Source organism: Nocardia brasiliensis, assembly GCF_011801125.1.
GTDB lineage: Bacteria > Actinomycetota > Actinomycetes > Mycobacteriales > Mycobacteriaceae > Nocardia > Nocardia brasiliensis_C.
In genome coordinates, this window is the sequence record NZ_CP046171.1 from 6243220 (window position 1) to 6300238 (window position 57019).

Sequence of the window (57019 nt, forward strand, 5' to 3'; positions counted from 1 at the left end):
GTGTCGTGCACCAGGCCGGTGATGACCAGGATGATGCCGTAGCTGCCGAGCAGGGCGCCGACGATGGTGCGGATGTCGAAAAGCATTGCGACTCCTTATCCGACGACGATGTTGAGGGCGATGACGAGCACCAGCGCGATGCCTGCCAGCAGCACCGGGCGCTGATACCAGGGCAGCGACGCCTCGTCGGGATCGGTGCGCACCTGCTTGGGCGTCTCCGAGTAGACCAGGCCGACCAACTCTTCCACCGGCTTCGGCCTGGTCACCTGAGTGACCAGCACGCTCACCAGGATATCGACCACGAAGGCGACGCCCGCGGCCACGAAACTCGCGCCCTGGCCGGACAATTCGAACACCTTGGTCTCGTGCAGCAGGAAAACGACGATGGCGGAACCGGTTCCGCAGACCAGGCCCATCCAGCCCGCCGCGGGCGTCATCCGTTTCCAGAACATGCCGAGAATGAAGGTGGCGAACAATGGCGCGTTGAAGAAACTGAACAGCGTCTGCAGATAATCCATCATGTTGCTGAAACTCGACGCGATGAACGAGGTGAAGATCGCCGCGACGGTCGCGCCGATGGTCGCCAATCGGCCGATATTCAGGTAATAGCCGTCCGGCCGATCCTTGCGCACATACTGCTGCCACAGGTCGTAGCTGAAGACGGTATTGAACGCGGAGATATTGGCGGCCATGCCCGCCATGAACGCGGCGAGCAGACCGGCGAGACCGACCCCGAGCAATCCGTTCGGCAGTACGTCTTTCATCAGATACAGCAGCGCCTGGTTGTACGTGGTGTCGCTGCTGAAGTCCGGATCCGCCGCCTTGGCCGCCTTGTACTCGCTCATCTGCGGCACCAGCACCGCGCTGATCATGCCGGGGATCACCACGATCAACGGAATGAACATCTTCGGGTAGGCGCCGATGATCGGGGTACGCCGGGCCGCCGAGATCGAGTGCGTGGCCAGCGCGCGCTGCACCTCGACGAAGTTGGTGGTCCAGTAGCCGAACGAGAGCACGAAACCGAGGCCGAACACGATGCCGATCACCGACATGATGTTGCTGCCGAACCCGCTGAGCGCGTTACCTGGCCACGATTCCAGCTGCGCGCCGCCACCCGGCGATGCGGTCACCTTGTCCCGTAATCCATCCCACCCGCCGACCTTGTGCAGGCCGACCAGCGTGAGCGGCAGCAGCGCGGCCACGATGACGAAGAACTGCAGCACCTCGTTGTAGATCGCCGCGGACAGGCCGCCGAGGGTGATGTAGGACAGCACGATCACCGCCGCGATCACCACCGACACCCACAGCGGCCAGCCGAGCAGCACGTTCAGGATGGTGCCGAGCAGATACAGGTTGACGCCCGCGATGAGCACCTGGGCGACGGCGAAGCTGAGCGCGTTCACCAGGTGCGCGCCGGTGCCGAAGCGCCTGCGCATGAACTCCGGGACGCTGCGCACCTTGGAGCCGTAGTAGAACGGCATCATCACCACGCCGAGGAACAGCATGGCCGGGACCGCGCCGATCCAGAAGTAGTGGAAGGTCGGGAACCCGTACTGGGCGCCGTTGGCCGACATGCCCATGATCTCCACCGCACCGAGATTGGCGGAGATGAACGCGAGACCGGTCACCCAGGCGGGCAGCGACCGCCCGGACAGGAAGAAGTCGATGCTGGAGGAAACGCGCTGTCTGGCCAGCAGGCCGATGCCGAGAACGAAGACGAAATACAGCGCCACCAGGGCGTAGTCGACCGGCTCCGCGTCGAGCCGCAGCGTGGTCGATGCCTCGACATGGGTGGAGATCCGCGGCTCGGCGGCGAGCAGCACGGAGGTCAGAACGGATGAATCGGCAAGCGGCACTGCGTCCCTCCTGGCGGTGAACCTGGCGTCGAGCGGGATCTTGCGTAATACGAGCTCGTGCGGCTACGGGTCCTGCGTGGCGCGCGAGTCTCGCGTCGCCGGCCGAATAGTGTCGGCCGACACCCGCTCTGGGTGATTGTGCCTCACTCGAGGGCCACAATCGTGCACAAAGATCTCGGCCGTCGCGCTCAGTCGATCCGGTGCGCACCGGCAGCGGGGCCGACGACAAAGGTGCGCGGCTCGGCAAAGCCGGAGTCGGCGAACCGTTTCCGGGTGGCGGCCACCACGGCGGCGGTGTGCGCACGGTCGACCAAGGCGATCGCACTGCCACCGAATCCGCCGCCGACCATCCGCGCGCCGTGCGCCCCTGCCGCGCACGCGGCCGCGACGGCGGCGTCCAGCGCGGGCGTGCACACCTCGAAATCGTCGCGCAGCGAGGCGTGCGCCGCGGTGAGTATCGGGCCGATCCCGCGCGGATCCGCGCCGCTGCGCAATTCTTCGGCAACCCGCACGACGCGCGCGTTCTCCGTCACCACATGACGCGCCCGGCGGCGCGCCACCGGATCGGTGATCCGCTCGACCTCGGCCACCGAGACGACGTCGCGCAGCGCGGGCACACCGAGTTCGGCGGCGGCGGCCTCGCATTGGGCGCGCCGCTCGGCGTAGCCACCGTCGACCAGCTCGTGCGGTTGTCCGGTGTCGATCACCAACAATGCCAGGCCGAATCGGTCCAGATCGAACGGAATCTGTTCGTGTGCAACAGTATTCGCATCATCCGCGGCGACGAAGGCGCGGATGTCGAGGAACAAAGCGTGCCCCGCCGTGCACATGATCGATGCGGACTGGTCCAGCAAACCGGTGGGCGCGCCGACATAGTCGTTCTCCGCGGCGCGGGCCAGGTCGATCAGGGCGCGATCGGTGACCGCGGGCGCGAACAGGTCCCGCAGCGCGATGGCCACCGCGCACGACAGCGCGGCCGAGGAGGACAGCCCCGCGCCGATCGGCACCGCGCCGTCCAGCACGAGGTCGATCCCGGCGACGGTGTGCCCGCGCCGCACGAACTCCGCGACCACCCCGAGCGGGTAGCGCGACCACGCGGGCACCCGATCCCGCCGCGCGGCCAACTCGTCCACCGCGACCAGCACCGTCTCGTCCGGGCGCTGCCGGGAGGTGACGCGCACCCTGCCGTCCGCCCGCACCGCGGCCGCGCACTCGACCACCAGCGGCAGCGCGATCGGCAACACGAAACCCTCGTTGTAGTCGGTGTGCTCGCCGATGATGTTGACCCGCCCCGGCGCGACCCACGTCTGCACTGACCCCTCGCTGTCTGTCGTCTCCACACCAATCCGTCCGACCCACGTTACGAGACACGCCGTCGTAGCACCGCTTTCGCCGCGCGCACGTGCGCGATCCCCCGTTGTGCCGCAGAGTCGATTTTGTCGCACTACCGGCCTGCAAAATGGGCCGGGCTTTTTGGGAGGGCACTATGATTCACACCACCCCGCGTAGCGGTCCAGTGGGGCGGCGCGGCCGCCTGGTCGGACTGCCATGGATAGACCGACTACGCCCACCCCTGGGCAGACCGATCACCGGAGCGCCGTTGACGATCGAGATCGGCGCCGCGACAGGGGTAGGCCCGACGGCCATGTCGGCCTTCGACGCCGCATTGCGTGATCTGGGAGTAGGTGATGCCAACTTGATCCGGCTGTCTTCGGTCATACCGCCACGGGCGGCGTTGGCACGCACCGGCCGCGTACGTAAACCGATACCGTGGGGCGATCGCCTCTATTGCGTCTACGCGGTGCAGCACGCGCACGAACCCGGCCAGACGGCCGCAGCGGGCATCGGCTGGGTGCTGCGCGACGATGATTCGGGCGCAGGCCTTTTCGTCGAGCACGAGGCCGAGACCACCGAGGAAGTCACCGCGCTGATCCGGTCCAGCCTCGACGACATGACGCGGCATCGGCCGCAATCCTTCGGCCCGATTCAGCTGTGCACGACCGAAACCACCGCGGACGGCGAGCCGACCTGCGCACTGGTCCTCGCGGCGTACCACACCACCCCGTGGGGATTTCAACGATGAACGACGTGCACATCACTATCGATACCAAGGTGCCCGACGACCAGATCGACCAGTTCTACACGCTCTACGAGGACGCGTTCGGTGCGCTGCGCACGCAGGCCGTCGCCAGGCAGGTGTTGCACCGTGCGGAATTCCGCGCCGAAATGATCGACGCCAGGGTGCAGAAACACGTCGCAAGAACCGCCGACGGAGAGCCGATCGGGGTGACCACCCTGACCAAACATCTCGACACCGTGCCGTGGATCAGTCCGGAATACTTCGCCGCCCGGTATCCTGAACATGCGGCGCGGGACGCGATCTTCTACATCGGTTTTACCCTCGTTACGCCAAGAGCGCGGCGAGGGGTCGCATTCCATGCCATGATCGAATCAGTTGCCCAGGTATTGATAGCCGAACGCGCTGTATTCGGTTGGGACATGTGCTCGTACAACAACACTCGGCCCTGGTTCACCGGCCACATCAAGTCGGTGCTCGACGAGTTGGAGCTCGAGGTTGCGGTGGAGGATACGCAGACCTACTACGCGGCCTGGTTCACCGGGGACGGAGCGACCAAGGGGGGCTGATGACAGTCAGCGAAGGGCCGCAGTCAGCGAGGCGGCAGCAGTTCCGAACACGGTGGTACGCACTGCTTCTCGGGGGAAGCGCGGCCGCCATCATGGTGCACGTCGCGGTCGACTCATTGGTGTTGACCTATCTGACGATGTCGGTCATTCTCGCGGGCACGCTCGCCATGATCGGCACCGGCCTGTGGATGCATCGCCCGGCACGTCCGTTGCCCTGGTATCTGCTGTCGGCTTCGTCGATGCTCTCGGCCGTCGGTAGCGCGCTGCGCGAGACCACCGATCACGGATTACATCCGATAGACGACGCGTTCACGTTGCTCGGCTACCTGACCGTCGGCCTCGCGGCCCTGATCTGGCTGCGGCCCCGCCAGGTGCGCGGCAATTACGAGCTGGCGCTCGACTCCGGGTTGATCGGTCTCGGGGCGCTGCTCGCGTCCTGGACCTTCCTGATCTCGCCGATCCTGCGCACCCATGACAGCACGTTCAATTCCCTGGTGGCGGCCGCCTACCCGGTATTGGACGCGTTGCTGTTGACGTTGATCGCGCATTCGGTCGCGACCTCGACCCGCTCGGAAACCTCGCTGCGGCTGGTGCACATCGGGCTGATCGCCGCACTCATCGGCGATCTCGGATACAGCATGGACGCGGCAGGCACCATCTCGGTCAGCCGGGACCTGCTGATGGCGGCGCTGCTGGCCGCGTATGCGACCGGCGGCGTCGCGGCGCTGCACCCGACGATGGTCGGCCTCGGCCATCCCCGCAGGATCCACCCGCACCACTCCCGCCAGCGGGCCAGCTTCATCGCGGTCACGTTGATTGTGGCGTCGTTGGTGCCGGTGGTGGGGTCCTCGCTCGGGATGCTCGATCGGGTGGTGGTGTCCTCGTTGTTCGCGCTGCTGCTGATCGGGGTGCTGGTGCGCAGTGAGCGGGCCATCGTGCGTAGCTCGCGCAGCGAGCGGCGGGCCCAGCATCAGGCCGACCACGACATGCTCACCGGACTGCTGAACCGCTCGGCACTGCTGCGCGCGCTGAATCGCAACAGCGAGCGGTGGGCCGAGCAGCCGCTCTGCCTGCTGTTCATCGATCTCGACGGCTTCAAGATGGTCAACGACAGCTACGGGCACGCGGTCGGCGACGAACTGATCGCCAACGCGGCCTCGCGGATTCGGCGCGTGGTGCTGCGCGACGACGTGGTCGCCCGCTACGGCGGCGACGAGTTCGTGGTGCTCTCGCCGCTCGGCAGACAGGATGCCGCGACCCTGGCCGAGCGGCTGCTCGGCGCCTTCGTGCGACCGTTCGAGCTGAGCGCGGGCGAAATCCCGATCACCGCGAGCATCGGCATCGCCTGCGGTGCGCCGCGCAGCACCGACTCCACCATCTACGACCTCATCCGGGACGCGGACTCGGCCATGTACCACGCGAAGGAGTACTCGCTCGGCTACGCGTTCCACGACGACGCGCGGCACGCGCCCGACACGGGGCGCCACACCCCGGCCGAGAACGGGCGGCGGATCTGGCACACCAGCACCAGATCCACCAGCACCGCGGTCTGACGGTCTACACCGTCGACAGCTCCGGCCGCCGACGCCGGTGCTCTAGTCGGCCAGTTCCTCGAGCAGTCGCCGGGCCGCCTCCAGCTCGGCCTGCAACTGCCGCACCTTGGCCTCCTGGGCTTCCCGTGCGGCGTCGAGGATGCCTGCCACCACGTCGGCCACCTCCGGGTGCAGGATCTTGGCGGCCTGCGCCACCGCGGAGCTGGCCACCGCGAGGCCGCGCACCGCGCGCTTCTTGCCGCTCACCACGTCGACGGACCATTCGCCGTCGGCGGTTCCGGTCAGGGTCACCGTGACCTCGGGCGTCTTCGCCTTCGGCCGGACCGCCGCCTTGGCGGGCTTGCTGCCCGCGCCGCTCGGCTTGGGTGCGGGCGCCTTGCTCGCGCCGCTGTCCTGTTCTCCCGATTCCGGCTGGCTCGCAACGGGTTTCGGGACCACCGGCGGCGGCGTGACGGAACTGGCGGGGCTGATGGGTGTCGCGGTGCTCGTCAAGGTCGACGGCTGGGTCACGGGTGTTTCCTTCCTGGTTGTCGACTTCGGCTGGGCAGTGGAAACAGGCGCCGCCCCTCGCGGCGGCTTGGTCAACGTCACTTCTGTTGGAGAAAAGGACAGTACATCCTTCGATCCAGTGGGCCGGACCTGCAGGAAATCTCCGTCGGCCGGATCGCCGAGCGCGATCACCTTTCCCGACCGTCCTTCCGGCACGCCCACCGCGGCGGCGGTGAACCACACCATGGGCGGCTTGCCGCCGGCGATATCGGTGGCAATCCGCTGAATCTCGCTGTCCGACAATGGCTTGGGCTTGGTTCTGGGCGACGGCATTGATGACTCCGAGCAATATTCGTGGATGGCTGCGTGCACAGATGATGCCGCACCGCACCGACAGATTCGCAGGCCACCGGGAAAACCGGGCAGCGAGCACGACGGCGCGCCGGGCCAGCGAACCCGGAGCTACGCCGCGGATCGCCGCAGCGCTCGGTGTTTTCGACGCGCCTCAGTCGCGCTCGCGCGGGGCCTGGAGCGCGGGGAACCAGATGTCGGCGAGCACCTCGGCGGCGCGCTCCGCCGAGACGTTGATGGTGCCTTGCACGGCCCAGCGGGTGAAGAACCGCTCGAGTTGGGCGACAAGCAGTTCCACCCGCAGCCGCGCCTCGTCCGCGCGCTCGGCGGGCCAGCGGGCGAGATAGGAGGTCATCGCGTTGGGCAGCGCCATGATTCCCGCGCGGGCGATCTCGCGGAACTCCGACTCCAGCGCGGTGGCCTCGTCCCAGGCGGGCAGCAGGTCCTTGTGCTCGTGGAACCAGGCGATCGCCCTGGTCACCCAGGCGACGAACTCGGCACGCGAGTCGGTGTCGAGCACCCGGTCCAGATCCTCGTAGAAATGCAGCGCGCTGGGCGCGGTGCCCTGTGCGGCGATCGCGCGCAGCACCTCCTGCTTGGAGTTGAAGTGCAGATAGAAGGTGGCGCGACTGCATCCGACGGCGGCGACGATGTCGTCCACCCGCACCGCGGCGTAGCCCCGGTCGGTGAACAGCTGCTTGGCGCAGGCCAGCAGGCGCGTCCTGGTCTGCTGCTTCTGCTCATCCCGCAGGTTGGTACCCGCCGAGCTCGGGTTAGTGCGCAACGGCTACCCCATCGTGGTTCGAATGCGGTTCTGACGTGCGAGTTTCGCCGCTCGAGTGTACTGAAGCCGACGCTCCACCGCACTTCGCTAGACAATACGTCATTCACTAGACGCACTGTCTAGCGAGTGTTACCTTGTTGCCTACGTCACTCCGGTCGCCCACGGCGCCGGGCGGTTCCGGCGCCACGGCGCCACCGCAGGTGGGTGACGTCCCGCTCAGCACGAGGACAGTGAATGACGTCAACCGAACTCCCCCGCGTCGGTGTGATCGGCGCGGGCCCGTCCGGGATCACCGCCGCGAAACGACTGCAGGACCACGCCATCCCGTTCGATTGCTTCGAAGCCTCCGACGAGGTCGGCGGCAATTGGTATTTCAAGAACCCGAACGGCATGTCGGCGTGTTATCAATCGCTGCACATAGATACGAGCAAATTCCGGCTCGCCTTCGAGGACTTCCCGGTGCCCGCGGATTGGCCGGACTTCCCGCACCATTCGCAGTTGTTCCAGTACTTCAAGGACTATGTCGACCATTTCGGGTTGCGCGAGAAGATTCTTTTCGGCACAAAGGTGACCGCCGCCGAGCGCGCGCCCGACGGCAGCTGGCTGGTGACCAGCAGTGATGGCAACACCCGCCGCTACGACGCGCTGATCGTGTGCAACGGGCATCACTGGGATCCGAATCTGCCCGAGTACCCCGGCGAATTCGACGGCGTGCTGCTGCACAGCCACACCTACAACGATCCGTTCGACCCGGTGGACATGCGCGGCAAGCGGGTGGTGGTGGTCGGCATGGGCAACTCCGGCCTCGATATCGCCGCGGAACTGTCCCAGCGCTTCCTCGCCGCGAAGCTCACCGTCTCGGCCCGGCGCGGGGTCTGGGTGCTGCCGAAGTACGTGCACGGCAAGGTCGGTGACAAACAATCGGCGCCGAGCTGGCTGCCCCGCGCGGTGGCGTTGCGACTCAAACAGCGGTTCGTCCGAAAGTTCCGGGGCGACATGGAGTTCTACGGCCTGCCGAGACCGGACCATCGCCCGTTCGAGGCGCATCCCTCGGCGAGCGAGGAGTTCCTGCACCGGGCAGGCTGCGGCGACATCGCGTTCAAGCCGGCGATCACGGCGCTGGAAGGCCCGAGGGTGCGCTTCGCCGACGGCAGCACCGATGAGGTGGACGTGATCGTCTGTGCCACCGGATATCGGATCAGCTTCCCGTTCTTCACCGACCCGGACCTGCTGCCCGACAACGAGAATCGGTTCCCGCTGTTCCAGCACATGATGAAACCCGGTGTGCCCGACCTGTTCTTCCTCGGCCTCGCCCAGCCGCTGCCGACACTGGTGAATTTCGCCGAGCAGCAGAGCAAGTTCGTCGCGGCCTACCTCACCGGCAACTATCTGCCGCCGACGGTGCCGCGGATGAACGCGGCGATCCAAGCGGCCGAGGCCGCCCGCACCAGCCGCTACTACAACTCCCCCAGACACACCATCCAGGTGGAGTTCGAACCGTACGTACGGGCGATGCGCCGAGAGCTGGCCGCGGGCGCGAAACGCGCGGCGGCCGCGGGCAACCCGTTGCCGGTGCCCGCCCGAGCGCTGGAACGCGCATGACGGGCGAAGCGCTGACGGCGGGCTACTGCGCGGACCGGTTCGCGGATGTGCGCACCGCGCTCGAAGCCCACCTGGCCTCCGGCGAAGAGCTCGGCGCGGCCCTCTGCGTCATGGTCGACGGCGTCGTCGAGGTCGATCTCTGGGGCGGTCATCACGACACCGACCGCACGCGGCCGTGGACCTCGGACACCCTCGTCAACGTGTTCTCGATCAGCAAGACGATGACCGCGCTCAGCGCGCTGCTGCTGGTCGATCGCGGGGAGCTGGACGTGCACCGGCCGGTGGCGCACTACTGGCCGGAGTTCGCCGCGAACGGCAAGGGCGACATCGAGATTCGCCACCTGCTCGGCCACACCTCCGGCGTCTCGGGCTGGGCGCCGCCGATCGAGCTGCGCGATATCTACGACGCCGAGGCGTCCAGCGCTCGACTGGCCGCACAACCGCCCTGGTGGGAGCCGGGCACCGCCTCCGGCTATCACGCGCTGAACTACGGGCACCTGATCGGCGAGGTGATCCGGCGCATCACCGGGCAGACACTGGGCCGATTCTTCGCGACCGAACTCGCCGAGCCGCTCGGCGCGGACTTCCACATCGGTACCCCCGCAAGACATCACGCCAGGATCGCACCGCTGATCGCGCCGCCGGTGCTCGAATTCGACCTCGCCACACTGGATCAGGACAGCATCCTGGTCAAGACGCTCACCAGCCCGCTGCTCGACCTCGCGGAGACCTCGAGCACGCCATGGCGCGAGGCCGAGATCGGCGCGGTGAACGGCCACGGCAACGCCCGTTCGGTGGCGCGCGTGCAATCGCTGGTGTCCTGCGGTGGCGTGCTCGACGGCAGGCGACTGCTGTCGGAGCGGACCATCGAGCTGATCTTCGAACAGCAGTCCGACGGAATCGATCTGGCGCTGTTGGTCCCGCTGCGCTTCGGCCTCGGCTACGGTCTGCCGCAGCGGCAGAGCGCGCCCGAGGTGCCGCATGGCCGGGTCTGCTGGTGGGCGGGCTACGGCGGCGCGATGGTGGTCAACGACCTGGACCGGCGCACGACCTTCGCATACACCATGAACAAGATGGCGCCGGGCCTGATCGGCTCCCCGCGCGCCGACGCCTATCTCCGCGCGGTGTTCAACGTGATACGGGCCGAGGGGATTTCGGCATGATGCGCGCACTGCAACTCACCGATCCCGGCGTGCTGGAACTGCGGACGGTGCCGGTCCCCGAGATCGGGCCGGGCGAGCTGCTGCTGCGGGTCGGCGCGGCCGGCATCTGTCATTCCGACCTGCATGTGCTGCACCTTCCGTTCCGGCTGCGCGAGCAGCCGCTGACGCTCGGGCACGAGATCGCGGGCACCATCGAGGCGGTCGGTGCGGCGGTCGAGGGCCGTGCCGTCGGCGAACGCGGCGTCGTCTACCTGTGCTGGTCGTGCGGCCGGTGCCGGGAGTGCGTGTCCGGCAACGAGAACGTCTGTCTGGCCGCGGGCCGCACCGCGATGCCGCCCTGCCCCGGCCTCGGTCCCGACGGCGGTATGGCCGAATACCTGTGCATGCCCGCCGCGGCGTTCGTGCCGATCGGCGACCTCGACTTCGCGCAGGCCGCTCCCCTCGCCGATGCGGCGCTGACCAGCTATCACGCGATTCGAGGTGCGCGCGAACACCTTCGGCCCGGTGCGGTGGCGGTGGTGATCGGCGTCGGCGGGCTGGGGCACGTCGCGGTGCAGATCCTCGCCGCGACCACCGCGAGCGAGGTGCTCGCGGTCGACGTGGCCGCGGACAAGCTGGAACTGGCGACCCGCGGCGGCGCGGCCGCGGGCCTGCTTGCCGATTCCGACACCGCGCGGCAGATCCTCGAGCGCACCGAAGGCCGCGGCGCCGACGCGGTATTCGACTTCGTCGGCAACGACCAGACCTGCGCGTTGGCGGTGGCCGCGGTCGCGCCGAACGGCGCCTACCGCATGATCGGCCTCGGCGGTGGCGCACCGGAGATCACCGCGGCACCGGCGGGCGGCCCGGGCTGGCCGTGGGGCGCCTCGATCCGAAAGTCGTACGGCGGCACCAAATCCGACCTGATCGAGTCCGTCGCGCTGGCTCGTTCGGGCAAGCTCGAGATCGCGATCGAGCGGTACGGGCTGGCGGACGGGCGCGCGGCGTTCGACCGGCTGGAGCGCGGGCTGGTCACCGGTCGCGCGGTAGTGGTTCCATGAGTGAGGGAGTGCGGTAGATGACGAAGCCGTTCGATGCACAGGCGTTCGCCGCGGCGGCCGTCGCCCGATTGACCGGGCCCGGTGGCCGTTTCGAGATGGCGGTCGAGCCGGTGCTCGGCGCGCCGACGCCGGTGCTGCGCGACCGCGCCCGCTCGCTCGCCGAGGTCTTGGCCGCCGCGACGGACTGGGGCGCACGCGAATACCTGGTGACCGAGGACCGCCGGATCTCCTTCGCCGAGCACGCGGCCGAGGTCGGTGCGCTGGCCGCCGCGCTGCGCGACCGCTATGGCGTGGGCAAGGGCGATCGGATCGGCATTCTGGGGGCCAACACACCGGAATGGGTCTGCGCGTTCTGGGCGGCCCAACAGCTCGCCGCGATCGCGGTGGGCTACAACGCGTGGTGGACACCGCGCGAGATCGCCTACGGCGTCGAGCACACCGCCCCCGCCGTGCTCATCGTCGACGCCAAGCGCGCCGCCCTGGTCGCGGAACTCGATATCCGGGTGCCCGTGCTCACCATGGAACACGACCTGCCCGCCCTGCTCGCCGAATTCGCGGGCGCGACACCGGCACCCACGGCGATCGACGAGGACGATCCGGCCGTGGTGCTCTACACCAGCGGCACCAGCGGACGGCCGAAAGGCGCGGTGCACTCGCATCGCAACCTGGTGGCGGTGATCGACTATCACCGGTTCAACGACGCGCTCGCGGCCGAGTTCGCCGGCGCGGGCGAGCGGGCGAGCGGGCGCCGGTTCCTGCTCACCTCGCCGCTGTTCCACATCGCCAGCCTGCACAACCTGGTGGTGCCCCGGCTGGTAACGGGTGACACCGCGGTGCTGTATCAGGGCTCCTTCGACGCCGACCGGGTGCTGCGGCTCATCGAGCGCGAACGGGTCACCAATTGGGGCGCCATGCCCACCATGGCGACCCGGCTGCTCGATCGCGATCTTTCCGCCTACGATCTGTCCTCGCTGGTGTCGTTCTCGCTGAATTCCGCGCCGTCCTCGGCGGCGCTGCAACATCAACTGCGCGAACAGCTTCCAGTGGCGCGCACCGCGCTGGTCACCAGCTACGGCCTGACCGAGTCCAGCACGGCGGCCACCATCGCCACCCCGGCCGAGCTCGCCGCCTTCCCGGATACGGTGGGCCGCCCCGTGCTCGGCGCCGAGGTGCGGATCCGCGACGGCGCGGGCAGGCCCGTGCCCGACGGCACCGAGGGCGAGATCTGGGTGCGCAGCCCGTATGTGATGCTCGGGTACTGGAACGACGAGGCGGCCACCGCCGCGGCGATCACCCCCGATCGCTGGCTGCGCACCGGCGATATCGGTGTGCTCGCCGAGGGCAGGCTGCGATTGTCCGGGCGGCGTTCGGATCTCATTCTGCGCGGCGGCGAGAACGTCTATCCGGTCGAGATCGAGCAGTGTCTGGAAGAGCATCCCGCCGTGCGCGAGTGCGCGGTCATCGGCGTCCCCGACCCCGATCTCGGCCAGCAGGTGGCGGCCGTGGTCGTGCTCGAAAATCCAGGGGCCGCAACCGAAGCGGAGTTGCGCGCGTTCACCGCCGAGCGGCTCGCCTACTACAAGGTGCCCGCGCGCTGGCGGCTCACCACCACGGAACTGCCACGCAATGCGACCGGGAAGGTCGTGCGCACCGGCATCGAGGTCTGACCGAACCGGTTGACAGCACCGTAAAATTGGCAGTGATCGGGTGACTCGTGCGCCCGGCCGCTCGCAAGGAGTCGACGTGGACGTTTTCGAGCATCAGGGCAGGGTCGTGGCCTACGACCGGGCCGGCCGCGGTACGCCGGTCGTGTTCCTGCACAACGCGGGCGCCCAGCGCCACATCTGGGACGATCAGGTGGCGGCACTGCGCGAGGACCACGAGGTGTTCGCGATCGATCTGCCCGGCTACGGGCAATCCGACCAGCCCGCCGCAGGCTATCGCCTGGCCGATTACGTGCGGATGCTCGAAGCGTTTCTCGCGGCGCATCGGCTCGCCGAGGTGAGTCTGGTCGGCAATTGCCTGGGCTCGGCCACCGCGCTGAGCTACGCGATGGGCAACCCCGCCCGGGTGCGTGCGCTCGTGCTGATCAACCCGCTCAGCTGGGACACTGTGCGCTCCGGCCAGTCCGCGGGTCTGGCCTGGGCGGACGCGCGACTCCCGCTCGGCCCGGTGGCCCGGTGGCTGGCGCTGCCCGGTCCCGCGATATCGCTGATCGTCGGCAATCAGCTCGGTTCCCGGGGCCGTGCCCAGCGGTTGCAGGAATCACCGCGGCTGCGCGCGTACTGGTCCGATCGCGGTCGGCTGCGGGCCCTGCACGGCTTGGTCCAGGACTTCCCCGCCTTCAAGGCCTTCGACGAGTTCGTCCCGCCCGCCGCCTTCCCGCCGATCTGCACGATCTGGGGTAAGCAGAACCGGATCCTGTCCGCTCGGGCCGGGGCCCGGCTCAGCCGCACGTTGCGCGCGCACACCGCGGTCGAGTTGCCCGATTGCGGTCATCTACCGATGGTGGAGCACCCGGCCGAGGTCAACGCCGTCATCATCGAGTTCCTGGCGGCCACGTACCGGGCCCCGATCGCCGAGGCCGCGGGCGGTCGCTGAACTCCGGCTCAGAGCGGCGCGGCGATCGGGTACAGCTCGGCGAAGCTGTCCGAGCGCACACCGCAACCCGCGCACTCGAATTCGATGCCGAGGGTGAGCATCCAGTCGATCCGGGTGTGACAGGTGTCGCACATGAAGTCCACGCCGGCGGGATGGCAGCACGACCGTTTGCGGATGAACCATTCGGCCCGGTGCCGGCAGGGCACGGTGTCGAAGCGGAGGGTGCAGGCCGGTGCGTCGGGCAGCTGAGCCACGATCGCCTCGAAAGTCGTTGGGACCGTTTCGGGGTTCATCGGTTGTACCTTCCGGCGGAACAGAGCGGGGTGACCTCGGTGGGTGGGTGCGTACCCACATCAGGCAGATCGTTTGCCCAATAGTTGCCGTTACGCGGTGTAGATTCACGTCCGATACGTCCGCTGCTGCCCGTCCACCGGGTTTGATGAGACACCTTCCGGGAACCCGGTCGAATAGAGCCGTCGAGGAAAGGGATCCGTCATGTTGTTGCGCCGACTTGCCCGCCCACTACTTGCCACTGTCTTCGTCGTGGAGGGTGTCGATACGCTGCGGCACCCGGAGTCACGTGTGAAGGCAGCCACCGAGCTGGTGCAGCGCGGTCAGCGTCAGCTGCCCGAGCAGTACGCCGCGAAGCTGCCGAACGATCCAGGGACGGCCGTTCAAGTCAATGCCGCCGCGCAGGTAGCTGGTGGTGTGCTCCTCGCCCTCGGCAAGGCGCCACGCCTGGCGGCGCTCGTGCTCGCCGCGACCGTGGTCCCGGCCACCGTCACCGAACAGGACTTCTGGAACGAACCAGATCCCGCGCAGAAGGCGACCAAGCGCAACGCGTTCCTCAAGGATCTCGGGCTGCTCGGCGGCCTGATGATCGCGGCGGCCGATACCGAGGGCAAGCCGTCGCTGGGTTGGCGCGGCAGGCGCGCCGCACGCGGCGCGGCCGCGACCGTCAGTGCCGCGCTGCCGTTCACCGGCTCCTCCGACGGCGCCGCGGCCGAGGGGCTGCGCCGCCGCGCCCACGAAGTCGCCTCGGCGGCAGGCGCTCTCGGCAGCACCGCGGCAGCGAAGGGCTCCGAAATCGCCGGCACCGTGCAGCAGCACGGGCCCGAATGGGCCACCGCCGCAAAGGAACACGCGACGCCGCTGGTGGAGACCGCGAAGGAACGCGGTGTCGAACTCGCCGAACTGGCCAGGGAACGCGGTGCCGAACTCGCCGAGCTCGCCAAGGCCCGCGGCCCCAAGTGGGCCGAGCTGGCCAAGGAACGCGGCGCCGAACTCGCCGAACTGGCCAGGGAACGCGGCGCGGAACTGGCCGAGGTCGCCAAGCACCGGGGCGCCGAGTGGGCCGAGGTCGCCAGGGAACGCGGTGCCGAACTCGCCGACACCGCCCGTGACCGCGGTCCCGAACTCGCCGACACCGCGCGCAAACGCGGCGGTCGGTTCGCGGAGACGGCCCGGCACCGGGTGCGCCGCGACTGATCGAAAATCAGGCCGTCTCTTCGTATCCCACGCCACGATCGGCCAGCACGGCGTCCAGCGACGGCACCCGGTGGAAGCTGGGCGCCAGGCCGGTCACCTCGATCGGACGGTCGACGCAGCGTGCCCTGGTGATCAAAACCATGCGCCGACAGGTCTTTTCGAGATGCATCTGCGCGTCGAACAGCACGCGCAGGCCCGCGGCGGACAGGAAGGTAACCGGCGAGAGATCGATGACGATCAGGGTGGATCGCGCGCTGATCAGCCGGGCCAGCTGCTCACGGAAGCTGGGCGCGGTCCAGAGGTCTATCTGGCCGTACACCATCATCATGGCGATATCGGGCCGCGGGCGAAACACCGAAAAACGAAGCAGATCAGCGACTTCGGCCGACCTGTCCGGTGGGGCCGCGGCAGCACGCGCATCGTCGGAACTGGACATCGGGACGACTCCTCGGCCCGTCGCTGTGGCGGGACGGACCTGTCTACCAAGTGAAGCACGGCACATCGGGTCTGTACAACCACACCGAGCCCGCCCCGCCCGCCGTCGTCAACTCGCGGCTTGCCTGCCCAGCGCGTCCGCGAAGAGCAGCCCGCCGATGACCGCGGCAGGGACGCCGAGCGCGATCGTGCCGATGATCGCGCCGATCGGCGCGGCCGCGGCCCCGGTCACCAGGCAGCCGCCGAGAAACCCCGGCACCGCGAGAACGCCGATGGTCGGCACCGCCGTCGCGGCGCCGACCAGTGCGCCGCCCGCCACGCAGCCGATGGCGGCGCCGATGGTCGTGCCGATCAAGGTCCCTAGCGCGACCCCTAGACCCGCGACCGTGGCGAAGTTCATCACCGCGGTATTGAAGTCGGTGGATTGCGGATCGATGGCGATATCGCGCACCTCGGCAGGCGCGGGCCGGGCGCTGGCCGGATCGGTACTCGGGGTCAACCTGGCCGTGCGGCCGTCGATCTCGGCTGTGATCGGCCATACTCTACCGGCGTTCTGATAGCTGAGCGGCATCGAGACCACCAGTCGTCCGGCCGGATCGCGCACCTCGAAGTGCCCGTCGGCGGCGCGCAGCGCGCCGATATCGGTGGTGAGTACCACCGACTTCTCGACCGCGCTTGCCGTGTAACGCATTTGCCTCGCCTCGGTTTCGGCATGCCCGGTCGCGGCCGACCCGGCCAGTGCGGCAACCACGCAGACAGCCACCGTCGCGAATGATGTTCTACCCATGGAATTCCCCTCTTCGCCCCGCCTCGGCGGCGCGCCGACGACGGATACGGCGCGCCTACCGCGCGCCATGCGGAAACGAAAGATGTTGCAGAAAAGCACAATTGGCGAATCAACCACGGACTACCGGCACGCATCGCGATCGGTGCCCGTCCGCCGCGCAAGGACGCTAGCCGCACCTCGCCGCGGCAGGCAACCGTTGACCCAGGAGTGTCGTCCAGGTCACAGCAACCGCCCGGGACGGGACAATTCGGTCGAAATCGCCGGGAACTACCGGCTGTAGTGGGCCGACTAACTGGTCATGCAGCGAACAGCCATGCGGATCAGCCCGCAGGGAGATTTCGGTGTGGTGGTCGAGGACTTCGATCCCACATCGCAGGACGATATCCGCGCGGTCAAGCGGGCCGTGTACCGCGAGCGGATCGCCGTGGTCAAGGGCGTCGACCTCGACCCACACCAGTTCCTCGCGCTGGCAAGCGGTTTCGGTGAGCCGGTGCGGTACTACGAGCCGATCTATCACCACCCGGACGTGCCCGAGGTGTTCGTCTCGTCCAATGTCGGCACCGGCACCCAGCGCGTCGGCGTGCCCAAGACCGGCAAGTTCTGGCATTCGGACTACGGGTTCATGCCCCGGCCGTTCGACCTGACCTTCATCCTGCCCCAGGTGGTCCCCCAGCACAGCCGCGGCACCTATTTCATCGACCTGGTCGCCGCGTACCGCCTGCTGAGTCCGCGACTGCGGCGCGAGCTGACGGACACGGTGGCCACCCACAGCGTGGCCAGGTACTTCAAGATCCGGCCGAGCGACGTCTATCGGCCCATCTCGGAGGTGCTCGCCGAGATCGCCGCCAAGACACCGCCGGTCCGCCTGCCGACGGTGCATCCGCATCCGCACACCGGCGAGCCGGTGCTCTATCTCAGCGAGGGCTTCACCACGTCGATCACCGCCGCGGACGGAACCGACCGGCCCGACCTGCTGCACGAATTGCTCGACGTCACCGGACAACTCGATGAGACGTGCACGCATCCGGCCATCCGGTTGCAGACCTTCGAGCGCGGCGACCTGCTGATCTGGGACAACCGCGCCATGGTGCACCGTGCGCTGCACAACGCCACCGCCGAGCCCGCGGTGTCGCACCGAGTTACCGTGTACGACGACGAACCCGGCGGCGCGGCATGACCGAGCGGGTGTTCGCCGACGATCCGTGGCTGCTGGCGCGGGTATTGCGCTGCTACAAACCGCACTGTCGCTACCTGCGCACGCTGGAGGTGCGCACTGTCGCCGAAACCGTCACCGCCACCGGCACTTTCGAGATACCGGAGTCCTGCTACATCGATGCGACCGGTCACCTCAACTCGGTCGAGGTGAACATCTGCTACAACCAGATGCTGTATCAGACCATCGCGGTCATGGTTCGCGAGCGGCTCGGCGTGTTCGCCGACTGGACCATGGACGACTTCTGGCGCCGCCAGCTGCCGGACATCCTGATCACCCGCTTCCAGAGCGAGTTCCGCAGGCCGATCGACCCGCGCCGGTTCTCCGGTGTGTTCACCCTCGACGGCAGCCAGGAGCGCACGAGCTCGCGCGACGGCACGCCGTTCACCGCGCTGGACACCTCGTTCCGCTGCTGGGACCACCACGGCGGGCACTGCGCGGGCGTCGTCGGGCTGGCGGTCGTCGATGCGGCGCGTGCGGTGGAGGTCGCCCGATGACCGCGCACACGGTGACCTCGATCCTCGACGAGCACGCCGCGCAGCGCCCCGAGACGATCGCGATCACCTGCGCCGGAAGAGAACTCGACTACGCGCGGCTGCGCGCCGACAGCATTCGACTCGCCCGCGCGCTCGACGCCGCCGGGATCGCCGCGGCTGACCGCGTGGCCTATCTCGGCAAGGAGTCCGTCGACTACTACACGCTGTTGTTCGCGTGTGCGCGGCTGCGTGCGGTGCTGGTCCCGATCAATTTCCGGTTGACCACGCCGGAGGTCGAGCACATCATCGCCGATTCGGGCAGCACCGTCGTGCTGGTCGACGCCGACTGCGCGGAGATCGCGCGGGCGGCCGCGCCGCACGCCCGCGTCGTCGCCCTGGACGGTGCCGAGTTCGCGAGCTGGCTGGCCGGTCCCGCCGACGTCGCACCCGGTGTCCGGGTCGGCGGGCGCGATGACGCCGTGATCCAGCTCTACACCAGCGGCACCACCGGCCTGCCCAAAGGCGTTGTGCTGGCCCAACGCAGCTTCTTCGCCATCGCCGACGCGCTCGCCCGCGCGGGGCTGGACTGGATCGACTTCCGCGCGGGCGACCGCAGCCTCATCGGCATACCCGGCTTTCATGTCGGCGGCATCTGGTGGGCCATGCAGGGTTTCGCGGCGGGCATCACCAATGTCGCGATGCCGCGGTTCGACAGCGGCACCGCGGTGGCACTGATCGCGGACACCGGGATCACCACCATGTGCGTCGTTCCATCGATGTTGCGGCTGATCGTCACCGAGTCGGCGGTCACCGAGGCGGCCGTCCGTTCGGTGCGCAAGGTCGTCTATGGCGGCTCGCCGATCTCGGAGACCCTGCTGCGCGAGGCACTCGAGCTCTTCGACGCCGAGTTCGCGCAGATCTACGGCCTGACCGAAACCGGGAACACCGCGATCTGCCTGCCACCGCAGGATCATGTGGTGGGCAATCCCCGGCTGGCCGCCGCGGGGCGGCCGTATCCCGGTGTGGCCGTTCGGGTCATCGACGAATCCGGCGCCGAACTACCGCCGGGTGCGGTGGGCGAGATCTGCCTGCGCTCCCCCGCCGCCATGCTCGGCTACTGGAACCTGCCCGCCGCCACCGGCGAAACGCTGGTCGACGGGTGGATCCACACCGGCGATGCCGGATACGTCGACGCGGACGGCTATCTGTACCTCCGCGATCGGTTGAAGGACATGATCATCGTGGGCGGCGAGAACATCTATCCGGCCGAGATCGAGAAGGTGCTCACCCGGCACCCGGCCGTGGCGGACGCGGCGGTGATCGGCGTCCCGGACGAGGTGTTCGGTGAATCGGTGCACGCCTTCGTCGTGTGCAGGCCCGAAGCACAGGTGCGGGTGCGCGAATTGATGACGTTCTGCCGGGAACACCTGGCGTTGTTCAAGGTTCCGGCACGCTTCGAGCTGGTCGCCACGGTGCCGCGCAATCCGAGCGGCAAGATCCTGCGCAGGCAGCTGCGCGAGAGGTTCTGGGCCGAGCGGGAAAGACAGGTGAACTGATGCAACCGCTGACCTATGCCGCGGTGCGGGCGGACATCGCAGAGGCGCTGTACCTGGAGCCGGCCGAGCTGACCGATACCGAGGATCTGTTCGCCGCGGGCTTGGACTCGGTGCGGTTGATGGGGCTCATCGAACGCTGGAAGAAGCGCGGCGCCACACCGGTGTTCGTCGAACTGGCGGAGCAGCCCACCCTCGCCGCGTGGTGGCCGCTGCTCGCGCCCCCATCGGCGCGGTGAGTGCCGCGGACGGAAGGCCTCTGACCGCCGCGCAGCTCGGCGTCTGGCTCGGCCAGCAGCTCGACCCGGCGTCGGCGGCCTTCAACATCGCCGAGTACGTGGACATTTCCGGCCCGCTCGACGTGGACGCGCTGGTCGCCGCCATTCACGCGACGGTCGAGGAAGCCGAGGTGCTGCACACGCGGTTCGCGGCCGAGGGGCCGAGCCAGTTCAGGCGCACCCCGGACTGGGCGATCCAGGTGGTCGATGTCTCCGCCGCGCCCGACCCTTCGGCCGCCGCGCGCGCCATGATGGACCGGGACGTGGCCCGGCCGCTCGACCTCACCGGCGAGGGATTGTTCGCGCACATCGTCTTTCGGCTCGGCGCGCACCGCACGCTCTGGTATCACCGCGTGCACCACATTCTGCTGGACGGCTACGGCATGGCTTTGATCGCACGCCGGGTCGCGGAGCTGTACACCGCGCGTGTCACCGGATCCGACTCACCCCCTTATGCTTTCGGGTCGTGGGCGGAGGTGGTCGCGGCCGACGCGGCGTACGCCGCCGCCCCGGAACGCGAACGCGACCGCGACTACTGGCTCGGGTATCTCGGCGATCGCCCGGCCCCCGTGACGCTGTCCGGCGCCGCACCCCACGCGCCGAGCGATGCGGGCCGCACGCTGCGGGAGTTCACCGCATTGGACGCCGAGACGGTCGCGCTGCTGCGCCGGGTCGCCGAGACCGCCCGCGCGAACTGGACCGACGTGCTCACCGGGGCGATCGCCGCCTACCTGCACCGGATGACCGGCGCGGCCGAGGTATGTCTCGCGCTGCCGGTCATGCTGCGAACCGGCACGCCCGCCCTGCGGGTGCCGTGCATGACACTCAACGGCATTGCGCTGTGGGCCGACTTCGCGGACGACCCGACTTTGACCACCCTCACCGGCCGGGTCGCGCGCGACCTGGTGCGCGGCCGCCGCCATCAGCGGTACCGGAGCGAGCAGGTGCGTCGCGACCTCGGCTTGGTCGGCACCGACCGCAGCATGTACGGGCCCTCGGTCAACATCATGCTGTTCGACTACGACCTGCGCTTCGGGGAGTGCACCAGCGTGGTGCACAACGTCACCGCCGGGATGATCGACGATCTCGTGTTCAATCTCTACGATCGCATCGACGGCAACGCACCCACGCTCTATCTCGACGGCCATCCGAGCGCCTACACCGCCGCCGAGCTCGCCACCCACCTGCGCCGCTTCACCACCTTCCTGCGGCGAGTACTGACAGCGCCGGACCGGCCGCTCGGCGCGATCGATTTGCTCCTGCCCGACGAGCGAGAGGCCCTGCAAGACAACAGCATCGGGCCGTTGCGCGAGTGGCCGGAACAGACTGTGCAGGATGTGCTGGCATCGCGGATCACGCGGTCGCGGGACGAGACCGCGGTCGTCGCGACGGACGCCGCGCTGACCTACGGTGAACTCGCCTCGCGGACAAGGGAAATACAGGCCGCTCTGGTGACAGCGGGCACGCGCCGAGGGGACGCCGTCGCGGTGCTGCTGCCGCGCACCGCCGACACGATCGCGTCGGTCTTCGCGATACCGGCCTGCGGTGCGGTCTACGTCCCGCTGGACCCGGGACAGCCCGCCGCACGCATCGCGCTGCTGCTCGACAGGCTCTGCGACAGAACCGAACTCGGCGCGATCGTCACGACCACCGCGCTGACCGCGCTGCTCCCCGCCGCGCTGCTCGACCGAGCCGTCCTGGTCGAGGACCTCCTCCCGACAGACCATCGCGCGCCGCATCCCGTTCGCTCGCGTCCCGATGATCCGGCGTGGGTGATCCATACGTCCGGCACCACCGGCGACCCCAAGGCCACGGCGATCTCGCATCGGTCGGTGCTGAACCTCTACCACCACCATCGCGAACATCTGATCGAGCCCGCGGTGGCGGCGTCCGGCGGCAGGCGGATGCGAGCGGCACTCACGGCATCGATGGCCTTCGACACCGCGTGGGAGGGCTTGCTGTGGTTGCTGGCCGGGCACGAGTTGCACGTCATCGACGACGAGCTGCGCCGCGATCCCGAGGCGCTGGTGCGGTATGTCCGCGCACAACGGATCGACTTCCTCGACATCACACCGACTTTCGCGCGCGAGCTGCTCGCGGCGGGTCTGCTCGACGGACCGCACCGGCCCGCGGTGCTCGCGCTCGGCGGTGAGGCGACCGACCCGGACCTGTGGTCGGTGCTGCGGGCCGCGGGAATCTCGGTCTACAACCTCTACGGGCCGACGGAGTGCACCGTCGATGCCACCTGGACCACGGTGGCCGCGCACACCACGCCATCCATCGGCGGGCCGATCAGCAATGGGCGGTGCCATGTGCTCGACCGCGCATTGCGGCCGGTGCCACCCGGGGTTACGGGCGAACTGTATATCGGCGGCCTACCCGTGGGGCAGGGATATCTCGGCGAATTCGCCACGACCGCCGCGAGATTCGTGGCCGACCCGTTCGACCCGGGCGGTGGACGGCTGTATCGCACCGGCGATCTGGTGCGGTGGCAGCCCGACGGGTCGCTGACCTATCTCGGCCGCGGCGATACACAGATGTCGTTGCGCGGCTATCGCATCGAGGTCGGCGAGGTCGAAGCCGCACTGGTCGCCCACCCGCACGTCGGCGGGGCCGCGGTGCGGGTGCACGGGGAGGTGCTCGTCGCGTATGTGGTGCCCACCGCGGGTGCCGCATCACCGGACCCGCGTGCGCTGCGCAGGCACCTGGCGACGCGACTGCCCGACTACATGGTGCCGTCGGTGTACCTCACCATGGAGCGCCTGCCGCACACCGGGAACGGGAAGCTCGACCGGGCGGCGTTGCCCGCGCCACCGGTCGCCGCCGCCACCGATCGGCCCGCGCGCACGCCCACCGAGCGGACGCTGGCACGGCTGTTCGCCGAGGCACTCGAGCTCGACGCGGTCGGCGTCGATGACGACTTCTTCGCGCGCGGCGGGCATTCGCTGCGCGCCGCACGGGTGCTCAACGGGATCCGCGCCGCCTTCGGGGTGCGCTGGGATCTGCGCGCGATGTTCGACACACCGACCGTCGCCGAGCTCGCCGAACGCCTCGACGCGGGCCGGATATCCGACGAATTGCCGTGGAGCACCGCCGATCTGGAGCGTGACCTGCGCCTGGTCGATGACCTCGCATCGGCGGGTGACGCAACGGAGCGACCCGGGGTCGCGTTGCTCACCGGCGCGACCGGATTTCTCGGCGCATTCCTGCTCGCGGCGCTGGTCGAGCAGACCGACCTGGCCGTGTACTGCCTCGTGCGCGCCGAGGACGACGCAGCAGCGACGTCCCGGCTTCGCGCCGCCCTCGCTCGTTACGGCCTTGGTGACCACGCGAATTCGCTGAGCACCGTGAGCGATAGACCGCCGCGCCGTTGTATACTCGGTTCAGCATCCCGAATCACCGCGCTCGCGGGCGATCTCGCCGAGCCACTGCTCGGCCTGGCCCCGGAGCGCTACCGGGAGCTGGCCGACACCGTGGACACCATCGTGCACAACGGCGCCAGGGTGCACCATTTCGAGCCGTACGCGCGGCTGCGTCCGGCGAATGTCGAAGGGACCGCACGCATACTGCGGTTCGCCTGCACCGGCCGCGCCGCCGCGGTGCACTTCGTCTCTTCCGTCGACACCGCCTTCGCCGTCGACGCAAACCCCGCCGTGCTCGGCGAGGATCGCCGGGTTGCCGCGAAGTCGTTGCCGCCCAACGGTTATGTCGCGAGTAAGTGGGTGGCGGAGGGACTGATGTATGCCGCCGCCGCACGCGGGGTGCCGGTGACGGTGACACGGCCGGGCCGGATCGGCGGGCACTCCGAGACCGGCGTGTCCGGTCCTGACGACGCGTTCTGGAGTCTGCTCCGGGCGATGGTCGTGCTAGCGGCCGTGCCGGAGCAGATGTATCGAACGGGCACGGTCGACGTGGTCCCGGTGAACTGGGTGGCCGCCGCCATCACACGCCTGGTCACCGTGCGGCCGCCCGCTCGGACGTTCCATCTCACGAGCGCGCGGCCACTCGGTTTCGCCGCGATCGTGGATCTGCTGCGCGAATACGGCTATTCGATCGCCACCATCCCCGCACCGGCCTGGCACAACCGCTTGACCGCACTGGCGGACCAGGCCTCGGCGCGCGGCGACCATTCCCTGACAATCGCGCGCGCCCATGCCGTCCACCTGGCCGGGCCAGGCAGTCCGATCACCTACGGCCGAGCCAACACTCGCGCCGCCCTCGCCGACGCCGACTTGCCGCAACCGGATGCGTTGTCCGCGCTGCGGGCCGGCCTCGAGTACCTGATCCGAACCCGTTTTCTCCCGCCGCCCGCGGTCCCGGCCGGCGCGCGACCATCGAAGAGGCACCCATGCTGAACAGACACGCCCTGTTTCCGGTACTCGCGGCGAGCGTGCTCGTCGCCACCGGCTGCACCACGTCGGTGACCGAGGCAGGCGACACCCGGCCCGCGGCCGCGGCGACCGAGGGCGTCACGAAATATCCGCTGTCGCTGGAGAACTGCGGCAAGAGCTACACGTTTACCGAGGCCCCGCAGCGGGTCGTCGTCATGAACGGCGGTTCGGTCGGCGAGGTCTCGTCGCTGCTCGCGCTCGGCGTCGGCGACCGGGTGGTGGCCAACGCCCAGTCCTACGGCAATTCCGACGTGCCGGGCCGCGCGGCGGCGATCGATGCGCTGCCCACCGGCGGCATCACACCGAACAGCATGCAGGACATTCCCCGCGAGGCCATGCTGAGCCAGCACCCCGACCTCGTGATCTCTACCGGCGGTGGTGGTTTCGCCGCCGATCAGGGCTTCGCGACCAGGGACGAGCTGGCGGCCGCCGGCGCGAATACCTATGTGCCGAGGACGAACTGCGGCGTCACCGGCGCGGTCACCGGAACGCCCACGATCGAGGACAGCTACGCCATGCTGCGCGACCTCGGCGCCGTCTTCGACGTGCCGGGCCGGGCCGACCGGCTCATCGCCGACTCGCAACGCGCCATCGCGGACACCGCGGCCAGGGTGAGCGGAGAACCGAAGAAGAACGTGCTGCTCGTGTTCGCCGGCATGGGCATGGGCGGTGACGACTCGGACTTCTCCGCGATCGCGGCCGGTGGCATCTGGAACGACGTGCTCGGCAAGGCGGGCGGGGTGAACCCGTTCGAGCGCACGGACGGCACCACCTTCGTCACGGTCAGCAAAGAGCAACTCGCGGCGACGCCCATCGACGGGCTGGTCGTGGTGAACTACCGCAGCCCCGATATCGACGCGGTCGCACGCCGGATCCTCGCCCAGTTCCCGCAGTGGCCCGCCGCGGCCACCGGCAGCTACGCGGTACTCGCGGATTCGATCTATCTCGGCCCGAGCAACGCGGTTGCGGTCGAGCGGATCGCGAAACTGGTGCACCCCGAGCGGTTCCGGTGAGCCGGGCCACGACCCGGCCACCGCTGGCCGGGCTGTCGCTGCCGATCGCGCTGTGCGCGGCGGCCGCGGTGCTGCTCGGCGTCATGGTGTTGTCGGTCGCGGTGGGCTCGGTCACGGTGTCCGCGGCCGACACCGGCCGCGTCATCATCGCCCATCTGTCCGGCCGCGGCGCCGATGTCGGCTTCACGGTCGATCAGATCGTCTGGCAGTATCGGCTGCCCAGGGTGCTGCTCGCCGCGCTGTGCGGCTGCGGACTGGCGGTGGCGGGCGTGCTGCTGCAAGCCCTGGTGCACAACCCGCTCGCGGACCCGTATGTGCTCGGCCTCTCCTCCGGCGCCTCGCTCGGCGCGGTGACCGTGATCGTCACCGCGGGTGGCGCGCTCGGCGGCATCGGGGTGTCCACCGCGGCGTTCTGCGGGGCGATCGCCACCATCGCGGTGGTGTTCCTGCTCGGCCAGCAGCGCGGCAGGCTGGCGCCCACCCGCCTGGTGCTCGCCGGTGTGGCGGTGGGCTATCTGCTGCTGGCGGCCACCAACTATCTGCAACTGCGCGCGACGCCGAACGAGCTGCGGACAGTGCTGTTCTGGACGATGGGCAGCGTGGCGGGGGCGCGCTGGGATCGGCTCGGCCCGGTCACCGTGGTCGTGCTGGTGACCGTGGCGGTGGTGCTGGCGTTCGGGCGACGGCTCAATGTGCTCGGCACCGGCGACGAGCAGGCGGCCGCGCTCGGCGTCGACGTGCGCGCCCTGCGGATCATGCTGCTCGTGCTGTCGGCGTTGCTGACCGGTGTGCTGATCGCCGCCGCGGGCGGAATCGGCTTCGTCGGCTTGATGATTCCGCATGTGGTGCGGCTCGCGTTCGGCCAGGACCATCGGCGGGTGCTGCCGCTGTCGGCGCTGATCGGTGCCGCGTATCTGGTTGCGGTGGACCTGCTTTCGCGCACGGTCGATGCCCCCAACGAGTTGCCGCTCGGGATCTTCACCGCGGCGTTCGGCGCGCCGTGGTTCCTGTGGCTGCTGCGGCGCAACGGCAGTCGGCAATGAATACCGCGCGCGTGGCGGCCGAATTGTCGGTGACCGGACTGTGCGTCGCCTTCGGTGCGACAACGGTGCTGGACGGGGTGACGTTGCGGGCGGCGCCCGGCTCGGTGGTCGGCGTCGTCGGGCCGAACGGCAGCGGCAAGACCACCCTGCTGCGCACGATCTATCGTTCCCTGGCGCCCAGCGGCGGGGCGATCGCGATCGACGGCGCCGACATCGGCGCGATCTCGCTCAGGGCCGCCGCCCGCACCACCGCCGCGGTGCTGCAAAACGGCTCGGGGGCAACCGAACTCACCGTGCGCGAGGTGGTCCATCTCGGCCGCAACCCGCACCACTCCCTGTTCAGCAGGGACACCGCGGTCGATGAGCAGGCCATCACGGACGCGATGGCACGCACCGGAGTCACCGCCTTCGCCGAGCGCACCATCGGCTCGCTCTCCGGCGGCGAACGCCAGCGCGTGCTGCTCGCCCGCGCGCTGGCCCAGCAGCCGCGACTGCTGGTGCTCGACGAGCTGACCAATCACCTGGATGTCCGTGCCCGCTTCGAGCTGCTGGACCTGGTCCGCTCGACCGGCATCACCACGCTCGCGGTCCTGCACGAACTGGATCTCGCTGTCCGGCACTGCGATCAGCTGGTGGTGCTCGACCACGGCGCCGTCGTCGCGGCGGGCGAGGTGCTCGACGTGATGACCCCGGAGTTGCTCCGCAAGGTCTTCGGCGTGCTCGCCAGCACCGCGCGCCACGACGACGGCGTCGTCAGAGTGCACTACGCGGCAAGGCCTTTGGCCGACCCATGACGCTCAGGCGCGCATACCGCCGTCCACGCGCAGCACCGTGCCCGTGACGTAGGAGGCGCGGTCGCTGAGCAACCAGGCCGCGGCCTGGGCGATCTCGTCGGGAGCCGCGGCACGGCGCAGCGGTGTCACGGCGTTGAGCTGCTCGATGACGCCGGGCGAGTTCGCATCCCAGTCGTGCAGCATCTCCGTCAGCGTCGTACCGGGAGCGATGGCGTTGACGCGGATGCCCTCCGGGCCGTAGGTGACGGCCGCGGAGGCGGTGAGGCTGTTGACGCCCGCCTTCGTCGCGCCGTAGGCGGGGAGTTCGGGATTGCCCATCAGACTGCCGACGCTGGAGGTATTGACCACCGCGCCGGTTCCCGCGGTCGCCCTGATGGCTTCGATCTCGGCGATCATGGCGACCCACGTGCCCTTCAGGTTCACCTCGTAGACGTAGTCCAGGTCGCCTTCCCGCGCCTGGTCCATCGGGCCGGGCGGCACACCGGCCGCACCGTTGTTGAACGCGACGTCGAGCCGCCCGTACCGGTCGACGGCCCGCGCGACCGCGCCGCGCACGGCGGCGGGCTCGGCCAGGTCGCACACCACGTAGTCCGCGCTGCCACCCGCCGCCACGATCTCCTCGGTCACCGCTTTCAGCTGCGTTTCGGTCCGCGCCGCGAGCAGCACCCTGGCGCCCTCGGCGGCGAACAGCCGCGCCGCGGCGGCGCCGATCCCGCGCCCGGCACCGGTGACGAAGGCGACCTTGCCTGCCAGCAGACCCGTTCCGGCGTTCTGTGTGTTGTCCATGGCCTCAACCCTCGGTCCAGGCCACCCGGTCGATCCAGGTACCAGGTGTACCTGGCTCGGCGAAGCAGCGCTCGACCACACTGGGGGTGTGGACAGACGAGACCTCGCGGACTTCCTGCGCAGCAGACGGGAGCGGATCACCCCCGCCGACGTCGGCCTGCCCGCGGGCGCCCGGCGGCGAACCCCCGGCCTGCGGCGCGAGGAGGTGGCACAGCTGGCCTTCATCTCCACCGAGTACTACACGCGACTGGAGCAGGCCCGCGGGCCGCGGCCGTCGCGCGAGGTGCTGACCGGGCTGGCGCGGGCGTTGCGGCTCTCGGACACCGAACGCGCCCACCTGCACCGCCTGGCGGGCGCGCCGCCCGCGCCCGCGCGCGGTCCGTCGCGCGAGGTACGGCAGAGCATTCTCGATCTGCTGCACCGGCTGCCGCAGGCGGCCGCGGTCGTGCTGTCGGCCACCTATGAGGTGATCGCGTGGAACGAGCTGGCGGCCGCGCTGATGGAGGACTTCTCCGCGCTCACCCGCCGCGACCGCAACCTGTTGCGGCGCGCCTTCCTCGGCCCGCAGCCGGCGGGGCGGCGGTTGTACGGGGTGTCCGATTCCGACTCGTTCGCGCGCAGTGCCGCCCGGGTGTTGCGCGGTACCGCCGCCCGCTACCCCGATGATCCCGAGGTGCGCGAGCTGGTGCACGAACTCCGCACGGGCAGCGCGGAATTCGAGGAGATCTGGCTGGCCCATGACGTCTGCCTGGAGCCGACGCCGTGCAGGACCTTCGACCATCCGCTGGTCGGCCAGGTCGCGGTCAATTGCGACGTGCTCGACATCACGGACCGCGACCAGCGTGTCGTGATCTACACCGCGACACCGGGTTCCTCCGCCGAAGCGGCGCTGCGACTGCTGTCGGTGATCGGTACCCAGCGGATGGATGTCCCCCACTGACCGGACACGGGGTTGCCGCTACCGGCGAAAGTTCAACCGGGCCAGCATTTTCCAGCCGGGACGGGCTCAGCCGTTGGCGCTGCGCCTGCCGCCGAATCGGGTCGCGGCGACGAGATCTTCACGGCCGCGCGCGACCCGCGAACGCACCGTGCCGACGGGACAGCCGCACACGGCGGCGGCCTCGGCGTAGGACAGGCCGAGCACCTGGGTGAGCACCAGCGCCTCGCGGCGTTCCGGGGCGAGATCGTCGAGCAGCAGGTTGAGTTCGACGATCTCGGCAAGGCCGTCGCGCCGGGACACCTGTCGATCGGCCGCGGCCGCCCAGTCCACGCCATGCACGATCTTCGGCCGGGCCACCGCCATCCGCACCTGATCGACCACCACCCGGCGCGCGATGGACAGCAACCAGGTGCGGGCACTGGCGCGACCTTCGAACCGCTTGATGCTGCCGAGCGCGCGCAGGTAGGTCTCCTGAGTGAGGTCGTCGGCGCGACCGACCTCGGTCAGGTGAGCGAGCAGCCGCCACACGTCCTTCTGCGTGGCGCGGATGAAACCCTCCAGCGCCCGCCGGTCGCCGCGAGCCGCCGCCAATGCCAGGCGGGTGGTCTCGTCGTCCTCGGCGGGGGTGGGCATGAGTTGAACAATAACCGCCGCCACGGCGGGCCCGACAACCGGCGAGCAACCCCGGGGAACTTCGGCGACCCGGTAGACGACAATCTGGGCGTGGAGTGCAAAGTGTGCCGGACAGCCCTGTCCGCCCGGATCGACGGGGAACGCGAAACCGTTCCAGCGGCGCGGGTGGACGAGCATCTGGAGCAGTGCGGCGAGTGCTGTTCCTGGTACGTCGCCGCCGTCGAGACCTCGAAACGGCTGCGTGACACCGCGTCGTACGCGCCGGACCTGACCGCCGCGATCTTCGCCGCCGCCGAGCTGGAGCCACCGGCAGGCGCGCGGCTGTCGCGGTGGCGCGCCGCGGTGGCCGGGACCCGCGGTGTCACGTTCACCACACCGGCCGCGGCGGCCCGCCTCGCGCTCGGGGTGCTCGGTGTCCTGCAGTGCGCGCTCGGCCTGGTCCAGCTCGCCGGGATCGACTTCGGCATGAGCCATCACCACGGCGCCGAGATGAGCAGGCATCTGCTCAACGAGAGCACCGCGTGGAGCCTGGCCATCGGCATCGGGTTCATCTACTGCGCGCTGCGGCCGCACGCGGCGTCCGGGGTCCTGCCGGTGCTCGGCGTGCTGGTCGCCGCGCTCAGCGCGTTCGTCGTCGCCGACCTGTACTCCGGTGTGGTGCCGATCTCGCGCGTGCTCTCGCACGGGGTGCTGGTGGTCGCACTGGCCCTGGTCGTCGTGGTGCACCGCACCCGCCGCCCGACCACCTCGCCACCCACCAGCGATCGGGCGCCCGCCGATCTGGTGCTGCCGCCGGGCGCCCAGTTCGGCCGTCGCCTCGGCCACCTGCACGCCACCCAAGATCCCGCCGCGTGATGAACGGACTTTCATGACCATCGAGCTCGACCAGCTTCGACCCGATCAGCCTGCCGCCGCACCCGCTCGCATCTCGCTCGCCGTCACCGGCATGAGCTGCGCGGCGTGCGCGAACCGGATCGAACGCAAACTCAACAAGGTCGACGGTGTGACCGCCTCGGTGAACTACGCCACCGGCATCGCCACCATCGACGCCGCCGAAGGTGTTGTCGCCGAACAGCTCTGCGCCGAGATCGACGCGATCGGCTTCGGCGCGTCGCCGGTGACCGACCGGGCCGAGGCGATCAGCGCGGCGCCCGAGGACGCGGAGGTCAGCAGCCTGCTGCGCAGGCTGGTGGTCGCGCTGATGGTGTTCTTCCCGCTAGCCGATCTGTCGGTGATGTTCGCCACCATCCCCTCGACCCGGTTCACCGGCTGGCAGGTGGTGCTCACGGTGCTGGCGCTGCCCGTGGTGGTCTGGTCGGCGGCGCCGTTCCATCGCAAGGCACTGGCCAACGCCAAAGCCGGTGCGGCGAGCATGGACACGCTGGTCTCGGTCGGCGTGCTCACCGCGACGCTGTGGTCGCTGGACACGATGTTCCTGCACCCGAATCGCTCCGGCCCCGCACCCGACGGCGTCTGGGCGGCGATCTGGTCGAGTGACGCGATCTACCTCGAGGTCGCGGCGGGCGTCACCGCATTCGTCTTGGCGGGCCGGTATTTCGAGGCCAAGGCCAAGCGTTCGGCGGGCAGCGCACTGCGGGCGCTGGCCGCGCTCGGCGCCCGTGAGGTGACGGTGCTGACCCGCGACGGCCGCGAAATGCGCGTCCCGATCGGCGAACTCGTCGAGGGCCAGCGCTTCGTGGTGCGCCCCGGCGAGACCATCGCCACCGACGGCCTTGTGGTGTCGGGTGAGTCGAGTGTCGACGCCAGCGCGATGACGGGTGAGTCCATCCCGGTCGACGTGCACCCTGGGCTCGCGGTGATCGGCGGCACCACCGCGCTCACCGGCAGGCTCATCGTGGAAGCCGCGGCGGTGGGCGCGGATACGAAGCTGTCGGGCATGATCCGGCTCGTCGAGCAGGCCCAGACCGGCAAGGCGCGCATGCAGCGCATCGCCGATCGGGTCTCGTCGGTGTTCGTGCCGTTCGTATTCCTGATCACCGCGCTGACCTTCGCGATCTGGCTGATCGCCGGTGCGGGCGCCGACCGTGCCGGCGCCGCCGCGCTGGCGGTGCTGGTGGTGGCCTGCCCGTGCGCGCTCGGCCTTGCCATCCCGACCGCGCTGATGGTGGCCTCGGGACGCGGTGCGCAGCTGGGCATTTTCATCAAGGGGCACCAGGCGCTGGAGGCCACCCGCGACGTGGACACCGTGGTGCTGGACAAGACCGGCACCGTGACCAACGGCGCGATGAGCGTCGTCGCGGTCCTCGCGCACGGGCCAGGCACCGAAGCCGAGGTGCTGCGCTCGGCCGGTGCGGTGGAGGCGGCCTCGGAGCACGCGGTCGCCGCCGCGATCACCCGCTACGCGCGCGATCAGCTCGGCGACGAGCTGCCCGCGGTCGAATCCTTCGAAGCGCTACCGGGTCTGGGCGCGCGCGGCGTGGTCGATGGCCGCTCGGTGCTGGTCGGCCGGGCTCGGCTGTTCAGCGATCAGGGCATCGAGATCCCGCAGGAGTCGCAGCGGGCGGTGCGCGGGCAGGAGAAGTCCGGGCGCACCGTGGTTCTGGTGGCGATCGATGGCACCGTGGTGGCCGTCGTCGCGGTGGCCGACACCGTCAAGCAGAGCGCGGCGGCCGCGATCGCCCGGCTGCATCGGCTCGGGCTGCGGGTACTGATGTTCACCGGCGACAACGCCTTCGCCGCGCAGGCGGTGGCCGACGAGATCGGCATCGACGAGGTTGTCGCCGAACTGCTTCCGGAGGGCAAGGTCGACCTGATCGCCCGCATGCAGGAGCGGGGGCACCGGGTGGTGATGGTCGGCGACGGCATCAACGACGGCGCGGCGCTGGCCACCGCCGACCTCGGCATGGCGATCGGCGCCGGCACCGATGTCGCGATCGCGGCCGCCGACGTCATCCTGGTCCGGGAGGATCTCGGCGCGGTCGCCGACGCGATCGAGCTGGCGCACGCCACGCTGCGCACGATCAAGGGCAACCTGGTGTGGGCGTTCGGCTACAACGTGCTCGCCATTCCCGTTGCCGCGCTCGGCCTGCTGAACCCACTGATCGCGGGCGCGGCCATGGCGTTCTCGTCGTTCTTCGTGGTGTCGAACAGCCTGCGGCTGCGCAAGGTGCGCTTCGCGCGCTGAGCCCGAACGGATTTCGCCGATCCGGCCGGGCTCAACGCCGGGACTGGGCCAACTTCTCCAGCATCGCGTTGTAGGCCTCGAGGTCCGAGTCCTGGTATTCGTCGTCCTTGCGGTCGGTGCGTACCGCGGTGCGGCGGTCCTGTGCCGCCCACTGGGTCAGCAGCGCGCCGACCACGAGCAGCACCGGGACCTCGCCGGAGACCCAGGCGATGCCGCCGCCCATCCGCTGATCGGCGAGCAGGTCGATGTGCCACGGCAGCTGCAGATTGGTGTAGAAGCGCGAGCCGATGACCGTGTTCATCGACATCACGGCGACGCCGAAGAACGCGTGGAAAGGCATGACCGCGAACAACACACCGAGCCTGCCCAGATGCGGCAGCCGGCGCGGGCCGGGATCGATGCCGATGATGCCCCAGTAGTAGAGGTAGCCGACGAGCAGGAAGTGCACGTTCATCAGCACGTGCCCCCAGTGGTAGCGGATGAGGCTCTCGAACAGCGGGGTGAAATACAGGCCGTAGAGCGAGATCACGAACAGGGTGAGCGCCGTCGCGGGGTGCGCGATGATCGCGGTCGGCCGCGAATGCAGCAGGGCCAGCACCCATTCGCGGACGCCGTGCACCGCCCCGCGCTTGGCCGCGGGGACCGCGCGCAGCAGCAGGGTCACCGGCGCGCCGAGCACCAGCAGCACGGGCACGAACATGTTCAAGGCCATGTGCGTGATCATGTGCATGCTGAACATGGCGAAGCCGTAGGTGCCGATGCCGGAGGAGGTCGCGATGAGCAGCGCGACACAACCGCTCACCCAGGACAGCGTGCGCCACCGCGACCACGCGTCCCCCCGCCGCCGCAGGCGCACCACGCCGAGCACGTACAGCACGATCCCGGCCACCGCCGCTGACCCGAGCACCAGGTCGAACCGCCACTGGGTCAGCAGCCGCAGGGCGTTCGGGGGATCGAACAGATCGAAGCCGAGGAACACCTCCTGCGCGGTGAACGATCGATCGGCGAAGGCGGGCGCGGGCTGTACCGCCATGGCCACCGTCGCGCCGAGCGCCACCGCGGAAAGCGCCGCGCCGCAGGCGATCATCAGCCAGGTCCGGGCGGTGGGCGCCGCCGCCCGGCCCGCGCGCGTGCCGATCGCGAGTCCGACGCCGATCGCGCCGACCAGCAGCGCCAGCCTGCCGTAACCGGTGCTGAACACGGCAGGCCAGGGCAGCAGGATCAGCCACAGCACCAGGCCGCTCAGCGCGGCGGCGAGCACGCACAGCAGCGTGATGAGCGCACCGCGGCGCACCGCCGTGCCCACGTGTTCGCCTTGCCTGCGTACGTGTTCGGCGACACACCAGAGCAGGCCGGGCAGCACCGAGACGGCCAGTTGGAAGATGATCATCGCGCCGGTGCCGTAGTCGTGGTTCGGGCCCTCGCCCGCGTTCCCGACCAGCGCGGGCGGCAGCACGGCGATCCCCGCCACCAGCAGCAACACCGCGGCGCCGTTCCAGGACAACAGGATTCGCGCGCCCAGCGTCACCACCGCGGCGAGCACGGCGACCACGATCCAGGCCTTCGGCTTCTCGCCGGCATCGATGAGCGCGCCCAACGCCCCCAGCCGGAAGAGGTTCGACACCGTCATGCCGCCGATATTCGCCGCGGTCACCGGGATGAGCACCAGCGCGGACACCAGCCAGACCAGCCCGGCCCGCTCGGCCAGCCGCAGTCCGGCGTACCCGTCGACATCGAAGCGGCCGCGGCCGGTCACCGCGGTGCAGCACACCGCGTAGACCAGCGCGCCGAGCGCGGTCGCGCCCGCGAGGGCGGCGGCGACCCGCAGCAGCACGTAGCCGAGGACATCGGCGAAACCGGGGTAGGCGATGCCCGCCGCTCGATAGGGCAGCTCACCCGCCTCGAGCACCGAGCCGAGCACGACGGCGAGCGACACGATCGCGGCGGCGAGCCAGACCAGGTGGACTATCGAGCGTTTCACCTGCACGTTGAAGTCCACCATCCTCTGAGAAGTCCACGCACCTACAACAGGTCTCGCTGGACCGGTCGGATACGAGGAAGGGAAAGTTCCGGCAGCGCGCCAAGTATGAGTCAGGTCACCGACGGCCCGGCAACCGGGCCGTCACGCCGCGTGGCAGCTCGTGCCGCGGCGTGCGCACGCCCCTGGCCGCAGGCACCATAGGTGGCCACCGCTACCCTGTGGTCCAGCGTCCCCCGCCGGGCCCCGCACCAGCTCGGCACTGTTCGGCCGCCCCGCATCGGTGCACGTACGCCGAGAGCATCGTTGTCGTTTCCTTCCGTCGTCCGGAAAACCGGACGAAACGTTCCGGGTCGATGCAGCGACGAAGGGAGTGCGGTGTGCGCCGCAACAGCAGGCAATCGAACTCGCCGACCGCACAACGCTTCGGCGCGCGGCCCAGCGCGCCCACAATGGCCCCAGGGGGCCAGATGACCGATTGTGAGTACTACACCGTGGATCTCGACCAACTCGCTCGACCACTCGACGCCACATCGACCGACCACGACATCACAGTGGCCGGCGCACTGTCCAGCCCGCTGCTGCGCAGATTGATCCATACCGCCGTCGGCCTGTCGACCGACTCGATCGATCTGCTGGCCACCATGACCGATCGGCTGCGCTCCGTCGAAGGCATCATCATTCGCGACCCGCTCGAGCTCTGAGCGTCCGCCGATGCGGTAGGCCGGTCACCGACCCGGTCCGCACGATCACACCCCTTGACAGCAAATGCCAAGCAAGAGCGCGGTTTTCGCAGGAGCGACGCTAATCTTCGGCAACGTTGATCAACGGCCCGCGCGCGAGCGCCGTCCCGTGGTTACGTTGAGGGAGGCCGGTCGTGCCGGCCGTAGATGAACCCCGGTTCGGAGGTGGCGGCGGCCGTGAGTGTGACGCAGACCGAACAACTTCAGGCGACTCGGCCATATCCGGCACGAACCGGGCCGAAGGGTTCCTACCTCTGGAAGATGATCACGACCACCGATCCCAAGGTGCTCGGGGTCATGTATCTGGTCTCGGCGATGAGCTTCTTCTTCATCGGCGGCCTGATGGCGCTGCTGATGCGCGGCGAATTGGCCAGGCCCGGCCTGCAGTTCCTCTCGACCGAACAGTACAACCAGTTGTTCACCATGCACGGCACGATCATGCTGCTGTTCTACGCGACACCGATCGTGTTCGGTTTCGCGAATGCCGTGCTGCCCTTGCAGATCGGCGCGCCCGACGTGGCGTTTCCCCGGCTCAACGCGTTCAGCTACTGGCTGTATCTGTTCGGCGCGTCCATCGCGACCGCGGGCTTCCTCACCCCGGGCGGGCCCGCCGATTTCGGCTGGACCGGCTACACCCCGCTCAGCACCTTCGAGCACGCGCCGGGTGCGGGTGGTGACCTGTGGATCATGGGCTTGATCCTGTCCGGTCTCGGCACCATCCTCGGCGGCGTCAACATGATCACCACGATCATCTGCCTGCGCGCCCCCGGCATGATCATGTTCCGGATGCCGATCTTCACCTGGAACATCCTGATCACCAGTATCCTTGTGCTGCTTGCCTTTCCGATCCTCACCGCGGCGCTGTTCGCGCTCGCGATCGACCGGCATCTCGGCGCGCACATCTACGACACCGCCAACGGCGGCGTGCTGCTGTGGCAGCACCTGTTCTGGTTCTTCGGCCATCCAGAGGTGTACATCGTGGCGCTGCCGTTCTTCGGCATCGTGTCCGAGATCTTCCCGGTGTTCAGCCGCAAACCGCTGTTCGGTTACACCGCGCTGATCTACGCGACGATCGCGATCGGCGCGCTCTCGGTGGCGGTGTGGGCGCACCACATGTACGCCACGGGAGCGGTACTGCTGCCGTTCTTTTCGTTCATGACCTTCCTGATCGCGGTGCCGACCGGTGTGAAGTTCTTCAACTGGATCGGCACCATGTGGCGCGGCCAGCTGACCTTCGAGACGCCGATGCTGTGGTCGCTCGGGTTTCTCGTGACCTTCCTCTTCGGTGGCCTGTCCGGTGTCATCCTGGCCTCGCCGCCGCTGGACTTTCATGTCACCGACTCGTATTTCGTGGTCGCGCACTTCCATTACGTGCTCTTCGGGACCATCGTGTTCGCCACCTTCGCGGGTATCTATTTCTGGTTCCCGAAGATGACCGGAAGGATGATGGACGAACGCTTGGGCAAGTGGCACTTCTGGACCACCTTCGTCGGCTTCCACCTCACCTTCCTGGTGCAGCACTGGCTGGGCAACGAAGGCATGCCGCGCCGCTACGCCGACTACCTGCCCGGCGACGGATTCACCGCGCTCAACACGGTTTCCACGATCGGCGCGCTCGTTCTCGGGGCCTCGATGCTGCCGTTCATCTGGAATGTGTTCAAGAGCTTCCGTTATGGCGAGGTCGTCACCGTGGACGATCCGTGGGGTTACGGCAATTCCCTCGAGTGGGCCACCACCTGCCCGCCGCCGCGGCACAACTTCTACGAGCTGCCGCGCATCCGGTCCGAGCGTCCGGCCTTCGAGCTGCACTACCCGCACATGGTCGAGCGGATGCGGGCCGAGTCGAGTGCCGGATGGGGCTCCGGGCATCGCGGCGGCAGTCAGATCGTCGAGGATCGCGCCGCGGCCGAACCGGTCGAGCTGACGAAGGCCGAACCGGATCGCGAGACCGGCAAGACCGACTGAATGTTGCCGAATCGGCAACAAGGTTTGCCGATAACGCCCCACGCGGGGATCGTGGGAACCATGACCGAGACACACAGCCACGGCGCGGACGCACCCGAGGCCGGCAGCACCGTCGAGTTCTGGGAGAACTTCTACCAGGAGCGCGAGCGCGTCTGGTCCGGCAATCCCAACTTCCTGCTGGTCCGGGAGATCACCGGGGTGCCGGCGGGCACCGCACTGGACCTGGGCTGCGCCGAGGGCGCCGACGCGATCTGGCTGGCACAGCACGGCTGGCGGGTCACCGGCGTCGACGTCGCCGAAACCGCGCTCGGCCGGGCCCGCGCCCATGCCGCCGAGCTCGGCGTCACCGGAATCACCTGGCAGCAGGTCGATCTCGCGCACTCGTTCCCCGAGGGCACCTTCGACCTGGTCTCCGCCCAGTACCTGCACTCACCGGTCGCGCACGCCGACGAACGCACGACCATCCTGTCCCGCGCCGCCGCGGCCGTCGCGCCCGGCGGGCTCCTGCTCATCGTGGGCCACGCCACCTGGCCGAGCTGGGTGAGCGAGCCCCCGGCCGATATCCACTTCCCCACCACCGCCGAGGTGCTCGCCGGGCTGCGGCTCGATCCGGCCGAATGGACCGTTGCGCGCGACGAACTCGCCGAGCGCGATCAGCCGAGCCCCGAGGGCATGCCCGGCACCCGCAAGGACAACCTCCTGCTCATCCGTCGCCACTGAGCTGTTCGACCGATTCTCATCGCCGGTGATGCGCGACTGACCGCGCCCGCCCACCCGGTGGCCGCTGGTGGACGGCTCCACCCGGCATCGGGGGTGCGTCGTGAATCCCGTACTGGAAACCTCGGAATTGCCGGAGACGATGCCCGACCGGGGTGAGCGGGCGCTAAGGGTTCGTGGTGTGGGCGCTCGTCGTGGCGAGAATGGTGCGCGCCACCAGGGCCGGGTCGTCGAACATCGGGACGTGGCCGACGTCGGGCAGCACCGTGAACTCGGCCTGCGGCAGGCGCTCCCTGGCGATCTTGCCGTTGATCTCCGGCGGCAGGATGGCGTCGCGGCCCGACCACGCCAGCGTGATCGGGCACGGCAGCGGGTCCAGCGGCGCGATCTGTTCGTCGGTGGGCAGCAGATCGTCGATGACCGTGCAGTCGAGCAGGTCGCGCGCGGCCTGTCCGACCACGCTCGGCGTCAATCGATCCGCACGGCAGGCGATATCGCTTAGACCGAGTCGGCGGACCAGCGGCACCTGCAGGGCGAGCGGCTGCACCGTGCGGGTGAGCCGGGTGAGCGCGGCCAGCCTGCGCAACTTCGTGACGCCGTCGGACTGCGCGTGCGTGCCCGCCGTCCAGAACCCGGCGGGCGACAACGCGCACACGCTGGCCGCCCGGCCGCGCCTGGCGAGTTCGATCGCGATCCAGCCGCCGAGCGAGTTGCCCGCCAGGTGCGGCCGATGCAGCCCGAACTCGTCCAGCATGCCTTCGATGCCATCGATGAGCTGGGCGACGGTGGCGGGATGACGCGTCACCGCCGGACCGCCCCGATGGCCGGGCGCGGTGAGCGCGAACACCTCGTGCCGCGGCGTCACCAGCGGAATGACCTCATCCCACGCCCTACCGGACATGGTGACGCCGTGGAGCAGAACAAGGGGTGACTTGCCGGAGGCCATGAGCGAGTCTTACACGAACGCTTGGTATGCGGGTATCGCGGCGATTCTGATACCGGACAAAAGTCGCACGAATTCGAGGAGTGGCCCGTGCGGCGAATGGGTACTTGGAGTAGTACGCCGGATCGACGCTGAATCGGCAACCGCGCCGGCCGGCCCGGGTGTCCGCAACGCAACGGGGCGGTGCGGACGCCCTTCGGCAGGCCGCCGCGGTACACAGCGGATACTCAGCGAGCTCGCAGCCCGGACTGGAGTTCGGCGGTCATCCTGAGGCGCATGATGGGTGATATCTGTGCCGGGAGCACGCGGGCGGCGCGCTCGGCGCGGCGATCGTGAATCCGCGCGCCCGGCTGGCCCGGCGACTGTCGGCCGTGCCGTTGCGGATCGGCTTGGTGATCGCCGTGCTGCTGCTCACCACCACCGCGCTGCTCGCCTCCGGGGTGGCGGTGACCTCGGCGCTGAGCCGATCGCTGACCGCGCGCACCGACGAGCAGTTGCTCGACGCGGCGCATTCCTGGGCACAGCCTCGGCCGATGCGGATGGTACTCGCCGAACAGGGTGTGGTGCAGTGGATTCCGGCCGACGCACCGACCCAGCTGCCCGTATCCCGATCGACCGGCGATCAACCGCACCGGTTCTTCGAACTGCGCAAGGGTGCGGGCGGGCAGCTGTACACGAAACCGGATGGGGGCATTACCAATTCGAGCGGACCCGCGCTGCCCGCGCGACTCGACGACACACCGACCACGGTCGGGTCGGCCGACGGTTCCGCTGTGCACTGGCGGGTCCTGTCCACCGCGAACGAATACGGCTCGACCGTCATCGCCCTGCCGCTGACCGACAACCAGGAAACCGTCTCCCGGCTCATCTTCTTCGAACTCGCCATCGGCACAACGGCATTGGTCGCCCTCGGGGTGGTCGGCTACCTGGTGATCCAGCGCAGCCTGCGCCCGCTGCGCGCGGTGGAGGACACCGCGGCGGCGATCGCGAGCGGCGATCTGCACCGCCGGGTTCCGGTGCGCGACGTGGACACCGAGGTCGACCATCTGGCGCGCTCGTTGAACGAGATGCTGACCCGCATCCAGCACGGGGTCGCCGCCACCGAGGCCTCCGAGGCGGCGGCGCGGCGCTCCGAGACGCGGATGCGCCGCTTCGTCGCCGACGCGGGCCACGAGCTGCGCACGCCATTGACCAGCATCCGCGGCTTCGCCGAACTGTATCGCCAGGGCGCGAGCACGGACGCGGCCATGGTGATCGGCCGGATCGAATCCGAGGCCGAGCGGATGGGCCTGCTGGTGGAGGACCTGCTGCTGCTGGCGCGCCTCGACGAGAAGCGGCCGCTGGCAAGGCAACCGGTGGATCTGCTCGCGCTCGCGGGCGACGCGGTGCACAGCGCACAGGCGATGACCACCGGGCACCAGGAGCCGCACCGCCGCATCGGACTGGTGATCGAGCCGGGCGATGGCACCCTCGATGTGCTCGGCGACGAACCGCGACTGCGGCAGGTGCTGACCAATCTGCTCGGCAACGCGCTGACCCACACCCCACCCGAGGCCGCCGTCGTCGTCCGGCTCACGCCCGGCGTCGACGAGGTGCGCCTCGACGTGATCGACTCCGGGCCAGGCCTTGCCCCCGAGGCGGTCGCGCGGGTGTTCGAACGGTTCTACCGCACCGACGCCTCACGGACGCGGGCCAGCGGCGGCACCGGCCTCGGGCTGTCGATCGTGCACGCGCTGGTCGACGCGCACGGCGGCCGGGTGACGGTGGACAGCAAGCCCGGTGCCGGGGCCACGTTCAGTGTGTTCCTACCGCGCAGACCACCGGATGCCGCCTAGGTTCGTCACGCGCACAACGTCTTTCACTGCCTGGCCGGGCGGAGTACGTCGTCCAGCGGCGGAGTCCGCGGCACTCCCCCTGCCTCGACGAACCACTCCCACCGCATGATCCGGCCGAGCACCCGGTCCGGCATGCGCAGCAACAGCTTGGCGAGAGCGGCGAAACCACTGCCGCCCGCGAGCACCGACCGGTGTGCCGCCAGCGCGGTCTTGCGCTGACTCGCGAAAGCGCCCACCTCGATCCGGTGCGTGATCTCGTCGGCCGCGCTGTACACGGTATCGAGCCGCGCGAGGTTGCTCCGGATGCGCAGCACGCTGAGTATCCGCGCGATGCGCCGTACCTGCTCCCGTGGCACGGTGGCTTCCAATACCCGCACGCCGCCGGTCGATTCGGCGGCACGACGGGCGACCTCGTGCACGCGCACATGGTCGCGGTGGCCGTAGCCGCCGTTGCGGTCGTAGCTGAACAGGATCTCGGCCGCCTCCTCCCGCAGGATCGCGGCCAGCCGTGCGGCGGCCTCCTCGGGATCGGCTCGGGCGAAACGGGTGCGGTCCGCCGGGTCGGCGTAGAGCACGGGCCCGTGCCCGCTGTCGGCGTAACCCAGATGCGCCACCCGAGCGACCCCCAATGCCGCGGCGCTGGCGGCCAATTCGGCCAGGCGGGGCGCGGGACCGTCGAGCGTGGCCATGTGCCCGTCGGTCGCGACGACCAGCACGGTGCGGTGCCCGGCCGCCGCCAGCTTCGCCAGAGTGCCTCCGGTGAGCAGGGTTTCGTCATCCGGGTGCGCGTGCAGTGCCACAACGGTCGCCATCGGACCAGTCTGCCGCACTCGAGCGCACCGCGACGGCCCGCGGTTCAGCGCAGGATGAGCAGCAACAGCGCCTTCTGCAGCGTGTCGAATACTCGGGCGATGGTGATCGCGATGTCGACGGTACCCATCATCACAGGCCCCCTTTCCGCAGGGACGACTAAGCCTCGATGTATCAATTCAAGACCGGACGTCGCGAATTAGGAAGGGGATTGCGACAAGTGCCGCCCAATCCGCCCGCTACATGCCGACGCATTCGATGATCGGCGCGGGATAGACCGCGGGATCGATGTTCTCGCGCCATGGCGTGTGCACCGCGGCGCCACGAAGTGCGGCGAGCTCCGGCAGCCAACGCCGGACATAGTCACCGTGCTCGTCGTAGCGCTTGGCCTGCCTGAGCGGGTTGAGCACGCGATTGGGCCTGGTGTCGGTGCCGGTCCCGGCCACCCACTGCCAATTGAGCTGATTGTTCGCCAGATCCGCGTCGACCAGCCACCGCAAGAAGTGCGCCGCGCCGACGCGCCAGTCGATGCGCAGTGACTTGGCCAGGAAGCTCGCGGTGATGAGCCGGGCACGGCCCGGCATCCATCCCTCGGCGCGCAGCTGGCGCATCGCCGCGTCGACGATCGGGAACCCGGTGCGGCCCGCGCGCCAGGCCGCGGCGGCCTGCGGGTCCGCGCGCCACTCGCCGGGGCGGGGCCGATAGTCCGACCACGCGATATCCGGTCTGGCCGCGAGCATTTGGTGATGGAAGTCGCGCCAGGCCAGTTGTCTGGCGAATGCGTGGCCGCCCGGGGTGGACGTGTCGACCCGATGCACCAGCTCGACCGGCGAGACGCAGCCGAAATGCAGATACGGCGACAGTCGGGAGGTGGCGTCGGCGGTGAGGTCGTCGTTGCGCTCCGCGTAGACCTCGATCGGCCCGGACAGCCAGTCCCGCACCAGCTTTCGTCCCGTGGTCGCACCACCGACAGCGAGCTGCGGCGAAGTCGGCCCGGCACGGAGTGCCGCGGGCTCGGGCAGCGGCTCGCCCCGCACCGCCGCCACGGTGAGCTCGCGCGGCTTGCCGAGCGGCTTGCGCTGGTGGGCCTCGGCCCACCGCCGGAAATAGGGTGTGAACACAGCGAAGTGGTCGCGCCCGGTGGACGGCACGAGCTCCGCGGGATCGGCGGCGGTGATCGATGCGGCGTGGCTGTGCAGCGGACAACCGTGCCGCGCCAGCCGTTCCCGCAGCGCCCGTTCCCGAGCGCGGCTGTAGCCGCTCACATCGGCGGCGATGTGCACGCCGACGGCACCCACCTGCTCGGCCACCGCGGCCACCTGTTCGACGACATCGCCGCGGCGCACCACCAGCTTGCCGCCGATACCCCGCAGCTCGGCGTCCAGTTCGCCGAGCGCGGCGGCGAGGAAGCGCGCCCGATTCGGGGCCGTGAACCGGCCCGACGCGATGGCCTCATCGATCACGAAAAGCGGTACCACCGAGTCACCTTCGCGATGCGCGGCGGTGAGCACCGGGTTGTCGTGCACGCGCAGGTCGCGGGTGAACACGGCGATGCTGACGGTCATCTGCTCCTCTTCCTCTGCCACGACGATCCGGTCCGGCGCTCGTGCGGGTGGCGCCGCGGCGCGATGGGCGGCTCAGGCCCGCGGCCTCGACGCGACCCGCACGAGCGCCGGGCCCGCGGTCTACACCGTGCAGAGCGGCACGATCCCGGTGAAGCCACCGACGCTCGGAGAGGTCAGGTATACACACGGATCCTGTCCTGCGGCAACGATTCCCGCCCGCACGAGCGACCACGCCGCGGCGTCGAGCCGGGTCGCACGCGCGAGCACGAAGCCGGACAACCGATTCGGGGAGGTGACCACCGCCCAGGAGTAGTCCGGGGCGAGTGCGGTCACGATGTAGTTGGTCGGCCCCGTGCCACGGTCCTGGGTGGGCACGCCGGGAAAGCTCACGTGCAGTTGCGCGTTGGTGACGCGGTCATTGACCGTCGCGGTGCCGGTGACTTCGTTGGTGGTGTTCGCCCATGTGGTGCACCGGTTTCGCACCACGACATCGCCCTGCGGGTCAAGCGTGTAGTTCGCCGTGGTGTCGCGGGCGCAGGCGAGCTGGAAGAACTGCGGGATCGCGGCGAGCTGATGCCAGGTACCGGCGTAACGGGTCAGGTCCAGCGACGGCACCGGCGACGGCCCGGCGGCCGGCACGGCTTGCGCGCTGCCGACCGTGAGCGCCGCGGCCGCGAATCCGGCCAGGACGGCGAGCAGACGAAGGGGATGCCGCTTGCTTCGAGATGTCACGCGAACTCCTCGGGAATCGATGATATGGGCCATACTATCGCATAACGATGCACAATCGATTCACTCGACCCATCGGCTCCGAGGAGGAACCGTGAGCGACCCGACCACAAAGATCACCGGGCACGAGGCGATCGACTGCCACGCCTGGCCGGCGGGCTACGGCGTCGCGGTCGCCGCGGGCTGGGGTCTGCTGTGCGCGGCGACGGTCGCCACCGTCCGGCGTTGAACACCGTGGTCGAGCCGCCGGACACTCCGCACGACGGCGTGGCACCCGGGCGCAGTGAATCGAGCGCGGCGGGACAGGCAGAATAAGGCGATGACCGCCGGTTCCGCTCCCGCCGCCGACGCGGCCGGCTACACGGTCCGCGCGGTGGCCGAGCGACTCGGCATTCCGACGGCGACGTTGCGGAGCTGGAACCGGCGCTACAACATCGGCCCGCCGCAGCATCGACCCGGTAAGCACCGGCTCTACACCGAGGCCGACATCGTTCAGCTCGGCCGCATGCTGACGCTCATCCAGGACGGCGCGACCCCGGCGGGCGCCGCCGCGGCGGTCCGCGGCCCGACCCCGCGATCGGGCGACCGACTCCCGCTACTCGACGCGGCATTCCGGCTGGAAACCCGCACGGTGTCCGATCACCTGGAGGCCCACTTCCGCGCCTACGGTGTCGCCGAGACCTGGGATCGCCTGTGCCGCCCCGCCTTCGGCGACATCATCGAGCGCCAGGGCGCGGGCGAGCGCTGCATCGATGTCGAACACCTGCTGTCCTGGTGCATCACCTCGGTGCTGCACCGCACCAACCCGCCACCGGACACACCCGCCCCGACACCGGTGGTGCTGGCCTGCACCAGCGGGGAAACGCACGCGTTGCCGCTCGAGGTGCTGCGCGCGGCACTGGCCGAGCGCGACATCGGCGCCCACATGCTCGGTGCGGACGTGCCGACCGGCGCACTGACCGACAGCCTCGCCAGGCAGCCGCGCCCGGCGATGGTGATGCTCTGGTCGCAGCAGGAATCGACCGCGCTGACCTCGGCGGTGCGGGCTTGCCACGAGGCGGGCGCCCGGGTCTTCGTCGGCGGGCCCGGCTGGGACGCGGTGATTCTGCCCGACTCCACCGACCGCGTCGCGAGCCTGCTCGACGCCGTCGAACAGCTCACCGCGGCGCCCCGGCCCACGCGATAGACCACCCCTCCGGCCCGCCTCGAGGCGGGCCGTTTCTCGTGCCGCCGACCCGCGCATGCCGTCCGAGCAACCGCCCACCTCGAGGCAGGGTTGCCCTTCTGGCGAAACGACGCATAATCGACGCATCAAGAGTTCGCAGCCCATGCTCTCGGACAACGGCGCGCAACTCCGTTCCCGGCGCGATGTCGCATCGCGCTCGGGCGCGACCGGCATCGAAGAGGAGTGCGATGACTCACCAGCTCGAGGTATCGGGCGCTGGCGCTGATCGCGAAACCGGACACCGCATGGTCGCGATTTTGGACAGCGTGTCGTTCGTGACTGATCGCGAATCTCGACACCGCCGCACCAGCCTGGTTGCGCTACGGCGGTGCCAAATGTCTACAACTGGGGTTGTCAACAGTCATCGTGACAGTTCGTTGGGCCGCCAATCAGGGAACTGCGACAGCAGGATTGGAACGCGTTCTCGCTTTGCTGGGCGCGAGTCTCTACTCCCCCGTGTCACCGATATGCGGCAAGAGAGTGCGTGGTAGGACGCGATCTGGCAGGCGTGCGCACTGAAGTCGGCGGGCCGAGGCAGCGGGCTTGTTTGCGTCGGCGGGGCTCGAAGTCCAGTCCGGGCACGACGACGTGCCTGGAGGGCAAGACGGACAAGGTCCTAACAGAATCTCCTCGGACTCGATGGGTGCTCGACGCACACTGCGGCGCGGTCAGGAGCGGGTGGTGAGGGCGGGCCAGAGGATGGTGGTGAGCTGTTCGGGCAGGCTGGCGCGCGGCGGCGTCGCCGCGCAGGAACGCGCCGAAGACCATGGTGGCGATGGTGCGGGTGTCGATATCGGCGCGGACCGCGCCGCGCTCGATGAGCTGGTGCAGGACGTGTTCGACCTGGGTGACGCGGGGTTCGACGGCGCGGGTCACGACGTGGGCGAGGAGTTCGGCCATGCGTTCGGCTTCGCTGATGAACCCGCCCTGCGCGAAATCGGCCGCGCCGCAACAAAAACGGCAGGTAACCTGACTTGGCTCGAGATCGCTGATCTTGGGTAGGGCGCTGGCTTGTCGACGAGGTCCGGCCATTCTTCCGGCTGGTCCGCTGATGGTCACCCGTACTCGGTAAGCGGCTGGCTAAAGATCAAAAAGTGCCCATCGGGTGTCCGTACGTTGAAGTCGCGCATCCCGTAGGGCCGGTCACCCAGTGGCTCGACGATGTCGGCGCCGCGGGCGCGCAGCTCGTCGTGGCAGGAATCGACGTCGTCGACGATAACCACCACCCTGGCCGGGCCGACGCTGCTTTCGGCGCATAGGTGGAACTCGGCGGTGTCGCGGATCACGGCCGCGTAGCTAGGTGGGGTCTCCCAGGTGAATATGGTGTCGAATCCGAGCACGTCCGTGAAGTACGACCGCGCTGCGTGCACATCTCGGCACGGCAGCACGGGAACCGCCACCCGCATGACCATTGCGTCACCTTACCTGACCTTGGCTCGAGATCGCTGATATTGGGTAGGGTGCTGGCTATTAGCGGTTCCTCTCGGCGGTAAGGGGAAGCTCTGCACGTTCACGGTAGGGCCTGCAGAGGCGGCCGCGCGGTGAACGGAATTCCGTACCGATCGTGAGATGTGTTGCGCCACAAGATCACATTCCAAATGCGCGCCTCAGCGAGAATGCTCGCTCATCGGCAATACAGTGCGCTGCGGTATCCGGCCCGGCATGCTCCTCACCCTCGGTGACGGGGATCGCGTCGAGCCGGACCCGATCCTGGAACGGATGGTCTAACAGCACCCCCGCTACACCACTGAGTCAGTGGCCGCGCAGCGCAGGTTGACCGAAACAGGATGCGCCCGAATCGCTTTCGCGGGCGCATACCACGGCTGGGTTTTCACGAGGACGGCGCGCTCGCCGGGTTGCGCGCCGCCGAACGGCTCGGCGCGCGCTGGCTCCCCGGCCCCGTCACGGCGGTGCGGACAGCATGACCGCGCGGATCGTGCGCACCCGCATCCGCCACGTCCGCCGCGTCCCGGTGCGCCACGAGTTCCGGTACCGCAGCTACAGCTGGCTGGTCGACCTCGACGACCTGCCGCACCTGCCCCGCTGGCTGCGGCCGTTCGCGGGGTTCCACGCCGCGGACCACCTCGGCGATCCCGAGCGCACCCTGCGCGCGAACATCGAGGACTACCTGGCCGCGCACGGGATCGACCTGCGCGGCGGCCGGATACTGATGCCGGCCGACGCGCGCGTGCTCGGCTACGTCTTCAATCCGCTCACCCTGTTCTGTGCCGGGACGACACGGGTGCCCGGTCTGTGTCGTCGCGGAGGTGCACAGCACTTACGGCCAACGGCATCGCTATCTGGTCCGTCCCGACGTGGACGGGGCGGCGCACATCGCGAAAGAGTTCTATGTGTCGCCGTTCAATCCGGTGCGCGGCGAGTATCGGATGCGCCTGCCCGAACCGGACGAACACCTGCGGGTGTCCATCACCCGCACCGACGACCGGCCGATCTTCGCCGCCTCGATGACCGGCCGTTGCCATCCGGCCACCGTCCGTACCATCCTGCGCGCCACAGTGGCAATACCCCTTGCCCCACTGCTGATCTCGATGCGTATTCGCAGGCACGGCGTGCGGCTATGGGCACGCGGCTTGCCGCTCGTCCCCCGGCCCGCCGAACACCTCGAGGAGTATTCGCGGTGAGCACACCATCAAACGTCGCGGCACTCCCGGTGGCCGCTTGGCCCGATATCGAACGGGTGCCCACCGGCACCCGCGCCGCGTTCGCCGCGACGGTGGCGGACAAACTGTTCCGCCGCGCCGTGCGCACACTGCCCCTGCTGGTCGAATACCCGGACGGGCACACCCTCGGCCGGGGCAGCGCGGACGGGCCGCGGCTGGTCCTGCACCGGCCCGGCGACTTCGCCGCGCGACTCGGGGTCGGCGGGTTGATCGGTTTCGGCGAGGCCTACATGGCCGGTGACTGGTCGGCGCCCGATCCGGCCGCGACCCTCGCGGTGTTCGCCGCGCACATCGACACCCTGGTCCCGGCGCCGCTGCGCGCCCTGCGCGGCTTCTATGTGGCGCGCCAGCCGGCCGCCGAGCGCAACAGCGAGGCCAACACCCACGCCAACATCGCCAGGCACTACGACCTGTCGAACAATCTGTTCGAGCTGTTCCTGGACGAGACCCTGACCTACTCCAGCGCGCTGTTCCCGGCCACCGCCCCGCCGCCGCGCTGGGCCGACCTCGCCGCCGCCCAGCGTGCCAAGATCGATCGCATACTCGATCGCGCCGGGGTCGGCCCCGGCACCCGGCTGCTCGAAATCGGTACCGGCTGGGGCGAATTGGCGCTGCGTGCGGCCGCTCGTGGCGCGACAGTGCGCTCGGTGACCCTCTCGACCGAGCAACGCGCGCTCGCGCTGAACCGGGTCGCGGCGGCGGGTCTGGCCGAGCGCGTCGCCGTAGATCTGCTCGATTATCGCCAGGTCCGCGGCGAATACGACGCGGTGGTGTCGGTCGAGATGATCGAGGCCGTCGGCTACGAATACCTGGAGACCTTCTTCGAGACCATCGATCGGGTGCTCGCACCGGACGGACGCGCGGTGATCCAGGCGATCACCATGCCGCACCAGCGCATGCGCGCCACCCGGCACACCTACACCTGGGTGCAGAAATACATCTTCCCCGGCGGCTTCCTGCCCTCCACCCGGCTGCTCGCCGACGTCGCCGGTCGCCGCACCACACTGGTTGTGCGCGAACAGCTCTCGATGGGCGAGCACTACGCGCACACCCTGCGGCTGTGGCAGCAGCGGTTCAACGCCCGCGCCGATCGGGTCGCCGAGCTGGGCTTCGATCCGATCTTCCGGCGGATGTGGCGGCTGTACCTGGCGCACGCGGAAGCCGGATTCCGTTGCGGCTACCTCGATGTGCACCAGATCCTGCTGACCCGCGCCGCGTCCGCGTGACGCCGGGCCCGGCGCCGCGCTCAGGTGCGGCCGAGCAGATGCCGCAGCGTGGTCCCGAGATCCGGTGTGCGGAACCGATGTCCGGCCTGTATCAGCACCTCGGGCAGCACGCGCTGACTCGCGGCGGCCAGTTCGCGTGCGCCCTGTTCACCGAGCAGCAGCGCCGGGCCGAACTCGGGCACCGGGAGCAGCGCGGGCCGATGCAGCACCGCCGCGAGCACGTGGGTGTACTCGCTGTTCCGCACCGGCTGCGGCGCAACGGCATTCACCGGACCGGACAGGGTGTCGTCCCACAGGGCACGGTGATAGATGTCCACCAGGTCGTCGATGCCGATCCAGGACAGCCACTGCTCGCCGTCGCCGACCCGGCCGCCGAGACCGGTCGCGAACAACGGCCGCAACAGGCGCAGCGTACCGCCGCGCGGGGACTGCACGATCCCGGTGCGCACGGTGACGACGCGCACCCCGCCGTCGGCCGCGCCGCGCGTTGCCGCCTCCCAGCGCTCGACCACGTCGGCGAGGAAACCGCCACCGCGCGAGGCGGATTCGGTCAGGCGCTCGTTACCGCGGTCGTAGCCGTAGTAGCCGATCGCGGACGCGCTGACGAACACGGGAACACCAGCGCGCGCCGCCAGCGCAGCCAGTCGCTCGGTCGGCCCGACGCGACTGTCGACGATCGCCTTCTTGTGCTCGTCGGTGAACCGGCCCGCGATCGACGCGCCCGCCAGGTGGATCACCGCGTCGACGCCGTCGAGTAGGTCCGGCGCGGGATCGTCGGGGCTCCAGCGCCTTTCACCTGATCGGGGCGCATGCCGAACCAGCGGCACCACGGTGTGGCCGCCGGTGGACAGGAAGGCGGTGAGCGCGGCGCCGACCAGGCCGGAGGCGCCGGTCACGGCGACGGTCTTGGCGGTGAATCCCGCGCGGGCCGCGTCGGCGTGCGCGGCCAGGTCGCCGGCCAGCTGGCGGTAGCGATAGTCGAACATCGGGCGCAGCGCGAAGGCCGGGACCGGCGACGCCACGCGGTCCACCACCCGGGTGTGCGTGTCGTCGACGACCTCGAAATCGTGGGTGTGCCGCCAACGCAGCAGCAGACCGGTCGGCCAGGAACCGATCCCGTCGACGGCGATGCGGTCGACGAAGCGCCGCGGCGGGTCGTAGCAGGCCGGGTCGTGCGCGGCCACCCAGCGCAACCCGCCCGGCAGCGCGAGCACGGCCCGGCCGTCGGCCAGCGAGGCGGCCTCGGTCAGCACCGAGGCCGGCTGCCACGGCGGCGCCAACCGGGCGAACGCGCCTGGTCGGGCATGCCATGCGAAGACCTCGGAGCGGGGTACCGCGACAACGGTCGAACACTCGATGCCCATGCCTCGACTCTAACGAGGTCCTGCCGCATTGCAACGTTCATGCATCGTTGTTCCGAGAATATCGAGAAGCACAGGACAATTGCGCCATGACCGATGCGCCCGGCCGACCCTCACTGTTCGACACCCTGCTCGACCGGACGATCGGCCCGGGCTACACCCGCCTCGGATTCCGGCTCCGCCGCCGGGCTGGGCCGACGACGATCCGCGTCCCGCTGCCATGCGCGGGCGCACCGCGGCCGTGACGGGCGCGAATTCCGGCATCGGCAAGGCGATCGCGACCCGGCGCGCCGGGCTCGGCGCGACGGTGGTGCTCGCGGTGCGCGACCGGGATCGGGGCGAGCAAGCCTGCGCGCAGATCCGTGGCGTTCACCCCAATACTCGCTGGACACTATGCACCGCAGGGTATTTCGGCACACAGCATGCATCCCGGCTGGGTGGACACACCGGGCCTCAGCGCCGCGCTGCCCGGATTCCACCGGCGCACCGGGCCGCTGCTGCGCACCCCGAACGAAGGCGCCGACACCGCGGTCACTCGGAACCGGGCGACAAAATTGGAACTTGTTCTACCATGGGTCGAGTCAACGTCGACTTCGGAGGAACTGCCATGCCGTTGGAACCCGCCGCTGCGGACCTGTTGACGGCCGTGCGTGCGTCACCGCGCGCGGTGGCCGCGCACGACAAGGCCGGATGGGTCGCGCTGTTCACCGACGACGCCGTGGTCAACGATCCGGTCGGGTCGAGCCCACACCTCGGCAGACCCGCCATCGAACAGTTCTATGACACCTTCATCGGCCCCAATCGCATTGCCTTCCTTGTCGATCGCGATATCGTGCAGCCGCCTACCGTGGTCCGCGACCTGACCATCCAGACCACGATGTCGACCGGCGCGCGAGTGTCGGTACCGATGCACCTGCGCTACCAGCTGACCGAACGGGACGGCGACTGGAAGATCGCACACCTGGCCGCGCACTGGGAGCTCGGTCCGATGATCGCGGCGCTCGTGCGCACCGGACCGCGCGGTGTCGGCGCAGGGTTGCGGCTCGGTCCGCAGCTGGTCACCAACCAGGGGATCGGCGGCGCGCTCGGCATGATGCGGGCGCTCGGCGGTGTCGGCCACGCGGGAAAGCGGACGGCAGCAAGGCTTTTCGCCGCCGCGGGCAACACCGATCTGGCCCGCGTGCGTGGCCTGCTCGGCCACTATGCCGTCGTCGAATTGCCCGCAGGGACACCGGTTTCCCTGGAGGAGTTCACCAACCGGGCACGAAACATGCGGTGGAGCAAACTGATCGCGGCCGGCCGCACCGTGAGCGCTAGCGTCCGGTTCGGCGACGCCCGCGGTGTCGCCTTCGTCGACTTCACCGCGGACGCACCGCATATCGCTTCCGTTCGCTGCTACCTCGACCAGCGGTGACGCACGGTCAGGCGCGCTGAACCGCCTGCTCCGGCTGCGCGGCAACGGGTTCGGTGGCATCGGCGCACTCGGTCCAGCCGGGCGGGCCGAAGATGTAGCCGAGCCGACCGCGCCAGGTGCGGGCACCACGGACGTCACCTACCAGGCCCGCCAGTTCGTGATAGTTCACCTTCAGCGGGTTGTCGGTGCCGATGTTCTTGGTGAGGCCGTAGCGGATGGGCTCGGACTCGGCGGCGAAACTCCCGAACAAGCGGTCCCAGATGATCAGGATGCCGCCGTAGTTCTTGTCGATGTAGGGCTGGTTCGAGCCGTGATGGATACGGTGGTGCGCAGGAGTGTTGAACAAGAACTCGATCGGCGCGGGCAGGGTCTTGATGCGCTGGGTGTGAATCGGGAACTGGTAGAGCAGGCCGATGCTCTGCAGCACGAAGATCATCCAGGCCGGGAAGCCGAGCAGCGCCGCTGGCACCCACGCCAGGCCGCGCAGCAGGGTGGCCACCGGATGCAGCCACGGCAGGCGGATCGCCGTGGACAGATTGAAGTACTCGCTGGAGTGGTGCACGCTGTGCGCGGTCCACATGATCCGCACCCGATGGTCGGCGCGGTGGGCCCAGTAGTAGCAGAAATCGGTGACCCCCAGGCCGAGTACCCAGACCCACCAGGACTTCGGCGACAGGTGCAGCGGCGTGATCGCGGCCGCGCCGACCACGGCCGAGAACGGCAGCACGTACTGCATCAGCGGCTTCACCAGGCGCCCGAGCGTGAAGGTCGCCACGTTGGACACGGTGTCGCGGCTCGAGCCGGCCTGCTCGGCGCGGTCGGGATCGTGGCGATACGCGATCCACTCCACCGCCATCAAGACTGCGAAAGCCGGTATGGCATAGCTGAGCAACTCCACCGAATTCACGACGCCACCTCGCTCGCGCTCGGCCGCACCCGACGCTCGATCATCAGATCTCCTTCATCGTCTTGCCGTCGCTGCCCGACGATACGGCCGGTGGCCTGGTAAAACATCGCGCCGGTGAGGGAGGCGAGATCCCTCCCGCGGGGGACGCGCGGCGCCCGATTCGCGGGCACAGTGGCGCAGGCACAGCCGCGACGCTGGCTACGATCGGACACTGGATCAAGACGAAGGCGGTGGCGAACTGTTGGATGTGAGCAAGTCGCTCGCCCGCCAATCGGTGATCGTCGCCGGGGCGGCCGCGCTGGTCGACGCGACGGTGCTCGGGTTCTGTGGCGTGTTCACGGTCGCGCCATGGCATACCGCCGCGGTGCTGGTCTGCCTGGCCGCCGCCGACCTGGCGCTCGCCGCGCCGCCGCGCACCGCGGGTGTGGTCGCGCTGGCCCACGTGCTGGTCCGGCTGCTGGCCACCCTGCTGCTGCTCCGCCACGGATTCGGCGCCAGTTTCGCCGATGTCGGGTTTCTGGTCGCGGGCTATCGGGCGGGCGCCTGGCTCGCCGGGCCGAAGTCGGTGCTCACCATGCTGGCGCTGTGCGCGGGCGTCGCCGCTTCGCATCTGCTCGCGCGCGGCCACGACTCCTACGATTGGCTGTTCCTGCTGGCCGGGACGGTGTCGGCGGGGTGCGTGCCGTGGCTGGTCGGCCGCTACACGGCCGCCCGCGGCGCCTACATCGCCGACCTGGAACAGCACGCCAAACTGCGGCAACAGGAGCATCGCGTCGCGTTGGAACGCGTGGTGACCGAGGAACGCGCCGCCATCGCCCGCGACCTGCACGACGTCATCTCCCACCATGTCAGCGCCATCGGAATCCACGCGGGCGCGGCGCGAATGGCGTTGGCGGGCAGTACCAATGCCGCCGCGACGCGCTCGCTGACCGCGGTCGAGTCGAGCAGCCGCGCGGCGATGGAGGACCTGCGCCGCCAGCTCGACCTGCTGCACGGCCGCGACGACGAGAGCCAGCGCCAGCCCGGGCTGGCCGATGTCGATCGGCTCGTCGAGCATGTGCGCGAGGCCGGGCTGGCCGTCGAGGTGGTGGTGCGTGGTCCCGTCGTCGCGCTGCCGGAGTCGTTGAACATCACGCTCTATCGGATCGTGCAGGAGATGCTGACCAACGCGCTGCGCCACGGCGACGGCGTGCACGCTCGGCTGGAGGTGACCTATGGGCCCAAACGGGTGAGCATCCTGGCGACCAATCCGCTGCCGCCAACGCCACCGGCCCCCGGCACCTCGGCACCCCGGGGGCTGGGCGGAATGCGCAGGCGCGCAGAACTTTTCGACGCCACGCTGCGATACGGACCGGACCAGGACGGCACGCGGTGGCGCACCGAGGTCACCGTGCCGATCGGAGGCGCATGAACACCCCGATCCGCGTGTTGATCGCCGACGACCACAGCATGTTCCGCTCCGGCCTGCGCGCCGTGGTCGACAGCCAGGACGACCTCGACTGCGTCGCCGAGGTGAGCGACGGCCGCACCGCCATCGCCGAAACCGCCCGGCTGCGACCGGATGTCGCGATCCTGGACGTCCGGATGCCCAAGCTGGACGGGCTCGCCGCGACGGAGGCCATCGTGGCGGCGGGCGGCACCCACGTCCTGGTGCTCACCACCTACGACAGCGAGGCCAACCTCTGTCGGACCCTGCAGGCGGGCGCAAGTGGGTTTCTGCTGAAAAGCCTTCCGCCGGAAGAGCTTATCGCGGCCATCCGGATCGCCGCCCGGGGCGAGGCACTGATCGATCCGTCGATGACCAAGCGCCTGATGACGCGGTTCGCGCACAGCATCGCGCCACCGCGGACCCCGCCCGAGGTGGCACAGCTGACCGCGCGCGAGCTCGAGGTACTGCTGCTGCTCGCCGACGCCCGCAGCAACGCCGAGATCGCGAGCGCGCTCGGGGTCGGCGATGAGACGGTCAAGACGCACGTCTCGCGGGTACTGGCCAAGCTCGGCGTGCGCGACCGCATTCACGCGGTCGTCTACGCCCACCAGCACGGCCTGGTCCCGCAACACCCGCGGTGACCAGCGGCGACGGCTATTCCGGCACGCCCGTCCGAGATCTGCGCGAATCGACGCACCGGACAGTACGGTTGATCAGACTGACTGGTCTTCTTCGACGGATGGAGCCGCAATGCGTTGTGTTCGTGCTCGCCTGGTCGCCACGCTCATCGGTGCGGCATTGGTCCTGCCCGGCGCCGGTGTCGCGCTCGCCCAGGACGGCGCCGACCGGGGCACCACCGCCGCGGCCACCAGAAAAGCGCTGATCGAGCAGGCGCAACAGCGCGAAGACAGCGCCCGTGCCCGCGCCCGGACCGTCCGCCCCGGTGGCACCGGGGTCGCCCCGAAGGCGAAGTCGGGGCTGCACAGCGACACCGCGACCACAACGGTCGAGGCCGCGCGCGCCGCCGCCGAGGCCGCGAAGGCCGCCTACACCGCCATCCTCGCCGCGGAGAAGGCCACCGACAGCCTGCTCGGCGTGCTCGAAGCCGAGCAGGCGGCGCGCGCGGCGGAGCGGGCCGCCGCCGCACCCGATGACGTCGAGTTGGCGCGAGCCGCCTCGGTCGCGGAAGACGCCGCGACCAAGGCGACCGAACGCCGTCGCCGCTAGGCCCGTGTCGAAGCCCGGCCCGATCCATCCGCGGAGGCGCCGGATGGGGCTGCGATACAGTGCCTAGGCGCCCGTCGGCGGCGCACCCGCCGTCGTCGTCGGATCGATGACACCGAATGCCTCGCCCTGCGGCCCCTGTAGCACGCTCATCCGGCCGAACGGGCTGTCGTCGGGCCCCATCAGCACCGTGGCCCCGAGCTCGGTCGCCTTGGCCAGGGTCGCGTCGGTGTTGTCGACCTGGAACCAGGTCAGCCAGAACGACGGCGCGTCGCCGGGGGTCTTGCTCGCGTCGTTGACCCCGCCGACCGGCGCACCCTCCGGCGTCAGTCCGAAGGTCGAGTAGACGAAGTTGCCGTCGCCGATTTCGGTGTAGTGCCAACCGAATACGGCCGCATAGAACTCCTGCGACTGCTTGTACCGATCGGTGTGCAGCTCGTTCCAGCAGTAGGCGCCGTCCTCGTTGCAGATGCCCGCACCGGTGTGCGCCTTGGCTTCCCACACCCCGAACACCGCCCCCACCGGATCGGCGGCCACGAACATCCGGCCGACATCGAGCACGTCGAACGGTGCCATCATCACCGAACCGCCTGCCGCGGTGACCTTTTCGGCGATCTCGTCGGCACTGTCGGCGGCGAAGTAGGTCGTCCACACCGATGGCATCGCCATCCCCTCCGGCTTAGGGCCTATCCCCGCCGCCGGCTTGCCGTGACGTAGCGCCATCAGATATCCACCCGCGTCCGGCGGACTCTCCATGACCTCCCAGCCGAACAGAGTGCCATAGAATTCGCGGGCGGCGGCGGTGTCGTCGACCTGGCTGTCGACCCAGCACGGCGTTCCCTGCGGCCAGTTTCCCTCGTGAGTTGGCATGTCCGTGGCCTCCTTGACCTCGGTTGCTGCGGTGTGGCCGGATCGAGCCGGCGCACGGCAAGTCAACCACCGCGCACCACGCCGGACAGCGGAATCCGCTGTTGTCCATCCGGTGTCGCGGCACAAACCACACAAAACCCTGATACGACGCGGATTAGTTGCCGCAAGGGGGGTTGATCAGGAGTATGGCGGCATGACAACTGCTTCCGATGTCGGGCGCGAGCGGCTGCGTCTCGACGAACTGCCGGTTCGTCCCATCCATCGCAAATTGGTTGTCCTGGTCGGTGCCGGGCTGTTCTTCGACCTCTACGAACTGTTCCTCGCGGGCACCATCACC

The 57019-nt window shown here is 69.4% G+C and carries 55 protein-coding genes and 4 pseudogenes (2 of these 59 running past the window's edge); 40 read left to right on the forward strand and 19 right to left on the reverse strand.

Annotated features, from left to right (window positions below):
* From F5X71_RS28340 to galK, 3 genes are all read right to left on the reverse strand, one after another.
* Positions 1-86: the 5' end (the start) of a hypothetical protein gene (locus tag F5X71_RS28340; RefSeq protein WP_167464755.1), read on the reverse strand. It extends 163 nt beyond the left edge of the window; only the first 86 of its 249 coding nucleotides appear in the window; the start codon lies at positions 84-86; the stop codon falls past the left edge of the window.
* Positions 87-95: 9 nt separating this feature from the next.
* On the reverse strand, positions 96-1799 hold the full coding sequence (locus F5X71_RS28345; RefSeq protein WP_167466806.1) for a sodium:solute symporter family protein: 1704 nt from the start codon (positions 1797-1799) through the stop codon (positions 96-98).
* 245 nt (positions 1800-2044) lie between these two features.
* The gene (galK, locus tag F5X71_RS28350) at positions 2045-3169 is read right to left on the reverse strand and encodes a galactokinase (RefSeq protein ID WP_167464756.1); all 1125 of its coding nucleotides are present in this window, start codon (positions 3167-3169) and stop codon (positions 2045-2047) included.
* A gap of 287 nt (positions 3170-3456) precedes the next feature.
* Between galK and F5X71_RS28355 the strand changes: the two genes are divergently transcribed.
* From F5X71_RS28355 to F5X71_RS28365, 3 genes are all read left to right on the forward strand, one after another.
* Positions 3457-3939 carry a pyruvoyl-dependent arginine decarboxylase gene (locus tag F5X71_RS28355; RefSeq protein WP_167464757.1) on the forward strand — a complete coding sequence of 161 codons (483 nt, stop codon included), beginning with the start codon at positions 3457-3459 and terminating at the stop codon, positions 3937-3939.
* On the forward strand, positions 3936-4502 hold the full coding sequence (locus tag F5X71_RS28360) for a hypothetical protein (protein ID WP_167464758.1): 567 nt from the start codon (positions 3936-3938) through the stop codon (positions 4500-4502). The genes F5X71_RS28355 and F5X71_RS28360 overlap by 4 nt, the downstream gene beginning before the upstream one ends.
* A gap of 92 nt (positions 4503-4594) precedes the next feature.
* The gene (locus F5X71_RS28365; protein ID WP_167464759.1) at positions 4595-6055 is read left to right on the forward strand and encodes a GGDEF domain-containing protein; all 1461 of its coding nucleotides are present in this window, start codon (positions 4595-4597) and stop codon (positions 6053-6055) included.
* Positions 6056-6097: 42 nt separating this feature from the next.
* On the opposite strand, the gene F5X71_RS37220 is transcribed toward F5X71_RS28365, so the two are convergent.
* Positions 6098-6493: a DUF6319 family protein gene (locus F5X71_RS37220; RefSeq protein WP_238815519.1), complete on the reverse strand. Its 396-nt coding sequence runs from the start codon at positions 6491-6493 to the stop codon at positions 6098-6100.
* Between the two features lie 10 nt (positions 6494-6503).
* Here F5X71_RS37220 and F5X71_RS37225 point away from each other — a divergent pair, with 10 nt between their 5' ends.
* The gene (locus F5X71_RS37225; protein WP_238815520.1) at positions 6504-6830 is read left to right on the forward strand and encodes a hypothetical protein; all 327 of its coding nucleotides are present in this window, start codon (positions 6504-6506) and stop codon (positions 6828-6830) included.
* A gap of 219 nt (positions 6831-7049) precedes the next feature.
* On the opposite strand, the gene F5X71_RS28375 is transcribed toward F5X71_RS37225, so the two are convergent.
* Positions 7050-7679 carry a TetR/AcrR family transcriptional regulator gene (locus tag F5X71_RS28375; protein ID WP_167464761.1) on the reverse strand — a complete coding sequence of 210 codons (630 nt, stop codon included), beginning with the start codon at positions 7677-7679 and terminating at the stop codon, positions 7050-7052.
* Between the two features lie 234 nt (positions 7680-7913).
* Here F5X71_RS28375 and F5X71_RS28380 point away from each other — a divergent pair, with 234 nt between their 5' ends.
* From F5X71_RS28380 to F5X71_RS28400, 5 genes are all read left to right on the forward strand, one after another.
* Positions 7914-9281 carry a flavin-containing monooxygenase gene (locus tag F5X71_RS28380; RefSeq protein WP_167464762.1) on the forward strand — a complete coding sequence of 456 codons (1368 nt, stop codon included), beginning with the start codon at positions 7914-7916 and terminating at the stop codon, positions 9279-9281.
* Positions 9278-10444, forward strand: coding sequence for a serine hydrolase domain-containing protein (locus tag F5X71_RS28385; RefSeq protein WP_167464763.1), 1167 nt, complete (start codon positions 9278-9280; stop codon positions 10442-10444). The genes F5X71_RS28380 and F5X71_RS28385 overlap by 4 nt, the downstream gene beginning before the upstream one ends.
* Positions 10444-11484, forward strand: coding sequence for an NAD(P)-dependent alcohol dehydrogenase (locus F5X71_RS28390; protein ID WP_167466807.1), 1041 nt, complete (start codon positions 10444-10446; stop codon positions 11482-11484). Before F5X71_RS28385 ends, F5X71_RS28390 begins: the two co-directional genes overlap by 1 nt.
* A 17-nt stretch (positions 11485-11501) precedes the next feature.
* Positions 11502-13151, forward strand: coding sequence for a class I adenylate-forming enzyme family protein (locus tag F5X71_RS28395; RefSeq protein ID WP_167464764.1), 1650 nt, complete (start codon positions 11502-11504; stop codon positions 13149-13151).
* Positions 13152-13227: 76 nt separating this feature from the next.
* Positions 13228-14085 carry an alpha/beta fold hydrolase gene (locus F5X71_RS28400; protein WP_167464765.1) on the forward strand — a complete coding sequence of 286 codons (858 nt, stop codon included), beginning with the start codon at positions 13228-13230 and terminating at the stop codon, positions 14083-14085.
* An 8-nt stretch (positions 14086-14093) separates the two neighbouring features.
* Here F5X71_RS28400 and F5X71_RS28405 read toward each other — a convergent pair whose 3' ends face one another.
* Positions 14094-14378, reverse strand: coding sequence for a hypothetical protein (locus F5X71_RS28405; RefSeq protein ID WP_167464766.1), 285 nt, complete (start codon positions 14376-14378; stop codon positions 14094-14096).
* A 202-nt stretch (positions 14379-14580) separates the two neighbouring features.
* Here F5X71_RS28405 and F5X71_RS28410 point away from each other — a divergent pair, with 202 nt between their 5' ends.
* Positions 14581-15573 carry a DoxX family protein gene (locus F5X71_RS28410; protein ID WP_167464767.1) on the forward strand — a complete coding sequence of 331 codons (993 nt, stop codon included), beginning with the start codon at positions 14581-14583 and terminating at the stop codon, positions 15571-15573.
* Positions 15574-15580: 7 nt separating this feature from the next.
* Here F5X71_RS28410 and F5X71_RS28415 read toward each other — a convergent pair whose 3' ends face one another.
* The gene (locus F5X71_RS28415; RefSeq protein WP_167464768.1) at positions 15581-16009 is read right to left on the reverse strand and encodes an STAS domain-containing protein; all 429 of its coding nucleotides are present in this window, start codon (positions 16007-16009) and stop codon (positions 15581-15583) included.
* Positions 16010-16117: 108 nt separating this feature from the next.
* Positions 16118-16699 (reverse strand): hypothetical protein, encoded by a 582-nt coding sequence (locus F5X71_RS28420; RefSeq protein WP_238815521.1) that lies wholly within the window; start codon positions 16697-16699, stop codon positions 16118-16120.
* A 394-nt stretch (positions 16700-17093) separates the two neighbouring features.
* Between F5X71_RS28420 and scoE the strand changes: the two genes are divergently transcribed.
* The 8 genes from scoE to F5X71_RS28460 are packed head-to-tail and all read left to right on the forward strand — an operon-like array spanning position 17094 to position 27556.
* Positions 17094-17972, forward strand: coding sequence for a (3R)-3-[(carboxymethyl)amino]fatty acid oxygenase/decarboxylase (scoE, locus tag F5X71_RS28425; protein ID WP_238815522.1), 879 nt, complete (start codon positions 17094-17096; stop codon positions 17970-17972).
* A complete protein-coding gene (locus F5X71_RS28430; protein ID WP_167464769.1) occupies positions 17969-18505 on the forward strand; it encodes an FcoT family thioesterase in 537 nt (178 codons plus the stop codon). Before scoE ends, F5X71_RS28430 begins: the two co-directional genes overlap by 4 nt.
* A complete protein-coding gene (locus tag F5X71_RS28435) occupies positions 18502-20040 on the forward strand; it encodes a long-chain-fatty-acid--CoA ligase (protein ID WP_167464770.1) in 1539 nt (512 codons plus the stop codon). The genes F5X71_RS28430 and F5X71_RS28435 overlap by 4 nt, the downstream gene beginning before the upstream one ends.
* A complete protein-coding gene (locus tag F5X71_RS28440) occupies positions 20040-20276 on the forward strand; it encodes a phosphopantetheine-binding protein (RefSeq protein ID WP_167464771.1) in 237 nt (78 codons plus the stop codon). Before F5X71_RS28435 ends, F5X71_RS28440 begins: the two co-directional genes overlap by 1 nt.
* Positions 20240-24670 (forward strand): non-ribosomal peptide synthetase, encoded by a 4431-nt coding sequence (locus F5X71_RS28445; protein ID WP_167464772.1) that lies wholly within the window; start codon positions 20240-20242, stop codon positions 24668-24670. Before F5X71_RS28440 ends, F5X71_RS28445 begins: the two co-directional genes overlap by 37 nt.
* A complete protein-coding gene (locus tag F5X71_RS28450) occupies positions 24664-25719 on the forward strand; it encodes an ABC transporter substrate-binding protein (protein ID WP_167464773.1) in 1056 nt (351 codons plus the stop codon). The genes F5X71_RS28445 and F5X71_RS28450 overlap by 7 nt, the downstream gene beginning before the upstream one ends.
* Entirely contained in the window at positions 25716-26762 is a 1047-nt protein-coding gene (locus F5X71_RS28455) for a FecCD family ABC transporter permease (RefSeq protein WP_203218229.1), read from the forward strand. Before F5X71_RS28450 ends, F5X71_RS28455 begins: the two co-directional genes overlap by 4 nt.
* A complete protein-coding gene (locus F5X71_RS28460; protein ID WP_167464774.1) occupies positions 26759-27556 on the forward strand; it encodes an ABC transporter ATP-binding protein in 798 nt (265 codons plus the stop codon). Before F5X71_RS28455 ends, F5X71_RS28460 begins: the two co-directional genes overlap by 4 nt.
* 3 nt (positions 27557-27559) lie before the next feature.
* On the opposite strand, the gene F5X71_RS28465 is transcribed toward F5X71_RS28460, so the two are convergent.
* Positions 27560-28342: an SDR family NAD(P)-dependent oxidoreductase gene (locus F5X71_RS28465; protein WP_167464775.1), complete on the reverse strand. Its 783-nt coding sequence runs from the start codon at positions 28340-28342 to the stop codon at positions 27560-27562.
* Positions 28343-28430: 88 nt separating this feature from the next.
* Here F5X71_RS28465 and F5X71_RS28470 point away from each other — a divergent pair, with 88 nt between their 5' ends.
* Positions 28431-29282 (forward strand): helix-turn-helix transcriptional regulator, encoded by an 852-nt coding sequence (locus F5X71_RS28470; RefSeq protein WP_167464776.1) that lies wholly within the window; start codon positions 28431-28433, stop codon positions 29280-29282.
* 66 nt (positions 29283-29348) lie between these two features.
* Here F5X71_RS28470 and sigC read toward each other — a convergent pair whose 3' ends face one another.
* A complete protein-coding gene (sigC, locus tag F5X71_RS28475) occupies positions 29349-29915 on the reverse strand; it encodes an RNA polymerase sigma factor SigC (protein WP_167464777.1) in 567 nt (188 codons plus the stop codon).
* Between the two features lie 90 nt (positions 29916-30005).
* Between sigC and F5X71_RS28480 the strand changes: the two genes are divergently transcribed.
* On the forward strand, positions 30006-30770 hold the full coding sequence (locus F5X71_RS28480; RefSeq protein ID WP_167464778.1) for a zf-HC2 domain-containing protein: 765 nt from the start codon (positions 30006-30008) through the stop codon (positions 30768-30770).
* A 13-nt stretch (positions 30771-30783) separates the two neighbouring features.
* Positions 30784-33060, forward strand: a complete 2277-nt coding sequence (locus F5X71_RS28485) for a heavy metal translocating P-type ATPase (protein ID WP_167464779.1) — start codon at positions 30784-30786, stop codon at positions 33058-33060.
* A 31-nt stretch (positions 33061-33091) separates the two neighbouring features.
* Here F5X71_RS28485 and F5X71_RS28490 read toward each other — a convergent pair whose 3' ends face one another.
* Positions 33092-35062 (reverse strand): cytochrome c oxidase assembly protein, encoded by a 1971-nt coding sequence (locus F5X71_RS28490; RefSeq protein WP_167464780.1) that lies wholly within the window; start codon positions 35060-35062, stop codon positions 33092-33094.
* A 446-nt stretch (positions 35063-35508) separates the two neighbouring features.
* Here F5X71_RS28490 and F5X71_RS28495 point away from each other — a divergent pair, with 446 nt between their 5' ends.
* From F5X71_RS28495 to F5X71_RS37850, 4 genes and pseudogenes are all read left to right on the forward strand, one after another.
* Positions 35509-35742, forward strand: coding sequence for a hypothetical protein (locus tag F5X71_RS28495; protein WP_167464781.1), 234 nt, complete (start codon positions 35509-35511; stop codon positions 35740-35742).
* Between the two features lie 186 nt (positions 35743-35928).
* Positions 35929-37746, forward strand: coding sequence for an aa3-type cytochrome oxidase subunit I (ctaD, locus tag F5X71_RS28500; RefSeq protein WP_167464782.1), 1818 nt, complete (start codon positions 35929-35931; stop codon positions 37744-37746).
* Between the two features lie 60 nt (positions 37747-37806).
* Positions 37807-38466: a class I SAM-dependent methyltransferase gene (locus F5X71_RS28505; protein ID WP_167464783.1), complete on the forward strand. Its 660-nt coding sequence runs from the start codon at positions 37807-37809 to the stop codon at positions 38464-38466.
* A gap of 76 nt (positions 38467-38542) precedes the next feature.
* A pseudogene (locus tag F5X71_RS37850) lies at positions 38543-38614 on the forward strand (peptide deformylase); the annotation flags it as partial.
* A gap of 15 nt (positions 38615-38629) precedes the next feature.
* Here the strand turns inward: F5X71_RS37850 and F5X71_RS28515 are convergent.
* Positions 38630-39364 carry an alpha/beta fold hydrolase gene (locus F5X71_RS28515; RefSeq protein WP_238815523.1) on the reverse strand — a complete coding sequence of 245 codons (735 nt, stop codon included), beginning with the start codon at positions 39362-39364 and terminating at the stop codon, positions 38630-38632.
* A 374-nt stretch (positions 39365-39738) separates the two neighbouring features.
* On the opposite strand from F5X71_RS28515, the gene F5X71_RS28520 reads away from it, so the two are divergent.
* Complete coding sequence (locus F5X71_RS28520) at positions 39739-41241, forward strand: sensor histidine kinase (protein ID WP_275106747.1); 1503 nt, start codon at positions 39739-39741, stop codon at positions 41239-41241.
* A gap of 23 nt (positions 41242-41264) precedes the next feature.
* On the opposite strand, the gene F5X71_RS28525 is transcribed toward F5X71_RS28520, so the two are convergent.
* The 3 genes from F5X71_RS28525 to F5X71_RS28535 form a co-directional block, all read right to left on the reverse strand.
* The gene (locus F5X71_RS28525; RefSeq protein WP_167464785.1) at positions 41265-42053 is read right to left on the reverse strand and encodes a PIG-L deacetylase family protein; all 789 of its coding nucleotides are present in this window, start codon (positions 42051-42053) and stop codon (positions 41265-41267) included.
* A gap of 237 nt (positions 42054-42290) precedes the next feature.
* Positions 42291-43616: a cryptochrome/photolyase family protein gene (locus F5X71_RS28530; protein ID WP_167466812.1), complete on the reverse strand. Its 1326-nt coding sequence runs from the start codon at positions 43614-43616 to the stop codon at positions 42291-42293.
* Between the two features lie 120 nt (positions 43617-43736).
* A complete protein-coding gene (locus F5X71_RS28535; protein ID WP_238815524.1) occupies positions 43737-44348 on the reverse strand; it encodes a lipocalin family protein in 612 nt (203 codons plus the stop codon).
* 91 nt (positions 44349-44439) lie between these two features.
* Here F5X71_RS28535 and F5X71_RS37535 point away from each other — a divergent pair, with 91 nt between their 5' ends.
* From F5X71_RS37535 to F5X71_RS37625, 3 genes are all read left to right on the forward strand, one after another.
* Complete coding sequence (locus tag F5X71_RS37535) at positions 44440-44574, forward strand: hypothetical protein (protein ID WP_275106748.1); 135 nt, start codon at positions 44440-44442, stop codon at positions 44572-44574.
* 90 nt (positions 44575-44664) lie between these two features.
* On the forward strand, positions 44665-45531 hold the full coding sequence (locus F5X71_RS28540; protein WP_167464787.1) for a MerR family transcriptional regulator: 867 nt from the start codon (positions 44665-44667) through the stop codon (positions 45529-45531).
* Between the two features lie 720 nt (positions 45532-46251).
* On the forward strand, positions 46252-46572 hold the full coding sequence (locus F5X71_RS37625; protein WP_342803747.1) for a hypothetical protein: 321 nt from the start codon (positions 46252-46254) through the stop codon (positions 46570-46572).
* A gap of 53 nt (positions 46573-46625) precedes the next feature.
* Here the strand turns inward: F5X71_RS37625 and F5X71_RS28550 are convergent, their stop codons facing one another.
* Positions 46626-46982: a VOC family protein gene (locus tag F5X71_RS28550; RefSeq protein ID WP_167464788.1), complete on the reverse strand. Its 357-nt coding sequence runs from the start codon at positions 46980-46982 to the stop codon at positions 46626-46628.
* A 253-nt stretch (positions 46983-47235) separates the two neighbouring features.
* Here F5X71_RS28550 and F5X71_RS37235 point away from each other — a divergent pair.
* The 4 genes and pseudogenes from F5X71_RS37235 to F5X71_RS28560 all read left to right on the forward strand — a co-directional run.
* Positions 47236-47495 (forward strand): annotated as a pseudogene (locus tag F5X71_RS37235) (amine oxidase); the annotation flags it as partial.
* Positions 47492-47737: pseudogene (locus F5X71_RS37630) on the forward strand (DUF1365 family protein); the annotation flags it as partial. The pseudogenes F5X71_RS37235 and F5X71_RS37630, both read left to right, overlap by 4 nt.
* Positions 47738-47837: 100 nt before the next feature.
* Positions 47838-48212 carry a DUF1365 family protein gene (locus tag F5X71_RS37635; protein WP_342803777.1) on the forward strand — a complete coding sequence of 125 codons (375 nt, stop codon included), beginning with the start codon at positions 47838-47840 and terminating at the stop codon, positions 48210-48212.
* Complete coding sequence (locus F5X71_RS28560) at positions 48149-49477, forward strand: class I SAM-dependent methyltransferase (protein ID WP_428981505.1); 1329 nt, start codon at positions 48149-48151, stop codon at positions 49475-49477. Before F5X71_RS37635 ends, F5X71_RS28560 begins: the two co-directional genes overlap by 64 nt.
* A gap of 20 nt (positions 49478-49497) precedes the next feature.
* Here F5X71_RS28560 and F5X71_RS28565 read toward each other — a convergent pair whose 3' ends face one another.
* Positions 49498-50841, reverse strand: a complete 1344-nt coding sequence (locus F5X71_RS28565) for a TIGR01777 family oxidoreductase (RefSeq protein ID WP_167464790.1) — start codon at positions 50839-50841, stop codon at positions 49498-49500.
* Positions 50842-50927: 86 nt separating this feature from the next.
* Here F5X71_RS28565 and F5X71_RS37240 point away from each other — a divergent pair, with 86 nt between their 5' ends.
* The 3 genes and pseudogenes from F5X71_RS37240 (at position 50928) to F5X71_RS28575 (ending at position 52252) form a co-directional block, all read left to right on the forward strand.
* Positions 50928-51083: a hypothetical protein gene (locus F5X71_RS37240; protein ID WP_174817153.1), complete on the forward strand. Its 156-nt coding sequence runs from the start codon at positions 50928-50930 to the stop codon at positions 51081-51083.
* Positions 51059-51148, forward strand: a pseudogene (locus F5X71_RS37245) (2-deoxy-D-gluconate 3-dehydrogenase); the annotation flags it as partial. The gene F5X71_RS37240 and the pseudogene F5X71_RS37245, both read left to right, overlap by 25 nt.
* A gap of 297 nt (positions 51149-51445) precedes the next feature.
* Positions 51446-52252 carry a nuclear transport factor 2 family protein gene (locus F5X71_RS28575; RefSeq protein WP_167466814.1) on the forward strand — a complete coding sequence of 269 codons (807 nt, stop codon included), beginning with the start codon at positions 51446-51448 and terminating at the stop codon, positions 52250-52252.
* Positions 52253-52259: 7 nt separating this feature from the next.
* On the opposite strand, the gene F5X71_RS28580 is transcribed toward F5X71_RS28575, so the two are convergent.
* Entirely contained in the window at positions 52260-53159 is a 900-nt protein-coding gene (locus F5X71_RS28580; RefSeq protein ID WP_342803748.1) for a sterol desaturase family protein, read from the reverse strand.
* Positions 53160-53406: 247 nt separating this feature from the next.
* Here F5X71_RS28580 and F5X71_RS28585 point away from each other — a divergent pair, with 247 nt between their 5' ends.
* The 3 genes from F5X71_RS28585 (at position 53407) to F5X71_RS28595 (ending at position 55815) form a co-directional block, all read left to right on the forward strand.
* Positions 53407-54570 (forward strand): sensor histidine kinase, encoded by a 1164-nt coding sequence (locus F5X71_RS28585; protein ID WP_238816050.1) that lies wholly within the window; start codon positions 53407-53409, stop codon positions 54568-54570.
* Positions 54567-55229, forward strand: coding sequence for a response regulator (locus tag F5X71_RS28590; protein ID WP_167464791.1), 663 nt, complete (start codon positions 54567-54569; stop codon positions 55227-55229). Before F5X71_RS28585 ends, F5X71_RS28590 begins: the two co-directional genes overlap by 4 nt.
* A 109-nt stretch (positions 55230-55338) precedes the next feature.
* Positions 55339-55815, forward strand: a complete 477-nt coding sequence (locus tag F5X71_RS28595) for a hypothetical protein (protein WP_167464792.1) — start codon at positions 55339-55341, stop codon at positions 55813-55815.
* Between the two features lie 63 nt (positions 55816-55878).
* Here F5X71_RS28595 and F5X71_RS28600 read toward each other — a convergent pair whose 3' ends face one another.
* Positions 55879-56682, reverse strand: a complete 804-nt coding sequence (locus F5X71_RS28600) for a VOC family protein (RefSeq protein WP_167464793.1) — start codon at positions 56680-56682, stop codon at positions 55879-55881.
* Positions 56683-56875: 193 nt separating this feature from the next.
* On the opposite strand from F5X71_RS28600, the gene F5X71_RS28605 reads away from it, so the two are divergent.
* Positions 56876-57019 carry the beginning of an MFS transporter gene (locus F5X71_RS28605; protein ID WP_167464794.1) on the forward strand. Its footprint extends 1113 nt past the window's final position, so 144 of the gene's 1257 nt are visible here — the first part of the coding sequence; the start codon lies at positions 56876-56878; its stop codon lies off the right edge, out of view.

Coding starts and splice junctions, on each gene's coding strand:
- F5X71_RS28360 (WP_167464758.1), top strand. CDS start 3,936: ATGAACGACGTGCACATCACTATCGATACCAAGGTGCCCGACGACCAG.
- F5X71_RS28365 (WP_167464759.1), top strand. CDS start 4,595: ATGGTGCACGTCGCGGTCGACTCATTGGTGTTGACCTATCTGACGATG.
- F5X71_RS28380 (WP_167464762.1), top strand. CDS start 7,914: ATGACGTCAACCGAACTCCCCCGCGTCGGTGTGATCGGCGCGGGCCCG.
- F5X71_RS28385 (WP_167464763.1), top strand. CDS start 9,278: ATGACGGGCGAAGCGCTGACGGCGGGCTACTGCGCGGACCGGTTCGCG.
- F5X71_RS28390 (WP_167466807.1), top strand. CDS start 10,444: ATGCGCGCACTGCAACTCACCGATCCCGGCGTGCTGGAACTGCGGACG.
- F5X71_RS28395 (WP_167464764.1), top strand. CDS start 11,502: ATGACGAAGCCGTTCGATGCACAGGCGTTCGCCGCGGCGGCCGTCGCC.
- F5X71_RS28405 (WP_167464766.1), bottom strand. CDS start 14,378: ATGAACCCCGAAACGGTCCCAACGACTTTCGAGGCGATCGTGGCTCAG.
- F5X71_RS28410 (WP_167464767.1), top strand. CDS start 14,581: ATGTTGTTGCGCCGACTTGCCCGCCCACTACTTGCCACTGTCTTCGTC.
- F5X71_RS28415 (WP_167464768.1), bottom strand. CDS start 16,009: ATGTCCAGTTCCGACGATGCGCGTGCTGCCGCGGCCCCACCGGACAGG.
- F5X71_RS28420 (WP_238815521.1), bottom strand. CDS start 16,699: ATGCGTTACACGGCAAGCGCGGTCGAGAAGTCGGTGGTACTCACCACC.
- scoE (WP_238815522.1), top strand. CDS start 17,094: ATGCAGCGAACAGCCATGCGGATCAGCCCGCAGGGAGATTTCGGTGTG.
- F5X71_RS28430 (WP_167464769.1), top strand. CDS start 17,969: ATGACCGAGCGGGTGTTCGCCGACGATCCGTGGCTGCTGGCGCGGGTA.
- F5X71_RS28435 (WP_167464770.1), top strand. CDS start 18,502: ATGACCGCGCACACGGTGACCTCGATCCTCGACGAGCACGCCGCGCAG.
- F5X71_RS28440 (WP_167464771.1), top strand. CDS start 20,040: ATGCAACCGCTGACCTATGCCGCGGTGCGGGCGGACATCGCAGAGGCG.
- F5X71_RS28450 (WP_167464773.1), top strand. CDS start 24,664: ATGCTGAACAGACACGCCCTGTTTCCGGTACTCGCGGCGAGCGTGCTC.
- F5X71_RS28460 (WP_167464774.1), top strand. CDS start 26,759: ATGAATACCGCGCGCGTGGCGGCCGAATTGTCGGTGACCGGACTGTGC.
- F5X71_RS28465 (WP_167464775.1), bottom strand. CDS start 28,342: ATGGACAACACACAGAACGCCGGAACGGGTCTGCTGGCAGGCAAGGTC.
- sigC (WP_167464777.1), bottom strand. CDS start 29,915: ATGCCCACCCCCGCCGAGGACGACGAGACCACCCGCCTGGCATTGGCG.
- F5X71_RS28485 (WP_167464779.1), top strand. CDS start 30,784: ATGACCATCGAGCTCGACCAGCTTCGACCCGATCAGCCTGCCGCCGCA.
- F5X71_RS28490 (WP_167464780.1), bottom strand. CDS start 35,062: ATGGTGGACTTCAACGTGCAGGTGAAACGCTCGATAGTCCACCTGGTC.
- F5X71_RS28495 (WP_167464781.1), top strand. CDS start 35,509: ATGACCGATTGTGAGTACTACACCGTGGATCTCGACCAACTCGCTCGA.
- ctaD (WP_167464782.1), top strand. CDS start 35,929: ATGAACCCCGGTTCGGAGGTGGCGGCGGCCGTGAGTGTGACGCAGACC.
- F5X71_RS28505 (WP_167464783.1), top strand. CDS start 37,807: ATGACCGAGACACACAGCCACGGCGCGGACGCACCCGAGGCCGGCAGC.
- F5X71_RS28515 (WP_238815523.1), bottom strand. CDS start 39,364: ATGTCCGGTAGGGCGTGGGATGAGGTCATTCCGCTGGTGACGCCGCGG.
- F5X71_RS28525 (WP_167464785.1), bottom strand. CDS start 42,053: ATGGCGACCGTTGTGGCACTGCACGCGCACCCGGATGACGAAACCCTG.
- F5X71_RS28530 (WP_167466812.1), bottom strand. CDS start 43,616: ATGACCGTCAGCATCGCCGTGTTCACCCGCGACCTGCGCGTGCACGAC.
- F5X71_RS28540 (WP_167464787.1), top strand. CDS start 44,665: ATGACCGCCGGTTCCGCTCCCGCCGCCGACGCGGCCGGCTACACGGTC.
- F5X71_RS28550 (WP_167464788.1), bottom strand. CDS start 46,982: ATGGTCATGCGGGTGGCGGTTCCCGTGCTGCCGTGCCGAGATGTGCAC.
- F5X71_RS28560 (WP_428981505.1), top strand. CDS start 48,149: ATGGGCACGCGGCTTGCCGCTCGTCCCCCGGCCCGCCGAACACCTCGA.
- F5X71_RS28565 (WP_167464790.1), bottom strand. CDS start 50,841: ATGGGCATCGAGTGTTCGACCGTTGTCGCGGTACCCCGCTCCGAGGTC.
- F5X71_RS37240 (WP_174817153.1), top strand. CDS start 50,928: ATGACCGATGCGCCCGGCCGACCCTCACTGTTCGACACCCTGCTCGAC.
- F5X71_RS28575 (WP_167466814.1), top strand. CDS start 51,446: ATGCCGTTGGAACCCGCCGCTGCGGACCTGTTGACGGCCGTGCGTGCG.
- F5X71_RS28590 (WP_167464791.1), top strand. CDS start 54,567: ATGAACACCCCGATCCGCGTGTTGATCGCCGACGACCACAGCATGTTC.
- F5X71_RS28595 (WP_167464792.1), top strand. CDS start 55,339: ATGCGTTGTGTTCGTGCTCGCCTGGTCGCCACGCTCATCGGTGCGGCA.
- F5X71_RS28600 (WP_167464793.1), bottom strand. CDS start 56,682: ATGCCAACTCACGAGGGAAACTGGCCGCAGGGAACGCCGTGCTGGGTC.